The sequence below is a fragment of the Bacillus timonensis genome (assembly GCF_004799755.1).
GTDB classification, from domain to species: Bacteria; Bacillota; Bacilli; order Bacillales; family Bacillaceae_L; genus Ferdinandcohnia; species Ferdinandcohnia timonensis_A.
Window position 1 is genome coordinate 1 of record NZ_SLUB01000013.1, and the last position, 57,671, is coordinate 57,671.

Sequence of the window (57,671 nt, forward strand, 5' to 3'; positions counted from 1 at the left end):
AGATGTGTATAAGAGACAGGTCTGGAGGGACGTCAATTTCCAGATATTAGTGAGTTGGTGGTGCTCCAAGCAGTCTGGAGAGACGTTGGTTTCCAGATATTAGTGAGTTGGTGGTACTCCAAGTATTCTGGAGGGACGTCGATTTCCAGATATTAGTCAGTTGTTGGTACTCCAAGTATTCTGGAGAGACGTTGGTTTCCAGATATTAGTGAGTTGGTGGTGTTCCAAGCAGTCTGGATGGACATCCAATTCAAAATACTAGGTAGTTAGTGGTGCACAAAACTGTTTTTGGGAGGAATATTATCAGTATTAAAGAGGAAGCCCAAAACTACCTCCTTTAGCACATTCAACCAAAAAATTACCCAAGATATAACATAGTAAATTTCCATTTAGTAAATACTACAACTGGTGATGAAAATGCCTTGTCAATCAAGTGATGAATTAAAAGAATTGGTCAAAGAAGCGCGCCCAATCGCAAAACAAGGCCGAGTGGCAGACTATATACCTGCACTCGGAAAAGCAAATCCCAATGACCTGTCGATTGCAATTAACTATCCGGACGGTCGCTGTTTCTCTGCCGGGGACATTGAACGAAAAATCTCCTTACAAAGCATCTCGAAAGTCATAACACTTGCTCTTGTTTTAATGGACAGAAGCAAGGAGTATGTCTTTGCACGAGTTGGAATGGAGCCCACAGGGGATCCGTTTAACTCAATTGCAAAGCTAGAAACGATGGCTCCATCAAAGCCACTGAATCCAATGATCAATGCGGGGGCGCTTGCTGTAACCAATATGATAAAAGGGGATTCAGTGGAAGAGCGATTTCAACGACTACTAGCATTTATACGAAATTTGTCGGGTAATGATACGATTGAATATAATGAAGAAATTGCTCGCTCAGAATTCGAAACAGCTCATCTCAATCGAGCTTTATGTTATTTCTTGAAGCAACATCATATCATTGAAGGGGATGTTGAGCAGTTAATTGACCTCTATACAAAGCAATGTGCAATTGAAATGAATTGTCTTGATTTATCTAGAATTGGACTTGTTTTTGCATTGGACGGGGTTGACCCACAATTAGGAAAACAAATCATGCCCATGAACATAGCGCGCATTTGTAAAACTTTTATGGTGACCTGTGGCATGTATAACGCCTCGGGGGAGTTCGCGATAAAAATTGGCATACCTGCAAAGAGTGGCGTTTCTGGCGGGATTATGGGAGCTGTGCCTGGAAAATTTGGAATCGGTATCTTTGGTCCAGCATTAGATGATAAAGGTAATAGTATTGCAGGAATAAGACTTCTAGAGCTCTTGTCAAAAACGTATAACCTAAGTATGTTCTGAAACGAAAACATAATGGATACAATTTCATTGCAAACTTACACCGCATGATATATTATAGCTTATGCCTACATAAAACAATGGTATAAAAATTGAACAAAGCGTATAAAAAAGGGGGAAGGGTAATGGATTTTTCCGACAAACACATCCGCCCTAATTACGGTATTCTTACCGTCTTGATGGTTGGAGCTTTTATTTCATTTTTAAATAATACGTTACTAAATGTTGCTTTGCCCTCGATTATGACGGAATTAAAGGTTGATCCATCAACCGTTCAATGGTTAACAACGGGCTTCATGCTAGTTAACGGAATCCTGATTCCGACAACAGCATTTTTAATCGAAAAATTTACAGTTCGCCGTTTATTTTTAGTTGCGATGGGATTGTTTACAATTGGTACAATTCTGTCAGGTACGGCTCATGTTTTCTCCATCCTGCTTGCCGGGCGTATGATTCAAGCGTCTGGATCTGCGATTATGATGCCACTATTGATGAACGTGATGTTGGTAAGTTTCCCAGTTGAAAAAAGGGGAACTGCGATGGGGGTATTTGGATTAATCCTGATGTTTGCACCTGCAATCGGGCCAACTTTATCAGGTTGGATTATTGAACATTATGACTGGAGAATGCTCTTCCATTTTATCACTCCAATTGCAGCTGTCGTGTTTATCCTTGGATTTATCATGCTGAAGGATAAAAAGGAAAAAGTCTCATTACGACTCGACTTTTTCTCCTTAGTGTTATCAAGTATTGGTTTTGGAGGCTTATTATATGGATTCAGTTCCGCTGGAAATATGGGTTGGGGGAGTCCGTATGTCTACGGAACCATTATAATCGGAATTCTTTCTTTAACTTGGTTTATTATCCGTCAATCGAAGCTCGACATTCCAATGCTGAACTTTGGGGTCTATCGTTATCCGATGTTTGCTTTAGCTTCAGCAATTACAATGGTTGTCAATATGGCGATGTTTTCAGGCTTTTTACTTTTACCGATATATGCTCAAACGATTTTACGTATTTCGCCAATGGATACAGGTCTCATGTTGTTGCCTGGGGCAATTTTAAATGCGATTATGTCACCAATTAATGGGCGCTTATTTGATAAGTTTGGTGGACGTATATTAGCTACGGTAGGATTAGCAATCACAACTGTGACTACCTATTTTTTTAGTCAGTTAACATTTGAAACAACCTATACCCATCTCGTGATTTTACATGCGGTGAGAATGTTTGGGATGTCCATGGTATTCATGCCAGTTTCAACAAATGGATTGAATCAACTGCCACGTAATCTGTATCCACATGGTACGGCGGTGAACAATACGTTGAACCAAGTTTCTGCAGCGATCGGAACAGGCTTTTTAATTACGCTTATGTCACTTAAAGAGGAATCATCTATCGCGAATTTGTTGAAGAATATTCAGGGACAGCCTACCGAGGCACAAATGGGTCAAATTCAATTACAAGGTATGCTTGATGGTATTAATTTCACATTTTTCGTGTCAACTTTCCTTATTTTCCTTGCTCTCATTCTTGCATTCTTTATCAAACGTGCAAAACAGGAAGAGGATATTACCGGAAAAAATAAAACAAACCCTGGCATCAAACCTACATTAGCCAAGAGTTAAAAAAAGGAGAAATCCACCAACATGGGTTTCTCCTTTTTACTGTCTTAAAGCAGGTATTTTAATTTTGATGTTAAATTCCTCGTCTTTATGAACAAAGTCTAAAAATCCATTAGCTTCATGGACGACATCTTGAATGAGTTTAGTACCAAGCCCCTTGTGACCATCACCTTTCGTTGTTTTACCATAGCTCACGAACAGCTGATCAAGGACGTGTGTGGGAATCGGAAGAGAACTATTTTTACATTGTAAAATAAACAAACCACTTCTCTTATAAAATTGCAGCGTTAAAAAGGCTTGTTTATTATATTTGTTTTGCCATTCCTCACACGCATCGATGCTATTTGATAAGAGATTGCCGATTAGCGTGACGATTTGCTGATCAGACAACGGTAAAGTAGAAAGAGGTACATCAAAATCATATACGACCTCAATATGTAGTGCACTTGCTTTACGGTACATTTGATGGAGAATACCTGCCACGACGCCACGCTCCCCTTTGATAGAGAGGTTTGTCTCCTTGTAGCCTTCCACCAATTCATCCAAATATTGTTTGGCTTCCACGTTCTTGTTCGTTTCCAGCATAAAATGAATCGCAGATACATGCTTTAAAAAATCATGGCGTTCACTTCGAACAACACGAAACGTTTCATTAAATTGAGCACGTTGCTCATCGAAATGTTTAGCTTCTTCCAACAGAGTGTTCACTTTTTTTGAAAGAGCATATCGCGATAAAAATAAATAAAGGCATAGAATCCCTAAGACTAATGTGATGCCCCAATACATTGTTACGCCACCTTAAAAATAATTTTGTTGTAAAAAGTCAACTTTTTCTTTTGTAATCATTGCTTGTTCTTCGATGCCCTCGAATGTGACAATATACGAGTTTTTGGCATAGAGCGAAAAGTTTTTTACATAATGGATATTGATGATAAACGACCTGTGTGACCGAATAAAATCACGTTCCCGCAATTCTCCCTCCAGATCATTAAGAGTTTGGTATGTTTTAATCGGTCCTGTTTTTGTATAAATCGTCGTCGACCGGCCAGAACGCTCGATAAAAATGATGTCCTTTTTCTGCAGAATATGGATTTCATTTTTTTGCTTTAAATAAAGTCTTCCATGAATTTCAGCAGATTTTGTTTTCTCAAGTAATCGCTCAATGGATTTCACTAATCGTTCCTTCGGGTAGGGCTTCATAATATAATCGTGAACATTCAGCTCAAAAGCGTGGACGGCATAGCCGCTATTTCCGGTTACAAAAATCACGGAAATATTGAGCGCATGCGAGTGAATAATATCAGCAAGCTCATATCCAGATAAATTTGGCATCTCGATGTCAGCGATCAACAAATCAATTTCTTCTTTTTTTATTTGTTCATAGGCTTCCTCGGCAGACAAGGTAGAGAAGACAATCTCGACTTCGGGAATGCCACTCACAATGGCTTTTAACTTATCCAAATCAATCAAACGGTCATCTACAAGACCAACCTTCATATCGCTATCGACCTCACAAAAAACATCCAAATAGTAATTTCCAAATATAGTATCTTATTATTTTAACATCTTTATAGGGAAATTTGACCTATTCACGACAAAAAAGGGAACATTCGCGACATAACTAGAGATTTTGCAGATTGGTATGGCTATGATATAGACATAAGAACAAGACGAGGTGGAAAAAATGATTGAAATAAATGAAGTGACAAAAAAATTCAAAGATAAAAAGACTTCAATTACTGCGTTAAAACATGTGAAATTTACTGTTGAAAAAGGGCAAGTGGTTGGCCTGCTAGGAGAAAATGGAGCAGGAAAAACAACTCTCCTTCGAACAATTGCCACTCTTTTAACTCCGACAGACGGTTATGTAAAGGTGGCTGGGTACGATACACAAAAAAATCCCGAAGAAGTGAAAAAGAGAATCGGTGTTTTATTTGGCGGTGAAACCGGATTGTATGATCGCTTAACAGCTCGCGAAAATCTAGAGTATTTTGCAGTCCTGTATGGGTTAAGCAAGCATGAAACAAAAGTAAGGATTGATGAACTAGCGCGAATGTTTGGAATGAGAGATTACTTGAATCGAAAGGTTGGCGGGTTTTCTAAAGGGATGAGGCAAAAGGTAGCGATTGCGAGAACACTCATTCATAATCCAGAAATTATTCTATTTGATGAACCAACGACAGGTTTAGATATTACTTCATCCAATGTGTTCAGACAGCTTGTTCACCAACTCAAACGTGATGGAAAAACAATCATCTTTTCTAGCCACATCATGGAGGAGGTTTCCATGCTTTGTGATTCAGTGGCAATGATGCATAAGGGAGAACTTGTCTACCACGGTCACATAGAGGAGCTTTACCAATCAGAGGGAAGCCAGGATTTAAACTATATATTCATGAGTAAACTTGTGAGGGGGAACGAAACATATGCTTCGTAAAATATATGTGAAGGAATTAAAAGATTGCTTTCGCGATCGTCGAACATTAATACTTACTGTCTTATTACCAATAATCATGATGTCCGGAATGACATTTTTCTATGAAAATATGATTTCAGATGGCGAAGGGGATACATTCCAGCTTGCAGTTGAAGAAACTTCCATGATTGAAGCAGAAAGGATACTTTCAGGAGTAGAGAATGTTGATGTCATTCAATCTTCCAATCTGGAACAATCCATTCAAGACGGGGATGCACAAGCCGGCTTGAAATTAACGCCAAATTTCATTGAGGCTACACAAAATGGGGAGGAAGCAACAGTAACTCTAATTGGGGATTCCTTCAGTACAAAGTCTACTCAATTAAATGTGATTATTATGAATGCTTTGGCGGTTTTTGAAAAAACAGTTGTAGCTGAGAATCTTCAGGAAGACGGAGTAAACCCGTCTGTTATGCAGCCATTTGCAGTTGAACAAATCGAGCTTACAAATGAGGATCCAAATATTGAAATGCTTGCATTTTTAATTCCCTTGATCTTATCAGTTGCAATTGGGGTTGGCTCTGGACCTTCTGCATCAGACTTATTTGCAGGGGAAAAAGAGAAGAAAACAATGGAAGCTCTCTTAATGACGCCGGTTAAAAGATCTACCTTGCTGCTTGCAAAATGGCTAACGATTGCCACAATTGGGTCAGTGATAGCTATTATTACATTGGGTGTAGTTGCATTGGAGATTAGTTTGTTTACTGAAAATCTAAAAAATGCTGTATCATTTGGAGATGATGCTTATTTAATCATCGGAATCGCGATTTTACTTTCAATTATTTATGCAGCATTCACCGCCTCATTAATTATGATTACAAGTATTGCTGCGAAGACCATTAAAGAAGCGGGAAGCTATAGCAGTCCTGTCATGATGATTGCGATGTTCCCTGCCATGATTATAGTAGGGATTGGAGTGAATGAACTTACATCTTATCATTTCGCTGTACCAATTATGAATTTGTTTACATTATTAAAAGAATTGATGTTCGGAATTATTGACTATGAACATATTCTACTTGCCTTCGGTAGCAACATTGCATGTATGATCATTTTCTTTGTAATTGGTAGAATCATGTTTATGAAAGATAAATGGGTGATGAACTAACGAAAAAACGGCCAACCGATTCAGGTTGGCCGTTTTCTTATCAAACATCTTGAGCAAAACGCTCATCTGGAATCTTTGTAAGTGTGACATATAGACTCACATTTTCAGATCCGTCATTTAGAAAACTTAGGCTCTCTTCACCATTAATGACGATGACATCGTTCTTTTTTACTTTTACTTCTTGCTCATCAATTGTAAAGGTCCCTTCGCCAGTAAGAACATGTAGATATACATTTGAACCCGGATGTTTATGAGCAGGTAGTATTTGTTTTGGCATAAAGTTTAATACAAAGACAGTACTCCCGCCTTCTTTAAAAATGATCCGTTTTGTAAGTCTTTCCTCATTATATTCAATAAAATTGTCGAGCATTTCCTTTTTCATTTGAATCGCTCCCTAATCATATTCTCCGTCTATCTATACCCATTATAGAGTAGGATTAAAAGCATGACTGTGATTTATATCATTTTTTTGATGGAAAATGAATAATCCACATCTAAGTTAAAAGAAACTTCAGTATAATGGTAGTATTACGACTAAAGTAGTATTGTCTAACTTGTTCGAAAGGGTGTTTTAATGAAGCGATTAATGAAAAATGAGTCTTTATTATTTTACTTTTTTGGATCATTTCTCTTTATGGAAACGATTTTTAGGATTATAACAGCTGAAGTTTTATTTACTGTTGATTATGTTCGATCTGTCGTTTTTTTACTTCCCATTTGTTTAGTCCTCTTTTTAATTTGCAGTTTTTTTAATGGATCATTTAACTTTATAATTGCACTTTTACTTTTAGGTATAGCTTCATTGATTTATTCATCCCAGATTATTTACTATAAGTTTTTTAAAACGTATTACATGATTTACTCACTTGGAAATACAGGTCAAATCATGGAATTTAAACGAGATATTTTCAATGTAATTGTTGAAAACGTGATTTTCCTTATTTTCCTTTTTCTACCCTTTATTGGTTTGGTCTTGTTTAAAAAGAAGTGGATAACATTTATGAAAATTGGCTGGTTAAATCGACTCATTGTTTTATTTTGTATCATTCTCTTTCAATTTACTGGAATGGCAACAATTTACGCAGGCGGAAAGGAATCACATTCAGCCTATGATTTATATTACAATAGCAATCTTCCAAACCTTTCTGTTGAACGATTTGGCATCCTAACAGAGATGCGCATTGATCTTCAACGACTGCTTGTAGGGTGGACGCCTAAAATTGAGGTACCTACTAATACGTCAAAACCAGTTTTCAGTCATAAACCACTACCACAAAGGGAGTCTAATGTAAAAAAAACGCCAGAAAAAATAGATCCAAAGCCCATAGAATATAACAAACTAGTGATCGACTTTGATGAATTAATTGCAAACGAAGCAAATGAGGAAATCCGAAACATGCATCGTTACTTTACCTCAGTTGAACCCACTAAGAAGAATGCATACACCGGTAAATACAAGGGATATAACCTTATCCTGATTACAGCTGAAGGTTTTTCATCTTATGCTGTTCATAAGGAGGTAACACCGACCCTTTATAAGCTCGTCAATGAAGGTTATCAATTTACCAATTTTTATAATCCGATTTGGGGAGTAAGTACGTCAGATGGAGAATATGTGGCTTTAAATAGTTTAATACCGAAAAGTGGAGTTTGGAGCTTTCAACGTTCGGGGAGCAATCTCTTACCGTTTGTCATGGGAAACCAATTGAAGAAACAAGGATATAAAACAACCGCATATCACAATCATACCTATACGTATTATGGACGGGACATCTCACATCCAAATATGGGTTATGACTATTATGGTCTTGGAAATGGTTTGGATATAAAAAAGACCTGGCCAGAATCAGACCTTGAGATGATGGAAAAGACAATTCCAGATTATATAGAAAACGAGCCTTTTCATACGTATTACATGACTGTTAGTGGCCATATGCAATACTCATTTATGGGAAATTTTATCGCAAATAAAAACAAACAGCTTGTGGAAGAGCTTCCGTATTCTGAACAGGCAAAGGCCTATCTGGCAACACAAATTGAGTTAGACAGAGCGCTGGAAACACTGATGGCTGAACTTGAGAAGAAGGGGATTGCTGAGCACACATTGATTGCCTTAAGCGCTGACCACTATCCATATGGGCTTGAGAAGGAAACGATCGACGAACTTGCAGACCATAAGGTTGAGGAAAATTTTGAACTCTATAAAAGTACATTTATCCTGTATACAAAAGGAATGAAGCCAGTCGTCATTGAAAAACCTGTTTCTAGTTTAGATATTCTCCCGACTCTATCTAATTTGCTTGGGCTTGAATATGACTCAAGGCTATTGATGGGAAGAGATATTTTCTCGGATGCCGAACCGCTTGTCGTTTTTCAAAATCAAAGCTTTATTACGGATAAAGGAAGCTACAACTCGATTACCAATGCGTTTACTCCAAATGAAGGAGAAGCTGTGAATGAGGGGTATGTCCAGAACATACTCCGACGTGTGCAGGAAATGTTCTATTACTCTGCGAAAATAGTAGAGCTAGACTATTATCGAACAGTATTTGGGAATGAATAAAATATATCGATTAAATAGGAAGTGGGACCAAATAATTAAAAGGGGGTCCTGTTTCCTTTTTTTTGATAACTCCGAATAGATAAGTGTTATATAACAATAATATTGAGTTGTCTACCAAGTTGGACTATAATTCTTAATATACGGAATATTACAAAACAAAAAAGGGGGAATGTATGTGCAGGCTTTTACAGATTGGGTAAATGGGATCCTTTGGAGCCCGGTCATGATTTATGGGATGCTTGGGGTAGGACTTTTATTTTCAATTTTAACTCGCTTTTTACAGGTAAGGCACATCAAGGATATGACAACCCTTATGTTTAAAGGGAAAAGCTCAGATGCAGGGGTTTCTTCGTTCCAGGCCTTAGCTGTTTCGTTATCAGGTCGCGTAGGAACAGGGAACATTGCTGGTACTGCAACTGCCATTGCGTTTGGTGGTCCCGGTGCTGTTTTTTGGATGTGGGCCATTGCTTTTATCGGAGCATCTACGTCCTTTATTGAATCAACATTAGCTCAAATCTACAAAGAAAAGCAAGATGGTCAATATCGAGGAGGACCAGCATATTACATAGAAAAAGGAATTGGTTGGAAGTGGTATGGAATTGTATTTGCGATCGCGACTCTTCTAGCGATGGCGTTTCTAATGCCAGGAATCCAATCGAATTCGATTGCCGCTGGACTTGACAATGCTTTTGGGATTAACAAATGGGTAACTGCAGCCATTCTGGTCGTCTTAATTGGTGCAATTATTTTTGGGGGTATCAAAAGGATTGCAAATGTTGCGCAGTTTGTAGTGCCATTTATGGCATTAGGTTATATTTTAATGGCAATTGTTATTATGATTATGAATATTGATCAGTTTCCGGCTGTCATTGCTTTAATTTTTAAGAGTGCTTTTGGAGCAGAGCAAGCATTTGGTGGTATTATCGGGATGGCGATTTCGTGGGGAGTAAAACGTGGTATTTACTCAAATGAAGCTGGCCAAGGAACAGGTCCACACGCAGCAGCTGCGGCGGAAGTATCGCATCCGGCTAAACAAGGTTTGGTTCAGGCATCGGCTGTATATATTGATACATTATTAGTATGTTCAGCAACTGCCTTCATGATTTTATTCACGGGTATGTACAATGTGCAAGCACCAGACGAGTCTTATATTGTAAGCAATTTAGGTGAAACCGTTGAGGCAGGACCAGCGTATACTCAGGCAGCTGTTGAAACGGCACTTCCTGGATTTGGTGCAGGATTTACAGCAATCGCTTTATTCTTCTTTGCCTTCACAACCATTATGGCTTACTACTATATGGCTGAAACGAATATTGCCTATTTAATAAGAGGCAGGGACAGTCGGGTGGCCATGTTGATTCTTAAAATTGTATTATTAGCATCAATGACTTACGGAACAGTGAATGAGGCAAAGCTAGCATGGGCATTCGGTGATATTGGGTTAGGTTTAATGGTTTGGCTGAACGTCATTGCCATCCTCATTTTAGCGAAACCGGCATTGATAACATTGAAGGACTACGAGAAACAGCGTAAGGCAGGTGTTGATCCAGTCTTTGATCCGGAAAAGCTTGGAATTAAAAATGCAGATTACTGGGTGAATGATTATGTACACGATGACAATCCATCAGGTTCACTAGCTAATAAGGATAAGTCATTCCCAGGATAAAAGGGGGAGGGATCGTCGACTTTAGGTCACGGTCCCTTTTTTATTAATAAGATATAATCATTCCACCCTTACCCGCGTAGGTTCCCATCGTGGCACCCATATAATTAAGCATGACATCTTTCGGATGACATTGAGCAATGATTTCATTTTTAAGTGCTTCCGCTTCTTCGATGTTACCTGTATGAGTGATGCCAAAAACGGTCTCTGAAAAATCCGATTTAGATTGCTTGATGACCTCTAACAATCTCTTTTGTGATTTTTTCTTCCCGCGGATTTTTTCAGATATCTCGACAGTGCCACCGTTTCCTCTTTGTAATAACACTTTTATATTGAGGAGCTTTGCAAGAGATCCTTGAAATTTGCTTAACCGGCCACCTTTTACAATATTTTCAAGTGTATCAAGGAGAATGTAAATGTTCATGTTTTCACGGTATTCAGTGAGATTTGCGATAATTTCATCCAGCGAATGCCCTTGTTCAGCAAGTTCAGCAGCTCTTAAAATTTGCATGCCGTGTCCTAAAGAGCCTGCTAATGTATCGAAAACAGTTACTTTATTTTCGGTAAGATCCTTTCCTATCGTTGCAGACTGGTAGGTTCCGCTTAATCCAGAAGAAATCGTCAAACATAGAATATCTGAATCAGCTGGGAACTTGGAGTATGCTGCTGCAAAAGTAGCAGGGGATGGTTGAGAAGTTTTTGGAAGTTCGGCTGCCACAAACATCTTCTTAAAGAACTCCTGTGGCGTTAAATCCACACCTTCTTGATAATCCTTCCCTTCAATCGACACATTCATAGGAACTACCGTAATATCATATTTTTGAAGTAGCTCAATTGGGAGGTCTGCAGAGCTATCTGTTACAATTTAATCATTCTAAATCCCTCACATTTTTAACTATCTGTTATTTTAAGTATATCATTTCCGTATGAAAGATACGTTTTACAACACTTACAACGGTTTTATTTGATAAAAGAATTCAAATCTATGCTAATCTAGTTTAAAATTGAACATATACACAATTTGAGCATGTATAAGGAAGGTCTACTATGTCTGAAGAAAATATAACGAGGATCGAATTAGATGGTAAGGAATACATATTAATTGGTACAGCACATGTTTCAAAGCATAGTGCAGAACAAGTTAAAGAAGTGATTGAAGCAGAACAACCAGATTCAGTATGTATTGAACTGGATGAACAGAGATATCAGTCGATGATGGAAGGTAACAAGTGGAAGGAAATGGATATCTTTAAAGTCATTAAAGAGAAAAAAGCCACATTGCTTCTCATGAACCTAGCGATTTCCTCCTTTCAAAAACGAATGGCAAGTCAATTTGGAATCAATGCCGGTCAAGAAATGCTGCAGGGGATAGAGTCAGCAAAAGAAGTTGGAGCCGAACTCGTTTTGGCGGACCGTAACATTCAAGTAACGTTTTCGAGGATTTGGAATGCTGTTGGGTTCACCGGCAAGATGAAATTATTAATGTCGATTATTTACAGTATATTTAGCAACGAAACGATATCTGAGGAAGAGCTTGAAAAAATGAAGTCCCAAGATATGCTGAATTCCATGCTTACTGAATTCTCAACAAGTTTTCCAAGGTTAAAAACGCCTCTCATCGATGAGCGGGATCAGTATTTAGCACAAAAAATTAAACATGCCCCTGGAGAAAAAGTAGTAGCCGTACTTGGGGCTGCACATGTTCCGGGAATCAAGGAAGAAATCAAAAAGGAACATGATTTGAAGAAGTTAACTCAGCTTCCTCCAAAATCGAAAGTGCCAAAAATGCTAGGTTGGGCGATTCCGATTTTAATTGTGGCAATCATTGTCTATACCTTTTTTTCCAATCCAGAAGCAGGCCTACAGCAAACCTTAAGCTTAGTTTTGTGGACTGGCTCATTTTCAGCAATTGGCGCTGCAATTGCTTTAGGACATCCATTAACAATTGTAACTGCCTTTTTTGCAGCACCAATAGGGGTGATGCATCCATTAATTGCAGCGGGATGGATAGCTGGCTTTGTCCAAGCCTTTTTACGCCGCCCAAGCGTGAAGGACTTTGAAACACTTTCAACAGATGTCTACAGTGTAAAAGGTTTCTGGCACAACAAAGTAACACGCATCTTACTGATTATTGTTTTATGTAACCTCGGTACAACTCTCGGCTTATTTATTGGTGGCGCAGATGTTGTAAGATTGTTTATCAAAAATTTATGATACGAAAAACCCCTGTCCGCATAGGATAGGGGTTTGTTTTGAGGTGCTTTTTAAAAAATTAGTGCCGAAATGACAAGTAGATTCGGCATTCATAATTGTTCCAGCAATTGGGAAGTTGTTTTGGGCCATTAATAAGGAACTGCTGAAAATATATAAGCGGAGGTTTTCCGTTTAATTTCCGAATGGGCTTCGGATAGGCAAATATAAAAGGAGGATTTCCGGTTATCCAAAGGAAAAGCCTTCTTTTTTGTATTTTTAGAGTCCATAAGCGGAATCTCTCCGTCTATATTGGCTAATTTCAGTGCTTTTTACTGATTAGGCGGAATTTGTCCGTCTAATCAACGGCCGGGGTGCGTAGCCTGTTCCCACAACCGATAAGAGTGTCAATTGTATGTCGAAAATAAAAACCTTTGCAAATAAAGAAAATGACGTGTGCCAATTTACACGTCATTTTTAATGTCATTTAGTAATAAAGCACCCTAAATCGGAACCCTTTATCGCAATGGACAGGTCTTTTCAGTATTAGTTAACACCCTTCATGAACTTTTGAATCTTAGGTGAAACAAATAATAGGATAATACCTAAAACGATAGATGCCCCACCAATGATTCCGAAATAAGCCATTTCTGTTTCAGGTGTATAGAATTTAACAAGCTGTGCATTAAGAGCTTGCGCTGCAGCATTTGAAAGCATCCATAAGCTCATCATCTGTGCAGTAAAAGCAGCAGGTGCTAATTTCGTTGTAGCGGAAAGTCCGACTGGTGAAATTAATAGTTCTCCAAGAACAACGATGAAATAACTTAGTACTAGCCATAATGGATTGACTAATGCATCCGCTCCTGCAAAATAACCTGGTAAAAGAATCACAAGGAATGAAAGACCAGCAAACAGCAATCCTAATGAGAATTTCTTAGGAACTGAAGGTTGGCGATTTCCAAGCTTCACCCAAAACCATGCGAAAACCGGTGCAAGGACAATAATAAATAATGGGTTTAATGATTGGAACCAAGCTGGTGAAATTTCCATACCTGCAAAATTTAATTGTGTACGTGTATCAGCATAGTTAGCAAGAATGGTTGCCCCTTGCTCTTGAATAGACCAGAACATAACAGCTGCTAAGAATAAAGGAATATACGCTAAGATTCTTGAACGCTCAACATCTGTTGTTTTTGAACTACGGTACATTGTAACAAAATAAAGAGTAGGAATTAAGAAACCAAGTATACCAATAAGTGCAATAAATGAATCAAATGTAAGGAAACCTGTTGGGATTCCAACTGCAACTAAAATGGCAACAACAATTACACCTATAGCAATTTGTGTATAAACTTCTTTCTTTTCAGTTGGTGCAAGTGGGTTAGGAACAATTGTACCAGCAAGTCCAAGATTCTTTTTCTTTGTTAAAACAAACATAACTAAACCTACGAACATACCAACAGCGGCAATTGAGAAACCTAAGTGGAAATTATGCTTCATTCCAACTTCACCAACGATTAATGGAGCAAGGAAGCCACCAAGGTTGATACCCATATAGAAAATACTAAATCCGGCATCACGACGTGAATCTGTTTCACTATAAATCTCACCGACAACACTAGATACATTCGGTTTTAATAATCCTGTACCAAGTACAATAAGGACCATTGAGATAAAGAATAAAGTGATGGTTCCAGGAATCGAAAGTGCGATATGACCTAACATAATTAAAATCCCACCGTAGAACACGGCTTTTGAAGTACCGAAAATCCGGTCTGCTAACCAACCACCAATAATACCTGACATGTATACGAGTGATCCATAAATAGACATGATTGCCATCGCGGTATGCTGGTTAAGACCAAGACCACCTTCAGTTACTTCGTAGTACATGTAGAATAATAGAATAGCTCTCATACCATAATATGAGAATCGCTCCCAAAATTCTGTGAAGAAAAGTGTGAATAGTCCTTTAGGATGTCCGAAGAATCCCTTTTGAGGAACACTATCCACAATTTTCTGTCTATTATAGCCTGACATAACAAAACCTCCAAAATAGTATGTTAATATAATAATCTAAAAAATTTCACTATGTCAAACATAAGAAAATTCCGATTTAACACCATATTTTATAAGGTTTTAAATTTTTGGTGGATTGAAAAGGTTTTATAGATTGTTTTTTTAATAAAATAAGCAGATTGCATTTGCAATCTGCTTGATGTTTCTATAAAAGGGTAATTTTTCAATCATTTATGGTGTGAATTATATAAAATGTATAATAATGCCAGCATCACAATATCTAATCTTACCGCAAATGCAAAGTGTAGGAAGCCTGTATGTAGGATAGGAACTTTTACTAACAGGATGGCTGCAATCATAATGACAAGTAATGGAATCGTTGCTTTTTTAACTTCCTTATTGAGTAAAATAAGAGTTCCACAAAGAATTTCAAGGATAGCGACAATATACATGACCAATTCTGGTGCAGGTAATGGTAGATTCATAAAGGTTGAGCTTAGTTCATTGCTAAGAAGTTTCATAGCACCAGCTGTCATAAATACATAGCCAACAGCATAACGAATAAGTTTTAAGCTGGAAAATGTTTTATTCATGATTCTTCCCTCCTTTTCTATTACACTATGCCGGGAGGGACAAACTATTCTTACAATACGTCTCAGAAAAATAAATACATAAAAAGTAGTAAGTGAACCGAAATTGATTGAATGAATAAAATAGGCAAAAGACATCTTTAGAGAGGATGATGTATTTTGTCTTTTTATAATAGGGCGCGACCCATTGGGGTTATTGCCTATACTTCTAGTCAAGGTGGACAATATGACATTTGGCTTTTTAATCTTCAAAATGGAACTCGGGTACAGCTTACGAATGGAGTAGCTGATTCTTTTTCAAAACCTTTTTGGTCAGGTGATAATAGTAAAATAGCTTTTGTTGGGAAGAATCGGATCATATATGTCATCTACCTTTCAACTGGTCGAATTGCAGCCATCGATCAAATTGGTCCCGATGAGGATCTAACATTGGATTGGTCACCAAATCATCGGACACTAGCTTACACAACGCGAAATCAGATTATACTTTATGATGTTATCTCACACCGAGCAGCAAGTATTTCGGCTCCGAGTGCAACGAATGTACAGTGGTTTCCAAATGGAAGAGAGCTTCTTTTTCAAGGAGACGATTCTTCAGGCATCCAGCAACTATTCCGTATTAATATAAATGGCTCTGGTAGAAGGCAAATTACAGGAAATACAGAAGATCCGTTACATGATGTTTCACTATCTCCAGACGGAACATTTGCCCTTTACACGACACCGGGAGCGAGTATTTCACTGATTCGTACAGTTGATTTAATGTCGGGAGATGTTTACGAAATCAAAGGCGGTAAGCAAGCAAAAAATTTCTACCCAACATGGTCTCCGAACTCACAGCAAATTGCCTTTAGTGCAACAGCCTACACTGAAGGAACTGGCTATTATAATGAAATACGGATTGTGGGAAAACGCGGTGGAAACGAACGAGTGCTTACGAAATCTACATGCTATGCAACACCTGTTACATGGTCCCCTGATAGCCGTTTTATTGCTTATTTATCTGGCTGCTCTCAACAAGGCTTGGCAACCGAAATGTGGATGATAGATTTACAGAATCCGTCCCCAGTCATGCTCACGAGAGAAAATGTAATTGGAAATCTGAGTTGGTCTTCTGGGAATATTCGACCTGAGCAAGCGGTCTATTCAAATGGAACGTATAGAGTGCGATTCCAGTATCCATCGAACTGGGAACAGGTAGATCCGGAGAGATATGAAGGGGCAGATGGATTCTTTCAGATTTCCGCCATCGGGGGTGGGGATGATATTCATGAAGTGTGCAAGGGAGAGGCCTATCACCAGTTGATGCCATATGGTTCCTCACCTCGGATTTACCGAACAAGAATAAGCGGTCAAGAGGCCTGCTTAATTTTTCCGTCTGCAGATCAACCCCCTGAAATGAAGCGCCAGGCAGCAGCCATCGTTAGATATTCTGTCCCTGTAAAAATTGACGGTTCAACCTATAATTACATTATTTTATGGGCGGAAGAAGTTCATCTGAGTTCAATCGCAAGAACGATTATGTTTTTATAAAAAAAGAGTTGCAACCTGATTGGCTGCAACTCTTTTTACATTTCACGCAGTTGTTTAGATAAAGAACTGATTTCGTCTTCAAGTTCTGCAATTTGACGCTCCAACGGTGAAATATTCCCGTTTACAGAATCTAATTTTTCTAAATCGTTTTGAAGGCGGACATAGTCTAATTTTAGCTCGCCCAGTTTGTATTCTATTTCTTTTTTATCCATTAATTGGCCTCTTTCCACGTTTTTCTTACATTATAACATGCGTCATTTTGCTTCGCTTGGTTCAGGAACGCGCGTTAAAATGATAAAACCGATGATGAATAAGATGACTAAGCTAAAGACACCGGTATTTGATTTGCCTGTAATTTGGGCTGTTACGCCCACTAATAGCGGGCCCATAATGGCTGCAAACTTTCCAAAGATATTGTAAAAACCAAAGAACTCATTCGCATTTTGTTTGGGTACAAGCTTCGCAAAATAGGAGCGACTTAATGCCTGGATTCCACCCTGTGAAGTTGCGACAAGCATCGCGAGGATCCAGAAATCCAAAGTGGTTTTTAAGAAATACGCATACACGCAAACAATGATGTAAACAAAAATTCCAACATAAAGCATCTTTTTACCCGTGAATTTTTGTGCCAATCTACCGTAAAGAATGGCAAATGGAGCAGCGACAACCTGTGTCACAAATAACACAATTAATAGATTTGTAGCATTAATACCAAGATCTGTTCCGTAGGCTGTTGACATTGAAATAACGGTACCAACTCCGTCGATATAAAAGAAGTAGGCTACTAAGAACAAAAACACGGCACGGTATTTTTTGATTTCTTTAAAGGTCGTTTCAAGTCGTTTGAAGCTATTCGCGACCGGGTTTGGTTCACGCTCAATATAGTAGCGCTGATGGACATTTTTAAAAAGCGGGATTGAGAAAAGCCCCCACCAGATGGCAGTGATGAGAAAGGCAATCTTGCTGGCAACTGTTGCAGAGATCGGTAGAATTTCTTTTTGTGCAAGTAAAATAATCGCGATTGCAAGCAGGAATGGAATTGTACTACCGATATAACCGAGTCCATATCCGCGTGCAGAGACGCGGTCCATTTTTTCCTCGGATGTGACATCAACAAGAAAGGCATCATAGAACACATTCGCTCCTGTTGAGCCTAAGGCGGCAAACGTATAAACAATCAATAAAAGCAGCCAATTATCACTTGGAACAAACGCCAATAAAGCTGTAGCAGATACCCCTAAAGCAAAGAAGAACGTGAAAAATTTCTTTTTGTAGCCTTGGTAATCTGCAATCGTTCCTAAAATAGGACCTAGCATCGCTAAAATAAACGTAAAAATGGCAATGGTGTAACCAAGATAAGCCGTTGAATCTGCAGCATCAACACCCGCATTCGTTGCAGCAGCCTTGTAAAAAATCGGAAAAACAGCGGTTGTAATAATAATCGAATACGCCGAATTGGCCCAATCATAATACATCCAACTCGATTCCTCTCTCGTAAACCCCTTCATCCCATAACCCCCTTAAGAGTGACCAGAGGGACGGTTCCACTGGTCCCTTATTCAATGATATTTAGTTGAACCAGAGGGACGATTCCATTGGTCCCTTATTCAATGATATTTAGATGGAGCCAGAAGAACCGTCCCTGCGGTTCCTGGAACCGGAAGAACCGTCCCCGTGGTCCCCGTGGTCCCACAACAGCTCTTCAATAACATGACCGTCGGTTGTTCCGAGGTCGAGGCCTAGTAGGCGGGCAAAGGTTGGGCCTTCGTCTACTAGGTGCATTGCTGGAATCTCGATGTTTGGTCGAATGCCCTTTCCAGATGCGATGAGCACAGTTGTGTAGTTCTCTTTTTCCGGTGAGTAGCCGTGACTAGCATATGTATAGCGTTTTTCGCGGACATCTTCAGCTTTGATTTCATCGATGTACTCACCTTCAAGATTTTCCTTGAAATAGTAGCCGAGGCGCGCTTCGATCATAAATGTTGCATTATCATCGGCGCCTTTTTCTTTAGCCTCACTCGTAGTTCGAATGCGTTCAATTCCGTTCTCTTCATGTTCGCTTAAATCGGTTAAAAGAGTCCATACTTGTTCTTGCGTTTTCGTATCATTTTTATCTTTGAGATAAATATATGCGGAGCCGTCGCAGCTTTTGCAGTAGGCTTTCCAATCTAGCACTTTCCCCTCATTGTTCACAGTAAGAAGTCCAGCTTTTTTTAACAGTACATTCGGTTTGACCGCTTTGGATTCATCTAACGCACTATGGTCACCTAATGCGATGATCGTCGTTTTATCATAGATTCCAGTTTCCTCAAGTGCATTTATGATTCGACCAAGTCGTTCGTCATGGCGAAGAAGGGCAGCCATTGCTTCATCCGAGGAAAACCCATGATAATGGCGCTGTGAATCTAAATCGACAAAATGGACAAGCATTAAATTTGGCTGTTTCGTCTTAATCGTTTCAACGGTCGACTCCAGGACGAAATCATCAAGTTCAGGCTGATTTAGCCCATTTCGTAAGTGGCCAAATTTACGATTCATTTCCAACTGATACAGCGGGCTTCCATTAAATAGGGAAACAAAAATTTGGTTTTGCCAAGGACGATTTGCGAAAATCTCTGGCATATTGTAATCAATACTAGCTTTAGCCGTAACAGGCCACAGAAGAGCTGCTGTCGTCATACCGGCTTTTTTAGCTTCATCATATAAGGTTGTACTTTTCACATGACGACGATGCCAATACCAATCCGGCGAAATCCTGCCAGGTTGAAGAAATGTATTGTTCACAATCCCATGATTCCTCGGAAACTTACCTGTGACAATCGTCGCATGACATGGGTAAGTCACAGAAGGATAGATTGTTTCAACATTCCGGCAATACGAAGCATGTTCTAATAGCTTCTTAAAGTTGGGAAGCTTTTCGATGATTGGAAAATCGAGTGATGATAGACAGTCAAATGAAATGACGAGTAAATGATTAGTAAGTCGAGACATAGGGATGTTCATCCTCCAAAAGTCTTATAATCTACTTTTAATATAACAGAAAATTGGCAATTAAAATATGAAAATAGTGTAAACGCAACGTAAAAAAGTATTCATTTCGATGGTGGATGGAATATAATAAATGTTATGTTGATTTAACTTTATTCAGTGAAGTTTCCATTTTAATAATAGGGATATAAGCAAGGAGAACGTATCATGTACGAAACACACACCATTAGAGAAAAAATAAAATTGATTTTTGTGATGCTGATCCCGATTTTAATTACTCAGCTCAGTATGTTTTCCATGGTCTTTTTTAATACGATCATGACGGGGCGGTTTAATTCTTCAGACTTGGCAGGGGTAGCCATCGGTTCTTCGATATGGAATCCGATTTTTACAGGGCTTAGTGCCATTTTACTTGCGGTATCACCCATTGCTGCCCAAAGGTTTGGTGAAAAGAAGAGCAATGAGGTATCAACTGTTGTATCGAGCGGAATTTATTTAAGCTTCATTATTGGGGCTGTAGTTATCTTAGCGGGAGTCATCTTTTTAAACCCATTGTTAAACATGATGAACCTTCCCGAAAGTGTTCACCAAACGGCGCATGACTATTTAGTAGGCTTGAGCTTTGGAATCATTCCACTGTTTATTTTTAATGTACTACGGTCATTTATTTATGCGTTAGGGATTACGAGAGTAGTTATGTTTGTATTATTGGTATCTGTGCCTATTAATCTTCTATTAAATTACGTGTTGATTTTTGGAGCATGGGGCTTTCCTGCGCTCGGCGGTGGGGGAGCAGGACTTGCAACCTCGATAACGTATTGGGTGGTTGTGGTCATTACGGCTTTCATCGTGATCGCAAAAGAACCGTTTTCATCTTATAAAGTCTTCGTGGGGCTAAAAGGGTTTACTTTTAAAGAAAGTAAGGAGATTTTAAAAATCGGTATCCCTATGGGTCTATCCACCTTTTTCGAAACAAGTATGTTTGCAGTCGTAACCATTTTAATAAGTAAGTTTTCGGTCACAACCGTTGCGGCGTATCAATCCGCCTTAAACATCGTTTCGTTCCTCTATATGATTCCGGTGAGCATTTCGATGGCATTGACGGTTTTAGTGGGATATGAGGTAGGTGCGCGCCGCTATAAGGATGCAAAAATTTACTCATGGCTCGGGATTGCACTCTCCATGTTGATTGCGCTCGTCACGGGATTATTTGTGATTCTCTTCCGCTTTGAAGTGGCAGGACTATATTCAACGGAAACTGCGGTTATCACATTAACCGCACAATTCTTGATTTACGCTTTATTTTTTCAGGTGTCAGATGCCATTCAAGCAACGGCACAGGCTGCTTTAAGAGGATATAAAGATGTCAATATCGCGTTCGTGATGACATTGATTGCCTATTGGCTCATCTGCTTACCAGCTGGATGGGGGCTGGCGCACTTCACAGATTTAGGGGCAGCCGGTTACTGGCTCGGACTGTCATTCGGTTTACTCGCAGCAGGTGTTGGATTATCAGCAAGACTCAATCACATACAACGCACACGGTTTTCCGAGGAGAAGATGGTGGGATAAGCTTCGATAAGGGCTTCCGAATGCTAAGATTTAGTTTTCAAAAACAAACTGGGCGAACTTTCACTTCAGATGTCTTTGGGATCTGCTCTCAGAGACAAAACCAGACCACTCAGGTTAAGAAATGTCCTGGATCCTCATTACTAACTTTTGGATGTGAAGGTGTTTGCGCCAATGTCTGAATCGAATGAATGTGTATGAAAACCTGCTTTACAGCTACTTACATGTAGTAAAAGATCCAGTCAAACAAAAATATGTATAAAAAAGGAAGGGGAGCCCCTTCCTTTTTTTATTGTTCTCCAAGAAAGTTCACAAACTCGCTTCCGGTTAATTCAAGGTTTTTCGGAACACGGATGATGAGAAAATCATAATTAAGGGGCTTTTCACCATTAAACCTTCTATCAAACTCATCTGTTATCCCCCCACCTCTAAATTGGGAAATTACAAAATCATTATGAAAGCTATGAAGTTTTACCTCATGCTCCATTGCAGGATTCGCAATCAAAGAATTACCCTGGATTGAGAAGGTTGGCGTTGGGATTTCGTCGTAAAAATCGTACCCATTGAATTGTGTATTTGCTACATAATAAATAATCTCGATCGTTTGGTCGTCATTTTCTTTACGGTCAAAAATGGTATACATGTTGATGTTATCCAAATATTGAATATTAAGATTCGCTTGGTCAAACGGGATATTCCATCTTTCTTTTTCTTTTATCGCTTCCACGTTTTCAAATGTCTCTTGTTCAATCGCCTGATGAATTTGCTCGAATGACAGATCAGGGCTTTCAGCTGTATCAATGGTTGACTTTGGGAGGCAATAATAGACAATGACGGCGACTGCCAAGATCATAAAATATGTCCCGAGTAATAGTTTCGTGAGCTTTGCACCTGTATACTTTTTACCGAAAAATATGGTTAGAAAAACAAAAGCTAAAATAAACAACAAGATGATAAAGGGAAGTACAGTACCGATTACTGTCATTATTTTCGAACCTCCAATCGGTTAGTTGCCGCAATCACAATCCACACCAATAGGGCAACTGTCACGACAACCTTGATGGTGAATAGCAGAATCGATGTTTCGTTTGCAAAAAACATAAACCCTGAAAATGTGTGATACGTTCTTCCTTCATAAATTGCCCATCCCATGAATAGGGCTGGTATCACAAACCCGAACAGTTTGTTTATTTGTGTAAACATTCCGACGAAATATCCAAGTGCCGCAAACAAAATCAGGTATAAGGCACCAATATAAATTCCAACTAGCAAATCAGAAAAGGATAGAAAAAAATGAGGGGTGATGATCAACTTGTTGCTTTCTTTGAAGTAAAGAATCACCCTTAACAGAATCCCAACAAAAGTTGAGGTGATACTGGCAATGAAAGAATAGACCACTAGCATTCCGAACGTGGAGAGATGGCTACTCATTCGGTTTGTCACAAATGAAAAATCAATATAATGATAGGGTTTTGTCGTTAGTGTGATTGCCGTAATAAAAGCCCAGAAGGCTGTAAACACAAAAACCATGCTTCCGGAGTAGGTGGAAATGGATATTCCACTAAGCCCCATCTGCCCAACGCCATTAAAAGAAAACATTAGCGCAATGGCCTGCACAATTACAAGGCTTGTAAACGCACCGTAATACGCGCGTACCTTAAAAAATAATTGCTTTTTTACAACATCAAGTAAACTAGCATTAGTTAAAGACATCATTGATACCCCCCTTATTCTTTGCCGTGAGATACACACAAAGATCTTCTGTCGCAACAGGTGAAAGTTCAATCCCACGTTTCTTCGCTTCCAGCCAAGTTGCCTCTGGATAAATATCCTTTACAACGGAATACGTATAGTCATGACCGAAGTCCTCAACATAAATAACTTCCATGCCTTTTGTCACTTGTTCGATCACGTCCGTTTTTCCGCGAAGCCCGACCGCAAACTCCTTTAAATCGTCAATTGGCTCATGAAGCACGACACTGCCATTCCGAATGAGGAGAACATTTTCTAGAATACTATCGATTTCATTTAGAAGATGGCTTGAAAAGAGGATGGTTCTCGGGTGTGCAATGTAATCTTTCAATAATGCCTTGTAAAAGTCCTTACGTATTGCCGCATCCATTCCGGTTGTTGGTTCATCGAAGATTGTAATTGGGCAGCGGGCTGAGAGACCGATAATCATATTAAAGGTACTTTTCATTCCTTTCGAGAGATGATGATGTAGCTGCTTTGGATTTAAATCAAAGTAATCAAATAGACGTTTGGCCAAGTGGTCATCCCAATTCGGATAAAAGCCTGCACTTGCTTTTAAAATCTCGGATAAATTTAACCAAGGCGGAAAGACCATATTGTCATCCACAAAAATAAGATTGGAAGATACTTTTAAATTATTGAACGGATTCTCAGAAAACACGTCAACCTCTCCAGAAGAAACTGGGAAAAATCCAGCGATAATTTTTAAAAGAGTTGTTTTTCCTGCACCATTTCTCCCAATGACGCCTGTTATTGTATTTGGCTTGATTGTAAAAGTGAGGTGATCTAAAGCTTTCATATCACCATACAGTTTTGATACGTTGTTCACATCAATCGCATTCACTTCTGATTCCCCCTTTGCCGTTCCTTTTCTTCCTTAATTAGATTGATCAATTCTGTTTCGTTAACCCCTAGACGTTCCGCTTCCAGCACTAGTTCGTAAACGAGATTTTTCATTGTTTGACTTTTCCTTTTCTCTAAAATAAATTGCGTGGCATTCGGCGTCACAAACATGCCAAGGCCGCGCTTTTTATAGAGGATATTTTCGTCTGCAAGGAGATTGAGCCCCTTCGCAGCAGTAGCAGGATTAATATTGAACATCTCCGCAAGCTGATACTGGGAAAACACCTTATGATCCTCAGGTATCGCTCCACTCAAAATCTCAGTTTCAATCCATTCAGATATTTGGACATAAATAGGTTTTGCGCCATCCTGCTTAAACTTCATATAAACACCTCCTTAGGTGAATATGTACATTAGTGCATTAGTGATATAATGTACTATACTACATCCTATGAAGAATTTCCAGATAATTTACTATATTTTTCGAAAATGGACTATAATTAGGGTAGAGATTTGTGGAAAGTACTTTTGTTGAAAATACGCCTCAAGTCTTAGATTCTTGTAATTTCTAGGTCCATAGTTTGAATAAATATCTTATAGTATAGTTAACTTGAGGAAAAAGAGAATATGAAGGGGAAAAGGTTGAGTTGATGGTGTGGAAATCCCGTTCATTGAGGAGATGAAGGGGAAAAGGACTTGCTGGTGGTGTGGAAATCACGTTCATCGAGAGGACGAAGAGGAAAAGGCAGTGTTGGTAACGAGGAAATCCCGTTCATCGAGGGGATGAAAGGAAAAAGTCCGCGATGGTGCGATGGAAATCCTGTTCATCAAGTCGATTAAGACCCGAACGGAGCGATCATCCCGTGTGAGAGTCCCTCATCCAGCTTATGTCTCCCAAAACCCAGAGCTCCACACCCAGAACCAAGAAACCAACAAAGTCCATCATCACCCCTTTTCGTAGGGCGTCACATACATGAACAACACCATTTTTTCCCTCTAAAGTTTTTGAAACCAACGTTCGTGTTGGTTCGTATATAATAATAAGACAGTATGTTAGGAGTCGATGGTATGAATTCGTTTCTCGCTTTTATTGTTAAATCGTTTATTTCAGTGCCAACAACGGCTACTGTTTGGTTAGTAAGCTTTTTTGCATTTGATCAAACATTCCTACTTTCGTCTGGATTTGCATTAGTGGGTGGCGGTATTGCCTATTTTGGAACGTCAGCCATTATCAAACAATCCTTTTTACGAAAACATCGCCTAACGAGGAAGGAATATCAGTATATTGAGAGAAATTTAAAAGAAGCAAAGAAAAAACTTGCGAGACTCAATAAATCCCTTTTTACCGTTCGTCACATCCCGTCATTAAAACAAAGAGTCGACCTGCATCGTGTCACCAAGAAAATTTATCGCTTATCGAAGAGTGAACCGCGACGCTTTTACCTGGCAGAACGATTCTATTTTTCACATCTTGATTCAGTTGTGGAGTTAACAGAGAAGTATGCGTTTCTATCATCCCAACCGAAGAAAAATAGCGAGCTTGAGCGGTCACTGCACGAAACACGAAGGGTACTTGAAGAATTAACACACACGATTGAGAAGGATTTACACAAAATGCTCACGAATGATATAGACGACTTACATTTCGAAATTGATGTGGCAAAGAACTCGAATAAACAAGCAAATGATTCTGCATTTCTTGATCAAAACAGGAGGTAAATGAGTATGAGTGAACAGAATTCTCCAAATTTTAAAGAGCCGACAAATTTAATGGATGAATTACTTGCCAATCCATTTGATGAGAAAAAAGAGGGGCAGGAAAACCCAATTGTTCTCACCCAAGAAGAAGAAAAAAAGCCTATTCGATTACTAGATGTACTGCCTGAAGAAAATAAGGAAAAAGCCTTACAGTTGGCAAAACAAATTGATCCAACCAACCACCAAGCCATGATTTCATATGGTACGCCAGCGCAAAACAAATTGCTTTCGTTTTCTAACACAATGCTAGAGCATGTTCAAAAGAATGATGTGGGTGAAGTTGGCCAAATTATTTCAGACCTTATGAAGCGTCTAGATGACATGAAGCCTGAGGAATTGAATCCTGAAAAGCGTTCAGTGATTGCACGGATGTTTGGAAAAATTTCAAATTCCGTTCAAGAGGTTTTATCAAAATACCAAAAAACAGGTGCACAAATCGACCGAATCAGTGTGAAGCTTGACCGAAGCAAAAATGTCCTTTTATCTGATATTGCGATTTTAGAGAAGCTTTACGACAACAATAAGGATTATTTTGATGCCTTAAACGTCTATATTGCCGCTGGTGAATTGAAGCTTGAAGAGATGCATAAGCAAGTCATCCCAGAATTAAAGAAACAAGCGGAATTAACAAATGACCAAATGAAAGTTCAAGAAGTAAACGATATGGTTCAATTTGCGGACCGCCTTGAAAAACGTGTTCATGACTTAAAATTAAGCCGTGAAATCACAATTCAAAGTGCGCCACAAATCCGTTTGATCCAAAACACGAACCAGGCTCTTGTTGAAAAAATCCAATCATCAATCATGACGGCAATTCCATTATGGAAAAACCAAGTGGCAATTGCGTTAACTTTAATTAGACAGCGCCATGCGGTAGAAGCGCAAAAACAAGTGGCGAAAACAACAAATGAGCTTTTATTGAAGAATGCTGAAATGCTAAAAAGCAATACGCTTGAAACAGCGAGGGAAAATGAGCGTGGTTTAGTAGATGTAGAAACACTGAAGAGAACAAAGGAAAACCTCATTTCTACATTAGAGGAAACATTGAGAATCCAAGAAGAAGGGCGTAACAAGCGTCGCCAAGCCGAGCTTGAACTTGCTTCAATGGAAACAGAATTACGTCAAAAACTACTAGACATCAAAACAGACTAAATAAAAGGATAGGTACCAAAACACGGTACCTATCCTTTCTTTTTTTATAGTCCAAACAGTTGTGGTAAGAATAATGAAATTTGAGGAACAAAGGCAACGAGTAGTAACACCAAAATAACAACCCCGAAATAAGGTAATAATGTTGGGACCACTTCTTCAATTTTAACCTTTGCGACACTACAACCAACAAATAATGCACTTCCTACAGGTGGTGTCATGTTTCCGATACAAAGTCCGAAACAGATGATCATTCCAAAATGAATCGGGTCCATTCCAAAGCTCTGCGCCACTGGTAAAAAGATTGGTGTGAAAATTAGTACAGCTGGTGTAATATCCATAAACGTACCAACGAGTAATAAGATAAAAATGATAATGAGAATAATCCCAACTTGATTATCTGTAATTGATAGTAAAGAACTACTGATTGCTTCAGGTAATCTCATATAGGACATTACAAGTGAAAATAATGCTGAAGCTGTAATTAAGAAAAGAATCATACCCGTAATTTCAATCGTTTCGATAAAAATAGCTGGCAAATCCTTAAGCTTAAAGTTTTTATAAATGATTGAAAGAATAACCGAATAAATAACGGCAACAGCTGCACCCTCAGTGGCTGTAAAAACACCGGCAACAATTCCTCCGATTACAATAACAATCAATAATAAACTTGGAATCGCACTCAAGATAATATAAAATACATCTCTCGCACTTGGTAATTGTGAAACAGGGTAGTTTTCTTTTTTCGCCATAAAATAAGCCACAACCATCACGGCAAGACCCCATAGAATTCCTGGAATGTATCCAGCCATAAAAAGTGCCGCAACTGAAGTACCACCACTAACCAGTGAGTACACAATCAATACTGAACTTGGCGGAATGATTAATCCAGTTGGAGCGGAAGCAATATTAACAGCTGCCGAATAAGTCAATTTGTAGCCTTGATTCGTTTGCATCGGTGTCATAATACGTCCCATCGCAGCAGCAGAGGCAACGCTTGAACCAGATATTGAGCCAAATAACATATTTCCAACCGCATTCGTGTGCGCTAATGAACCTGGCAGCTTTCCAACCAGTACCTTCGCAAAATTGACAAGTCGAAAGGCAATTCCACCATTATTCATTATAATCCCTGAAAGCACGAATAAAGGAATCGCTAACATTGTAAAGTTATCAATACCCGTTACCATACGTTGAGCTGATGTTAAAATGGCAACATCGAAAGGCAATACAAATAAAAATGTAACAACTGAACTTAAAATAATGGCGATCGCAATTGGTGCACCAAATAATAGTAAAAAGAAAAAGGTAGCAAAAAGAATAAGACCAGCAATCGCTTCCATTATAAGATCACCTCTCTTTTTCTTTCTTTATAGGACATCAAACTGTGAATTTGATAGAGGACGATGCATATACCGGAAACAAGGATGGCGGCATAAACAACTCCCATAGATAAACCCGTTGCCGCTGCAGCTTGTGCGGAAGTTAGAATCACGATTCTAATACCGCCGTAAACCATTAAAATGGCAGCCGTTAAAAGAATAATAATATCGGTTACAAATTCAATTTGAAGCTGTACCTTTGGACTAAATTTTTCTCTTATAAAAAGAATTCCTATATGCTTTTTCGCACCGAACACATAGGCAGCTGACATGAGTCCGAACCAAATTAACATATATCGTGTTAATTCCTCAGTTCCGGGAGAGGAAATATTAAAAACATATCGAGATAATACTTGCCAGGACGATAGTACAACCATGGAGACAAGCAGTAAACTTGAGAAGACGATTAATACTTTGTCCAGAATTTGTTTTACCTTATTCATTAGCTGATGTCCCCTTCATTAATTTGTAAATATCTTTTGTTTTTTCATCCTTTGCGTAAGCCTCATGAAGTGGCTTTACAGCATTGATGAAGGAGCTTTTATCTACGTCGATAAAATGAACACCCATTTTTGTTTTGGCGATTTCAGTCTGTTCTTTAATTGTTTTTGCCCAAACATCTTCGTGATAGAGGGTAGCTTCCTTTGCTGCTTCCTGAATAATTCTTTTTTCATCATCGGTAAATTCGTTGTATCTTTTTGAATTGATGATGAGCATATCGGGTACGATTTGGTGACCGGTATACATATAATATTTGGCAACTTCTCCATGATTGTTACCGACTAGAGCGGTTTCATTATTCTCAGCAGCATCGATCACTCCTGATTGAAGGGCTGTATAAACCTCGCCATACGCCATTGGAGTAGGAAGACCACCGAAAGCCTCAATCATATTTACGCTCGTTTGACTTGGTTGAACCCTTGTTTTTAAACCAGACACATCAGCAACCGTATTTACTTCACGATCCTTTGTATATAAATTACGAGAACCGGCATTGAAGTAGGTTAAGGCAATGAAGCCGATATCCTCGGTTTTGTAATAAAGTTGATCGGTGATACTTTTATCATTCATTTTCTTTTCAAATTCGTCGTAACTCTCAAATACATATGGCAAGCTGAAAATTGAGTAATCGGATTCAAAACCTTCTAAAGCACTTGCACTTACCTTTGCAACGTCAACAGCACCTGATTGTGTTAATTCAAGTACTTCACGTTCACTTCCCAACTGACCATTTGGATAGATTTCCACCTGGATTTTATGATTTGATTTTTCTTCAACTAATCGGCCAAATTCCACGAGGGATAAATGGACTGGATGGTCTAACGTTTGGTTGTGGGCAAGCTTCAATTCTTTAACCCCAGCCTCTTGATTGTTACACCCTACAATGAAAAATGTGAGTAATCCAACAAGTAATATTAGGGCAATCTTTCTCATGCTGCTTCCTCCTAGAATTAAAATTAAACGGTTCCATTTTACTATTTTGTGTTGGATAGTAGAACTTATCCTAAAAACTGGAACAATTGATTTGTTTAGAAAACAAACAAATTCAACATTTAAAAAGAGTACCATAAGTACTCTTTTCAATCAATCATTTTTGTGTTAACCCTTTTATTTCCATGTCGTGCACTGTGAATACCTTTTTACTAAATTGGCTCATTACCAGTCCGAGTGCTGTACCAACGAGAGCCGGAACGATCCACTCTAATCCAGCAGATGCAAGTGGAAGCATATTTTTCATATCCTGAACAGGTCCAAGGTCTAGACCAAATGCATTTAATCCACTAATTAAGGCAAATACACCTGTGAAAATAAAAGCTGAACCATATACCGTTTTGACATTTTTAAAATAACGACTAAAGAACGTTAATACCACTAACATGATTAATAGTGGGTACGTCATTACTAAGAAAGGAACAGAGACTTTTAAAATCTGTGCTAATCCAAGGTTTGAAAGCGTAAATCCAACTAACGTTACAATAGTTACTACTGTTTTATAGCTTAACTTTGGAAGTAAGTTTGAAAAATACTGACCACAAGCAGTCGTTAATCCAACAACAGTTGTGAAACAAGCTAATGTGAAAATCAAGCCAAGAAGTAGAGTTCCGCTTGGACCAAATAAAAGGGTGGCAGCGGAAGATAAGATTCCTGTACCATCTGCAAATGTGCCATGACCTGCCATCTTAGCGCCAACTAATCCAATTCCAACGTAAATGGCAGAAAGGAGGATACCTGCAATCAATCCAGCTTTGAACGTATAGCGCGTTAACTGTGAGCGATTTTCGATGCCCTTTTTTTGAATCGAGTTTAAGATGACAATTCCGAATGCTAACGAAGCAAGAGCATCCATTGTGTTGTAGCCTTCTAGGAAACCTTTGAAAAACGCACCTGTTTGATAGTCTTCTGTTGGGTTAAGGAACGGTGTATCAAGCTTAAATAATCCAACGACGATTAAAATGACAATGGCAACGACCAAGGTTGGAGCAATAAAGCGCCCCATATATTGTTCCATTTTGCTAGGGTTTAAACTGATAACATAAACAATACCGAAAAAGACAACTGAGAAAAGCAAAAGAATGAGTGCAGTATTGGTTGACTCAGGTAAAAATGGGGTAATTCCCATTTCGAACGCAACATTCGCGTTTCTTGGGATTGCCAGAAATGGCCCGATACATAGATACACAGCCACCATAAAAGCTGTGCTAAATACAGGGTGAACCCGATCGCCCATTGCCTGAGCGCCACCTTTTACAAGAGAAACTGCAAAGATAACAAGAACAGGTAAACCAACTCCTGTTACGATAAAACCAAGCATACCAGTCCAAAAGTTAGTACCAGCCCCAGCACCTAAAAACGGTGGAAAAATTAAATTACCAGCACCAAAAAACATTGAAAATAACATAAAACCGATAAATAAAGTGTCCAATTTCTTCATGGGAATTACTCTCCTTCAATACTATTTTTGGGACAGAGGGACAGGTCCATTGTCCCGACGAAAAAACAAAAAACCCCGCCCCTATAATAGGGACGAGGTTTAACTCGCGATACCACCCTGATTCCGCAGCCAAAAAGGCGCGACGCTCACTAACGTACTAACATACGTGTTCCTTCGTAACGGCGGACTCTCCGTCAAAGCTTACTTGTTTCAGCTTTGCATCTCTGAGATGATTTTCGGATGGCTCTGAACATCGACTTTCACCAACTGTCGACTCTCTGGGGAACAGAATTCCTATCGTACTCTTTCTCGTCATCGATTTTTAATATATTGGTATAATAACAGGGAAGTGAGAGAAGGTCAATAAGTTTTTTGATAGTTTTTATAATTAGGAGTTTTGAATAGGGATGGAGGAGGGACCTTGACACCATGTCCCTATCCTAATTCACCTTCAATTCCTCTATTACAAACTAGAACATTTTAAATGAGCTGTTTAATAAATTTTTTTTCAAGTTTAAGCAATTTTATGTTGTTTAACGTAACAGTGTTATGTTACATTAGCCTTATAAGAAAGGAGCCGTTTAGAGATGAGTGAAGAGTTATTATCGAAAAAGGAATTACTTGAAGTAACAGGCATTTCTTATGGGCAGCTTTACAGATGGAAGCGAAAAGACTTGATTCCGGAGGAGTGGTTTATACGAAAATCAACTTTTACCGGGCAGGAGACGTTTTTTCCAAAAGAAAGGATCTTAGAGCGAGTTGACCGGATTCAAAAGATGAAGGAAAATCTATCCCTTGATGAAATGGCGGAAATGTTCTCACCAAGTGTAGGTGAAGTAAACCTCAGTAAAATGGAACTGGTGAAACGTGGTCTCGCCTCTGAAACAACCATCAACCTCTATCTAGACCAGTTCAAAGACAGTCCGGAAAAGTTTCAGTTTGAAGGAATCCTAACGGTTTATTTGGTCGAAAAATTACTTCAATCAGGAGATATCAGCCTTGAAGAAGCAAAAATGGTAATCCAAGTTGCAAACGATTATTTTTCTAAGGAAAAACAAAGCTACGGTGAACTGGTGATTGTCCGCAAGCTAGGAATTACAACCTGTTTTATCGTGCAAAGTACAACAGATTTTGTGATGGACAAAGGAACTAAACTAATTGTCAAAATAGCTTTTACAAATGAAATGGAAGAATTGAGAACGAAATTAATCTAAATGGGAGGCGGCTGCAATGGTGAATTTTGAGAATCAAGGAGACTTACTTATTAACGGAATGGGATCTTCCGGTGGTGGTAGTTTTAATAAAGTTTTAATTAACGGAAAAGGGAATGTGCAAGGGGACGTTGAATGCAATGACTTCACGATAAATGGGACTGGTACCGTTAAAGGGAATGTTAAAGGTAATGAAGGAAAAATAAGCGGTAGTGGAAATATTGAAGGGTCTATCGAATTTGAGCAATTTACGATTGAAGGTACTGGTGGAATTCAAGGGGATGCCAAAATTACTAACATGAAAATATCAGGTAACTCAAAAATCGGGGGCACCTTGAAAGCGGAAGAAATAAAAATACGAGGTAAAGCCACGATTGCAGAAGATTGTGAGGCTGAGGAGTTCAAAGGCACAGGCGGTTTTGTAATCGGAGGATTATTAAACGCGGACGTAATCGATATCTCCATTGCCGGTGAATGTCGTGCGAAAGAAATCGGTGGTCGAACCATTACAGTCAAAAAAGGAATTTTTAGTTTCCTTAATAATCTATTTAAAGCTGTTTATCCCGTTTCACTGACAACGGAAATAATCGAGGCAGATGAAATTGAAATTGAATATACCAATGCTAAAATGGTTCGAGGAGATAACGTCGTCATTGGCCCGCACTGCCATATTGACGTTGTTGAATACAAAGGTACATTTTCGCAAGACCCATCTGCAAAAGTACTAGAAGCTAAACAAATTTAATAGAACAATGTTTTGTTGATGTCCTTCATTCTTGGTGGAGGGCATTTTTGTTATACGGGACACGTGGTTTTCCCGGACACCTTGGATTACCCTAAATACCAGGTATTGGGAAGGTGGTGGTACTCCAGCAGCCCTGGAGGTACCCCGCCTACCAGATATTAGGAAGATGGTGGTACTCCAGTTGCTCTGGAAGTACCCTGAATTCCAGTTATTAGGAGGTTTGTGGTACTCTAGCTACTCTGGAGGTCCCTCACCTACCAGATATTAGGAAGATGGTGGTACTCCAGCAGCCCTGGAGGTCCCTCACCTACCAGATATTAGGAAGATGGTGGTACTCCAGCAGCCCTGGAGGTCCCTCAGCTACCAGATATTAGGAAGATGGTGGTACTCCAGCAGCCCTGGAGGTGCCATGTCTACCAGATATTAGGAAGGTGGTGGTACTCCAGCAGCCCTGGAGGTACCCTGCCTACCAGATATTAGGAAGGTGGTGGTACTCCAGCAGCCCTGGAGGCACCCCGCTTACCAGATATTAGGAAGGTGATGGTACTCAAGCAGCCCTGGAGGTCCCTCACCTACCAGTAATTAGATAGTTGATGCCACTCAAGGCCAAACACACTTGAAGCCATCCACTCCCGCACAAAAACAAACCGCCAACCTCCAATAAGCCAAAAACTCCCCTCAATCCAATTAAATTTTGCACTTCAGCCAAAAGATAGTTAGAATATACAATAGTCTAAACATACAAGTACGTATAAGGAAGGTATATCAAAATGTCAAAATGGTCTCAATTAGAAGAAATGAAACCTTTTATACAGCAAGTCTGGCAGGAGTCAGGCTTTGAATCACCAACAGCTATACAGGAGAAAGCGATTCCTGCCATACTCGAAGGGAAGGATGTAATTTGCGAATCCCCGACAGGATCAGGAAAAACCCTGTCGTATTTACTTCCTGCTATTCAAAAGCTCGACGAAACAAAAAGTGGCACCCAGATAGTGATCCTGGCTCCATCCCGTGAGCTCGTCATGCAAATTCTAGAGGAAGTCCGAAAATGGACGAAAGGCACAAACATCGTAAGCGCGTCCTTCATCGGCGGAGCAAATATTAAAAAGCAGGTCGAAAAGCTGAAAGAACGTCCACAAATCGTTATTGGTACAACAGGCCGAATCATTGAACTAATCAAACTGAAAAAAATGAAAATGCACGAGGTTACGACTGTCATTGTTGATGAGGCAGATCAACTCGTTTCAAATGAACATCTATCCAATGTGCAAAGTATTATTAAATCAACATTAAGGGACCGCCAAATTCTTTTCTTCTCGGCTACAATCTCTGAGCAAACCGAAAAGATTGCGAAGTCCTTGATGAATAACGCGGAGATCATTCGGGTGCAACAAACTCTCAACCAGGCAAACACATCACATATCTATTTCTTATCTGAACAGCGGGATAAAATCGATGTGCTTCGTAAAATCATGTTCACAGAACCAGACAAGGCCATTGCTTTTATAAAAAGTCTCGATAAAGTAGAAGAAATTGAAGCGAAGTTAACCTATAACCATATTGATGTTGCAGTTCTTGCTGGGGAAGCCAAGAAGCAGGAGCGACAGCAATCATTGAAAAATTTTCGTGCTGGAAAAATTCCTTTATTGCTAACGACCGATGTAGCCGCAAGGGGTCTTGATATTCAGGATGTCACCTATGTGATTCATTTTGATTTTCCGAAAACAACAGAACAATATGTTCACCGCTCAGGTCGAACAGGGCGAATGGGAAAAAAGGGGGTAGTCATCTCGATCGTCAATTCACGTGAGGAAAGTTTCCTCAAAAAAATGGGACATGACCTTGGGATCACATTTAGCAAAAAGGATTTTTACAAGGGAGAAATCGTAGACGCTCGAGAAATGAAAACACCAGCTCCTAAGGGTAGAAAACCTAAAAAATAATTGTCAACTTAACTTGAATAGGAGATATATAATATGATTAAAGTCGTATGTAAAATTAAATTAAAGCCAGAAGCAAGTGTTGAGGAATATATAAAACTGGCTCGAGAAGTTGTGGAAGAAACTCGAAAAGAAAGAGGATGTATTACGTATACGCTTAATCAAGATATCAATGATCCATCCATCATTTCCATGCTTGAGGAATGGGAAGATGAAGAAGCATTAAATGAACATAATAAAAGTAAACATGTTCTAGAAATTGTTCCTGAGTTAAAGAAATTACGTGAAAGCACAGAACTTAACCTATATAAGGAACTACTCTAATTTCCTTCAAAAAGTTAGCTTCATCATAAGGCAAAAGGACACTGAAACTGTTCCTTTAGGCCTCTTGATGAAGCTAATTTGCTTTATAAAATATATCCTAATTAATTTCCTAGCCGACTACCTAGTTGTTCTTGTTTTCTTGCAATTCTCTTATATGCAAGATTTGCCGAAGAGAGAACCACAAGACCCAATAGGCTCACACTAAAAAAGAATCCTACTCCAGAAATGGTAGTAACAGCAAAGTACACGGCAACAAATCCAAAAATAATAAATAGACTAGGGATTGGACTATAGATTGTAATAAGAAGCGCATTTTTTAAATGTATTCCTAATGGTTGCTCAAATTCAACAAAGGAAGCGAATGTGTAGCAAATGATTAGAAAATACATACAACTCATAATCATACTAGAGTAAAAAAGAAGAGAGGATCCCTCATTAGAATTAGATTGTAAAAAGTTAATATTCATATACAAAATAAAACCGATAACTACAATGATTAATCCTAATTTATTGCTACCTAAAAACTCTTTTTTATAGTAGTGCCAAAAGGTTTTGAATACGTGTGGGTGATTCTTGATTAGAAACTGTCTTAATGTAGCTAACATCGCAATTGTAGCTGGAAAGAATCCAAAAATAACAAATCCACTTAAAGTGAAAAAAATCCATAATACATTCAAATATGCTAGCCTTGCAACCCACTCACAAAAGGTAAGAATTGAACCGGAAAATGCTCCTAATTGCATAGTGATTCCTCCTTACCAATAATATATCATGCAGCGTAAACGAACGTTTTCTTTTTTATAATAAGGTAAAAAAATTTCCTGAAAAGTAAAAAAAGTGCTGCCGTATTGACTGAATGACACCCAAAAGGGAGTAGCAGTTAGGAAGGTAGAATAAAAACAGTAAAAATTTTGCTAATAATGTAAAAATAATAGATTGTTGAAAGCGGTTTCTAAAACTATACTAAGTCTACATTAGAGATTCTTACATCATCCAACTAAAGAAGAAGAGGTGAAAATCATGAAAAGCGAAATAAAGCTAGAGTCAGACCTAGTACAAACAAAAAACAAAGTTCGAAAACGAGCAAAAAAAGGGAAAAACACTCCTTTTAGTGGTTGGAAGGAAAATCTATCAGGATATGTATTTATCGCACCAATGTTTATTGGTACCTCAATATTAGTCTTATTTCCAATTCTATCTTCGTTTGTTTTAAGCTTTACAGATTGGAATTTTGTAGCTGGGTATGAAAATGCCAATTTTGTAGGATTTGAGAATTTCTCGAAATTAGCGAACGATCCATTATTCATTAAAGGATTAATCCATAATATTATCTTAATTTTAGCTATACCTATTACTTTAATATTATCGTTAGGATTAGCTGTAATCATTAACAAATATGTGTATTTAAAGGATTTGTTTAAAGTTATTTATTTTATGCCGTTTATTTCGAGTGTTGTAGCTGTTGCGGTTGTCTTTCAAGTGCTTTTCCATCCAACAAAAGGGCCTATTAACCAATTTTTGCAGGCAATTGGGATTGAAAATCCACCTGGTTGGATAGCAGACGTTACCTATGCTCTACCATCGGTAATGTTAATTATGATTTGGACAGGAATTGGATTTAATTTAATCATTTACTTGGCAGGCTTGCAGAATATCCCTAAAGAATTATATGAAGCAGCACAAATGGATGGAGCTAATGCTTTATCCCAATTTAAAAAAATTATAATTCCTTTAGTATCTCCGACCACCTTCTTATTATTTGTTACAGGTGTGATTTCAAGCTTTAAAGTGTTCGATTTAATTATCGTTTTAACAAATGGGGGTCCAGCAAATTCAACAATAACACCCGTAGTTTATTTATATCAGCAAGCATTTCTTGAATTAAAAACTGGCTATGCTTCTGCAATTTCGTTAGTTATGTTTATCATTATTTTAATTATTACCTATATCCAATTTATTGGTCAAAAAAAATGGGTGAATTATTAAGAGGAAGGAGCAGTTACGATGGTAGAAAGACTAGATGTGCGGAAATTGATAATGACAATTATCATGATTCTAATGGGAATTGCTTTTCTAATGCCATTTTTGTGGATGATATCTGCTTCTTTAAAAATCGAAGAAGACGTATTAACGTTTCCAATTAAATGGATACCTGAAACGTGGAATGCGATTGAAAACTATAAAGAGGTTTGGACAGGCTCAATGCCGTTTTTACTCCTATACTGGAATTCTATTAAAGTTACTGTACTAACCACATTAATTTCATGTACGGTTTCGTGTTTAGCAGCATATGGTTTTGCCAAAATCAATTTTAAAGGAAGAGATTTACTTTTTTTAATCGTACTGGCGACCTTCATGATTCCACCTCAAACTTTGTTAGTTACACAGTTTCTATTATATAGATGGATAGGTCTTTACGATACTCACACTGGTCTCATTCTATTAAATAGTTTCAGTGTGTTTGGGACCTTTATGCTCCGCCAATTCTATCTAGGAATTAGTAATGAAATTATTGAATCAGCGAGAATGGATGGAGCGGGTCATTTTAGAATTTTTGCATCGATTGCTTTACCTTTAGTACGGCCAGCAATCGCTACTTATGCAATATTACGTTTTATTTGGACCTGGAATGACTTCCAAAATCCATTAATCTTTCTAAGGTCAGAAGAACTATATACGATTCAACTAGGTGTACAAAGCTTTTCAGATCAGCACGGAAGCGTCTACTCGTTGATGATGGCAGCATCTGTGTCCGCGATTTTACCATTACTTATTATCTTTATTATTGGGCAGAAAAACGTTATTGAAGGCATACAGCTCGGTGGGGTGAAAGGGTAAAAAGATATTTACTCTCTCTATGTAGAGCGAGTTGATATACAAACCATAAATAAAGGGAGGTTTTTAACATGAAAAAATGGGGGTTATTGTTACTAGTTGGACTTTTGGCAATGTTCACGATAGTCGCTTGTTCCGGAAAAGATAAGGCTTCATCAAGTAAAGATGGATCAGAATCATCTGATGGTGAAGTTACATTGAAATTTGTCCACTGGGTAAATGAGGATGTTGGAAAATGGGAAGATGTAATTGCAAAATATGAAGCAGAAAATCCAGGGGTTAAAGTCGAATCCATGCCACTCGTAGAAAACATGAATTCTCGAGATTATTTTAAACAATTAGATTTAATGGCTTCTGCGGGAGAAGAAATGGATGTAATTATGTTCTCCAATGTTAATGATTTAGTTAAACGAATTGATGCAGGACTTGTTGAACCAATTACTGAATTTACGAAAGCAGAAGGCATTGATATTAATGAGGTATACAATAATAGTTATCCGGCATATGACGGGGAGTACTATGGGTTACCAATGAAAAATATTACAGGGCTTGTTATGATGAATAAAGCTCATCTTGATGAAGCCGGCTTAGATATTCCAACTGAATGGACATGGGATGATTATAAGGAATATGCTAAAAAGCTAACAACAGACCAACACCATGGATCCTATTTACACACATGGCATGAGCTCTTTTCCTCTTTAAAACTTATAAGTAAAGCGGAAAATAATATGATTGTAAATGAGGATGGTACATCTAATGCAGGTGATTCAATGGTAAGTGGTTCGCTGGAACTACGTAATGAATTAGAAAATGTGGAAAAATCATCTGTCCCATTTACCGAGATTTTGTCCCAAAAACTAGATTATCGTCAACAATTCTTTAGTCAAGCAGCATCAATGGTTCCTATATATAGTTACATGGTGACAGAATGGGGTCAATTTACACCTGAATTTGAAATCGCTTGGGCACCATGGCCTAAAAACAGTGAAAGTGACGAATCTACTGCACCAATGGGTGGGGATTTAGTTTCTATAGCAAAGAGCTCCAAACATAAACAAGAGGCATATGACTTCATGCGTTGGTTGACTACAGAAGGTATTGTTGAACAAGGAATATGGTCACCTTCATGGAAGGATGCAGATGTAGATAAGGTATTAGAAACAATGGTTAATGGAACAGCGAAACCAGATGCAGTTCATATGGATTCATTAAAGCATGCCCTTGTTTCTGTTAAACCTACAAAAACAATTGCACCACCTCCATATATTACGGAAATATATACTGAATATGGTGCAGAGGTTGAACTATATCTTCTTGGTGAGCAGGACCTGGATACAACAATGAAAAATATCGAGAAAAAAGTACAAGCAATAATAGATGCGAATCAATAATTAGAATATTCATGCTATAATAGAGAGAAAAATCTTCTCTCTATTATTTTTTTTGAAGTGGTGGTTAAAAAGTGAAGTTTTTATGGAAAAGGATAAATCAAATGTCCCTAAGATCAAGATTAATCATTTCAGTTATTCTATGTATTCTATTTCCATGGGTTGGTACTTATATCGTTTCAAACTATTTTACAAAGGATGTACTTGAACAACGTGCAGCGAAACAATCCGAAGATAATCTAAGGATGATTGAATTAGGAATTAAGAATATTTTAGATGATATTATGTATACCTCTAACTATATTCAATTTGATGCCAATATGAGTCAGTTACTAAAATCACATGAGTTAATTGAAGCAGATTCACCAACTGTAAAAGAAAAAATTGCTCTTAACTATATTCATATATCGAATGAATTATCTAGTATTACGGATTTACTGATGCCTTTTTATATTACAATCTTATTTGAAAATGACCTTTTTTACACCAATTACTCACTGATAAACTTTGATCCTTTACAATTCAAAGAAAAACCATGGTTTGAAAAATTGGATGACTTAAATTTTTACCAAACTTTTTGGTTAGGGGCACATCCCACCTACATTCAATCTGAAAAAGATTCCTACCCATATCTTATTACCATTGGTAGAAGAATTCAAAAAGCAAATGCCTCGGATATCTATTTAATCATTAGTTTAAAAGAGGACGAGATAAAGAGACTTTTAAGTCAGTATCAAAGTGATAAACGAGCAAAATTTTATTTGACCAATACGGCAGGTGAAGTATATTCTAGTTTACAAACTAATGAAATAGGAGCGAGGTTACCGTATGATGTAACAGAATCTGTTTATCAAATAGTTGACTATGAGGGAGAAAAACATTTACTGGTGTCATATCCAGTTTCCTATTCCAATTGGAGATTGGTTAGTCTAGTACCTTATAAAGACACAATTGGATCAATCAATACGGTGACTAGAACGACTATTTTAATTCAAGGTGGATTCTTAGCCCTATTTTTATTTGGACTCATCATGCTTGTACGTGAATTCACGAAACCAATTATCCGGTTAAATGATGTTACAAAAGCCATCGAACGAGGAGAATTATCAGCAAGGATACAAATAACAGGAAATAATGATGTTGCACAGGTAAGCCATTCATTTAATCATATGTTAGATACAATTGAGGAAATGATTGAGCAAATTAAAATGAAGGAAGAAGCGAAGCGGAACGCGGAATTAGAAATGCTTCAAGCTCAAATTAATCCTCATTTTTTATTTAATGTACTGAATGCCATTCGCTTAAAAATAAAAATGGAAGGCAATAATAGCAGCGCTTCACTTATTTATTCGTTATCAGCACTTCTAAGAATGTCAATTAATCGTAACAATGCTTTTATTCCTTTAGAAGAAGAGTTATCGATTGTAAAGCATTATGTAGAATTAATGAACTTCCGTCATCAACATGAAGTAGAGATACACATTCATATTATGGAGGCGGCCTCTAGTATTAACGTACCGAGATTCTTTTTGCAACCCGTTATAGAAAACGCTATCATACATGGTAATAATAATAGCAACGAAATCATCCAAATTATTTCTAATGAGCAAATGGAGACTACCTTGAAACTAACTATTATAGATAATGGGAAAGGTATGAATGAGCACACATTAAAAAGATTACAAGAGAAAGTCTATCAATCAACCAATATTCAACGTGATAAAAATAATCAATCATTTAATGGAATAGGGTTGCAAAATGTTTATCAACGGATGAAGTTGATTTACGGAAAAGATTTTCATATGAATATCGATAGTATAGAAGGAAAAGGAACAACTGTAACCTTTGAAATTCCATTGCGTAAGGAGTGAGTAGAATGTATGAAGTAGTCTTGGTAGATGATGATGTGATCGTTACCCAGTTTTTGAAGAGATACATCCCTTGGGAAGAGCATGGATTTAAAGTAGTTGCATCCTTTCAAGATAGTCATTCTGCTTTAGAATATCTGCTGGAAAATACGTATGATGTGTTAGTTACGGATATTGGGATGCCAAAATTAAATGGAATTGAATTAATCGAACAACTGAAAAAATCAAAATCTAACTCATATCACATTATCCTTTCATGCCATGATGAATTTCGTTATGCACAACAAGCTTTTAAATTAGAAGTCTTTGATTATATTTTAAAAGAAACAATGGAAGAGACGAATATCATTGCTTTACTAGGAAGATTAAAGGAGAAGTTGGACCAAGAACAATTTACAAGAAATCAGCACTTAAAAGTCACCAAGTTTTTAGAAAGAAATAATATGACATTAAAATCAAAGTTTATAGAAAAGCTTATGAAAGAACAGAATATAACAAAGGATGGTTGGTGGAAAGAGCAAGAGGAACTTTTAAAATTAAACTTTTCAGACAAATATTTCACCCCAATACTATGCTTTATCGATCGATATCAAGAAGCAATTAATCATTATGAAAATGAAACGTCACTTCAATTTAGTATTAACAATTTGTTAGAAGAAATATTTACTGCTAAGGATCAGCAAGATGTTCAGATATTCTTTACACAAGGTAAATTTCTTATTCTTCTTCCTATGAAGTACAACACCCGTGAAAAAACAAAACATCAGATAGAAGCTATTTTAAAAGAATTACATGAAACCATTTACGCCGGCTTCGAGGTGAGCATTACATCTGTAATTGGTGAATTAAATGTAAAAGAACAGTCATTACTAGAAAGTATGAGGATTTTACTTAAAAATAAGGAGCAGCGATTTTATTACAAATATAATAGTATTCAAAATTTTTATCCTATCTCATACACACGCGATTCTATTTTTCAAGATTATGTAGAGATTTCTCAGACAATAAAAGAGTTGATATTAAAGGATAAAAAAGATCAAATACTTGAATGCATCTCCCAACAGTTAAAACAAATAAGAGAAAAAAAATATTCCCCAGATTCGATAAAAGATTGGGCCATTAAATTAATCATTGATATTAAATTATCCTTACATGCATTAAACCATTTTGAACGGCAATCTGTTGTCATCACAATTGCGGACCAAGTCATTCAGTATGTTGAAACGTTCGAGCATTTAGAATATGTACTAGCTGATATATGTGAGAAGTTTCTTGAACAGATAAGATCAACCAATCTAACTACTAGAAATGAAGATATACTAAAAGCACAAAAATTTGTACAGACCCATATAGGAGCAAAGATTTCTTTGAAAGATGTTGCAGCCCATTTACATTTGAATTCTAGTTATTTTAGTAGGATGTACAAGAAAGAAACAGGAGAAGGTTTTGTTGAATATGTGACGAAAACGAAAATGACAAAAGCAATCGAATTACTAGAACATTCAACAAAATCAATTGAACAGATTGCATTTGAGCTAGGTTTCGAAAATAAGAGTTATTTTTCTAAAACATTTAAAAAGTATTTCGGAATGACACCAGGGGATTATAAGTATAAAACAAAAGAAAAGATGAACTAAATCCATACAGCCTTTATTAAAAGCCAAAATCTCTCTATTGAAAATAAAAGCGTTTTCTCGTATGATTAATATTGTTAAATAGTTTGTTTACTATCCTAACTAACTAAGTTAGAATCTTTTTGTATGTTTATTTAAATACTAAATCGTATACGTTAACTCGAAAGGATGAAAGAAATGAAAACATTTATTAACGATGATTTTCTTTTAGAAAATGAAACGGCGAAAGAGTTGTATCATAATGTGGCAAAACATTTGCCGATTATCGACTACCATAACCATTTGAACCAAGTTGAGATTCTGGAGAACAAAAACTTCAGCAACCTATCTGAAATTTGGCTTGGCGGGGATCACTATAAATGGAGATTAATGAGAGCAAATGGCATTAGTGAAGACTTCATTACTGGGAACAAACCAGATTATGAAAAGTATATGGCATGGGCTAAAACTGTTCCAAATACGCTTGGAAATCCGCTTTATCATTGGACTCATTTGGAGCTTTTACGCTACTTTGGTATTGATGATTTATTAGACGAAACAACTGCACCAACTATTTGGGAAGAAGCCAATAAAAAACTTGCTTCACCTGAATTATCAGTACGCTCTATTTTTGAAAAATTCAACGTTGAATTTGTTGGTACGACTGATGACCCAACCGATGACTTAGCAAGCCATATTAAACTTAAGGACGAAGGATATAAAGTACAAGTATCTCCATCATTCCGACCTGATAAAGGGTTAACGATTGAGAAAGATGACTTCATACAATGGGTTGAAAAGCTGGGCCAAGTAACAAACCAAGCAATTGAAAATTATGAAGCTTTCCTACGTGCACTTGCAGAACGTGTTGAATTCTTTGATGCGCAAGGCTGTAAAAGCTCTGACCACGGATTAAGTGTTCTTTTCTATGAAGAAGCAACGAAAGAAGAAGTATCCGCTATTTTTGCTAAGAAATTAAAAGGTGAACAGCTTTCTCAAAAAGAGGTTGATCAATTTAAAACATATACTCTTGTAACCCTAGGTGAACTCTATTCCGAAAAAGGCTGGGTAATGCAGCTTCATATTGGTGCAACTAGAAATAATAACACCCGTATGTTTAAGCTTTTAGGACCTGATGCTGGTTTTGATTCGATCGGGGATATCCAGGTTGCCGATAAATTATCTAGACTTTTAGATGCACTAGATGTACAAAGTAAACTTCCAAAGACTGTTTTATATAGCCTAAACGCAAATGACAACAATGTATTAGCAGCTATGGCTGGAAACTTCCAAGGATCAGAGGTTCCTGGAAAAGTACAGTTTGGTACAGCATGGTGGTTCAACGATACAATTGATGGTATGGAAGATCAAATGAGAACATTAGCTAACATGGGATTAATCAGCAACTTCATCGGAATGTTAACTGATTCCAGAAGCTTTCTTTCATTTACAAGACATGAATATTTCAGAAGGATTTTATGTAACTTATTAGGAACTTGGGTAGAGAAAGGAAAGGCGCCAAAAGATATGGCTCTTTTAGAAAAATATGTACGCGGAATTTGCTATGAAAATGCAAAACGCTATTTCTCTATTTAATTGAACGACACGATCTTGAAAAGATAAGAGCGGATGGCGGTTTTTGAGAATTTTTCAAAGACTGCCATTTTCGTTTGTCTAAAATTACAGTACAATACACAAGGAAGGGAGTGAGAGAGATGATTGAGTTTTTTAGTATACTAAAGGAAATTATTCTACCAATCTTTATTATTATTGCGATTGGATACATCGCACAAAAAAAGTTCCAGATGAATGTACCGACTTTAGCAAAAATTAATATGTACTTTTTGGTACCGGCTTTTATTTTCGTTAAATTATATAGTACGGAATTATCGTTCCAATTATTTGGCTTTGTTTTACTACTTTTCATTATAATTGTTGTGGTATTATATGTGATTTCCAATTTTGTGGGAAGGCTGATTGGTCTTAATAAAGGAGAAAAGGTTACATTTACGAATAGTACCATCTTTTTTAACTCAGGGAATTATGGTGTCCCAGTGAATGACCTTGTTTTTAAGGGAGACCCATTTGCGATGTCAATACAGGTTATTGTGTTAACATTACAAAACATCCTAACCTTTTCATTTGGCGTTTTTTCACTCCAAGCTGCTAAAATTGGGAAACTAAAAGCGATGCAAGGATACTTAAAAATGCCCGTGCTATATGCCATGTTAACTGGTATTCTATTAAACTACTATAATATCACAATACCTTCCTTTATATGGGTTCCAGCGAACTATATTGCTGATGCGTTGGTTGGTATTGCCTTATTTACATTAGGTGCTCAAGTTGCTGAAATTGATTTTAAAGCGGGATTATCAAAGGTATATTGGAGTCTTTCGTTTCGTCTTTTAGGTGGCCCAGCAATTGCTTTAGGCTTGATTTTTCTAATGGATATCGATGGAGTTTTGGCTCAAGCCCTTTTGATTGCTTCGAGTATGCCTACATCTGTTAATAGTGCGATAATTGCGGAGGAGTATAATAATTATCCGGGTTTTGCAGCACAAATTGTTCTATTTTCAACCATATTTAGTTCAATAACCGTTTCAATTATGATTTATTTGGCAAGGATTTTATTCTAAATAAGGCATTAAAAAGACCCTGTCAAAATGATTCAGACAGGGCTTTCTTCTTTAAGTACTTGTGCTTCGGGTAGGGATATTCGAATGTTATCAACGTCCAAAAAATGTTGAATTCCTAATGCACAAGCACCGAGCACACAAGAATGATTACCAAGGTCAGAGAGAACGATTTCTCCATATTCGCTGACAGAAGAAATGAGGTTTCCCCTTAATTTCTCAACAGCCCCGGGATAAATTTTTAATAACCGGCTATTAATGACAATCGTTTCAGGATTGTATAAATTAATAATATTGTTAAGTCCAATTGAGACATATTGCAGATATCTGTCAATAAAACTTTTCACAATGATATGGTCCGTTTTTAATAAATTCTCGATGTCAGGAATCGTTAAGTTTGTTTGCTGAAGCTCAGTTTCTAATTTTTTTAATAAAGATGGCTCAGAGGCATACAGTTCCCAGCAGCCATGGTTTCCGCATCTGCACGGGTCTCCATTTGGAAAGATAATCATATGTCCCATTTCTCCAGCATAACCATGAAACCCTTTTTGCAGGTCTCCATCAATAATCATACCCGATCCAATCCCTGAGGTTAAAATAATCGTAAGAAGATTATTGCTGTGGTGGTGTTTATACACTTTTTCAGCATACGCAGATAAATTGGCATTGTTTTCAACAAATATAGGAAGACTTAATTCTTTTTGCAATTCTTCTTTTATATTTTTTTGGACCCACTTATATCTCGGGTTAAAACGTATGCTACCATCTTGTTTATTAACTGTCCCATGGATTCCAATGACTGCGTTTACGACACCATAGGGACGGTCTGAAAAATTAAGCTGATATTCTTTTATTTTTCCAATAATCGTTTTCATAATAGATTGATAATCTTCAGTCTCTATTTTTTCATTACATTCGTAAACTGATTTTCCTTTTAAATTGGAAATCGTGTAATTAATAGATTTATAATCTAAATCAACCCCTAGCACATAACCCGCATCCTCATTAATTGAGATCATAATAGGTCTTCTGCCGATTGAATGATGCTCTACCTGTGTTTCGTAAATTAATTCTTCGTGTAACAAATCAGCGACCTGAACAGAAACGGTTGCTTTGTTTAACCCTGTAATTTTTGAAAGATCTGCCCTTGATATAAAACCATGTTCAATTATTTTTCGTAATATTAAACTTCTATTTATCTTTTTAATATATGAACTATCTCCTGTGACCATATCATTTGCCCCTTTTAAGTGAATTGCGGTTTAAAATAAATATCGCAATGAAGATTATGTTAGATTAAGATGTAAAGGCTTACATTAGTTAATTGGTTGAGTAGATAATCTAATTATAACAGATAATAATATTTGGAACACGAAAAAATGCTTTTTTATTGAAAATCAAACTTTTAATTATATAAAAAAGAAATGATTGTAGGTATAAATTTATCCATTATTATGAGTAATTTCACTATAGTGTGATAGAAAAAGCAGTTCCAGTCAATTTTTCATAAAAAGTAAGTGCTTTCAGTCAAAAAATTTCATTATTATTGTGATATGATTGGTTTAACATCAAGAATGAAAGGATGGTAGTAGTGAGACAGCCAATATTGCCAAGTTACCGGTTATCTCCAAGACAAGAATTCATACTAGACTATCATTCTCATCAAGAATATGAAATTTACTTTTTTCATAATGGTTCCTGCCGTTATTTGATTAAAAATCAGATTTATGATTTGGAGCCTGGTGATATTCTCTTGATGGATGGAAAAACATTACACAAACCCATTGTTTCTCCAGAAATAGAGTATATTCGAAGCACAGTTCACTTCTTACCGCAATGGATTGAAACCGTTTTAAAGGAGTTGAACGCAGAATATTTACTGGATGTATTCCGGAATTTACAGCATTGTTTAATTCGGACAAATGAAAACCAACAATCAAAGAAGTTGGAAGAATTAATTTGTCGACTTGATGAACTGTATAAGATGTCGGATAAAAATCAATTTTCAGTTGTGGAAGCTGAAATGAAAGTCGTTCTTATCCAGGCCTTATTCCTTCTTAATAAGATGGGTAATGCAAATTCCTATAAAAAGCCCGAAACAAGGGATGATAAAACAGATTATGTTGAAAATATCATATCTTATGTTCAGGAACATTATATGGAGAAGTTAACGATTGATTCGATTGCAAAAGTTCTAAATTTAAGTAAGTCTTATTTATCGCACTTATTCAAAGAGGTAACAGGGTTTACAGTAATGGAATATTTAATGGCTACAAGACTATCACAAGCAAAATATATGCTTGCCTTGGAGCCAGACAAGCCTTTAAAAGATGTCTCTTATGATTGTGGATTTGAAAGCGCCTCTCATTTCAGCCGTTATTTCAAGAGTAAGGTTGGAATGACCCCAAAGGATTATCGTAAATTACAAATAAGTAAAGAAGGGAAGTAAAAAAAAATGAAAAAAGTAAGATTAGGTATTATCGGTTTAGGTGCACAAGGTGGAGCTTATGCTGGTTTTATTGCAGAGGGAAGAGTTCCTAACATGGAAATTGGAGCGATTTGTGACATCGATCCAGCAAAAAAAGCAGTGGCTAATGAAAAGTATCCAAATGTACCATTCTATGAGGATTATATCGAGATGATGGAAAGTGGAAATGTTGATGCAATTGTAACAACAGTTCCACATTACCTACATCCTGAAATGACAATTGAAGCACTAAAAAGAGATATTCATGCTTTAGCAGAAAAGCCTGCGGGTGTCTATACAAAACAAGTAAAAGAAATGAATGAATTTGCAGCTTCAAAACCAGAATTAACATTTGCGATCATGTTCAATCAAAGAACAAATGAACTTTACAAAAAGGTTAAAGAAATCATCGATAATGGTGAAATCGGTGAAATTCGCCGTACGAACTGGATTATTACAACTTGGTGGAGACCACAAGGCTATTATGACCAAAGTGCATGGAGAGCAACTTGGGAAGGTGAAGGTGGCGGTGTTCTTGTAAACCAAGCGCCACACCAATTAGACCTGCTTCAATGGATTTGCGGTATGCCGAAGAAGGTTTATTCAAATGTGAAGTATGGTTACCAAAGAAATATTGCCGTTGAAGACGAAGTAACTGCATTACTTGATTACGGTAACGGAGCAACTGGTGTATTTGTAACATGTACACATGATGTTGTCGGTACAGACCGTTTTGAAATCCTAGGGGATAAAGGGAAAATCATTGTTGATGACAGTAAGAAAGTAACCATTAAACGTCTGACAAGACCAGAAAATGAAATGAGCAACAGTATGAGCATGCAAGATGTCATGAAAATTTTTATGGGTCAATCAGAAGATAGTATTTATACTGAAGAAATATTAGAATTTGAAAGCGTTTGGGGTGCTCAACACACTTCAGTACTAGAAAACTTTGCGGCTAATATCCTAGACGGAACTCCACTTATTGCTCCAGGAAGCGATGGAATTAACGGTGTACAATTAGCAAATGCGATTCACCTTTCAAGCTTCCTTGGAAAAGAAGTAGAAATTCCAGTGGATGAAGAGGTTTATTTAGCAGAGTTAAATAAGCGCATTGAAGAAGAAAAAAAGAATCCTATTGAAAAATAAGGATGCAACTTACTAGAAATCGGCAAATCGCCGGTTTCTAGCTATTCATCTCCACTTTTAGAGGAGGAAGGAATTATGCTTAAAGTAGCAGTAGTCGGCTTGGGAGATATATCAAAAATTCATATACCTGCTATTCAGAACAGTTCTAAAGCGGAATTAGTTGCCGTTTGTGATATAAATGAAGAGCTTCGCAATACTGTTGAGAATGTGAATTTTTATACAGATCTAGACGAGATGCTTAATAAAGAGGAATTAGACTGTGTTCATATTTGTTTGCCACACTATGTTCACTACTCCGCAACAAAGGCAGTTGTAGAAAAGGGCGTAAATGTCTTTTTGGAAAAACCATTAGCAAGAAGTGCGGAAGAAGGAATGTTCGTAGTAGAGTTGGCAGAACAACACCCAGACGTAAAAATTTGTGTGAGTCTGCAAAATCGGCTAAATGAAACATTTATTAAGCTAAAAGAAATAGTAGATAGTGGAGAGTTAGGCCAGGTAACAGGTATCAAAGGTTTAGTTACATGGTTCCGTCCAAAATCCTACTATGATGTCAAGCCTTGGCGGGGCAAAATGAAGCTTGCCGGTGGCGGAGTTATGATTAATCAGTCGATCCATACATTGGATTTAATGCAATTAATCGGAGGAGAAATTGAAACAATCCGTGGGTCTATTGACCAATTGCTTGATTATGGATATGAAGTGGAAGATACAGCTGTTGCGAATATTAAATTTAAAAATGGTGCAACTGGATTATTCTTTGCGACGACTACGTATGCAACTAATTCATCTGTAGAATTTCAAGTCATCCTTGAAAAAGGTAAATTAACAATTAAAGATAGTGTTCTTTCTGTTACTGATAGCGAAGGCGTGAAAAGAAGGTTGATAGAGGATTCGAAGCTTCCAGGAAGTAAGTTTTACTATGGAGCTAGCCATGATACATTAATCAATCAATTTTATAACGCGATTATCAACAATACAGAAGATTATATTCATGTTCAAGATGCTCAAAAATCAATGGAAATGATTAGTGCAATAAGAAGATCTTCTGAGGTTAAAATCCCAATTAAAATGGAGGTATACAAATGACAAAAGGCAAAATTGGCGTTCAGATGATGATGCTAAAGAAAAAAGTAGAAGAACTTGGTGTTTATGAAACAATGAGAAAGCTTCACGAGCTTGGATTTGGTGCAGTTGAGGTTTCTCAAATTCCAATGACTGAAGAAAATGTAGCAGACTTAAAAAGAGCAAGTGCAGATTTTAACATTAAAATTGCAGCTCTGTCCGCGGCATTAGAACCAATGTTTGAGAATGCACCGGGTGAAGCTTTGTCTACACATTTTGAGAAAATCGTAAATGATTGCAAAACGCTAGACTGTAATTTTGTTCGTATTGGTATGCTTCCATTTACCGTTATGGGTGATAAAGAGAAAATTATGGGCTTTATTGAAAGAGCAGAAGAAATGGCACATCGTTTAGCAGAACATGGAATCGAGTTATACTATCATACTCACCATGTTGAATTCGAAAAATATGATGGTGTTTATTTACTAGACCTTATTAAACAAAACACAACTAAATTAGGATTTGAATTGGATGTACACTGGATTCAACGTGCTGGTGAAAACCCTGTGAAAATTATCCGGGAATATAAAGACCGTATTTCATTACTACACTTAAAAGACTATCGAATCACTAAGTTTGAATTTAATCCAGATGATATGAAAGATATGGCAGGCTTCATGAACAAGTTTTCAAATATCATACAATTTGCAGAGCTTGGAGAAGGAAACATGGATATTGCAGCTATGATTGAAGCGGGTAAGGAAAGTGGAGTGCAATACTTCTTAATTGAACAAGATGACACATATGGCCGTGATCCATTCGAATGTCTTGAGGTATCAGCGCAGCACTTAAGAAAGCTTGGTTATTCGGACTGGTTCTAATTGAAAAAAACTAATAAGCAAGCACCTTGTGAAGATGAAAATCTAAATTTTTGGTGCTTGCATTTTTTACTATATAAACTAACAGGAGTGATTCAACAAATGAGTAGTAAAGACGGAATGAATTATGCACCAAAAGGGAAACCAAATCCTGTCGTTAAAGAAGGGGAATTCCCTATTGCTGCGGTTGCCCTTGATCATGGGCATATTAACGGTATGTGTAATGGATTAGTGGAGGCTGGTGCAACATTAAAATGGGTCTATGATCCAGATCTTGAAAAGGTAGAAAAATTTATTGAAGCATTCCCTGGAGTGCAAGTTGCTGAGTCCTTAGAACAAGTATTAGAAGATGAAGAAATTAAATTAGTTGCAGCAGCGGCAATCCCAAATAAACGTAGTGAATTAGGAATAAAAGTAATGGAGGCAGGTAAGGATTACTTTACTGATAAGACTCCGTTTACTTCTTTAGAGCAATTAGAAGAAGCAAAGAAAGTCGTGGAACGCACAGGCAGAAAGTATATGGTTTATTTCAGTGAAAGACTCCATGTCGAAGCTGCTGTTTTTGCAGGGGATTTAATTAAGCAAGGGGCAATTGGCCGTGTCATTCAAGTGACAGGCTTTGGACCACACCGCCTTAATGCAGATACACGACCGGATTGGTTCTTTAAGAAAGAACAATATGGGGGCATTCTTTGCGACATCGGAAGCCACCAAATTGAACAGTTTTTATATTACACAGGAAACGAAGATGCAACCGTTCTTCACAGTAAAGTAGGGAATTATAATAACCCAGAGTATCCAGAACTAGAGGACTATGGTGATGCAACTCTAGTAGGTGAAAATGGTGCAACGTTTATTTTCAAGGTTGACTGGTTTACTCCAGATGGTTTAGGCACTTGGGGTGACGGGCGTACATTTATTACAGGAACTGAAGGCACAATTGAATTAAGAAAGTATATTGATGTCGCTAAAAATGAAACAGGCGATCACCTATTCCTAGTGAATAAGGAAGGCGAAAAACATTATCAGTTAAGAGGCGAGGTTGGATTCCCATTCTTTGGTCAACTCATTTTGGATTGTGTAAATCGCACTGAAAATGCAATGACACAAGAGCATGCATTTAAAGCTGCAGAATTGTGCTTAAAAGCTCAGGAACAAGCAATTATCGTAAGTAAATAATTATGAAAAAAAACTGGTCAAAACTCACAACTTGGTTTGACCAGTTTTTTTATGGAAAAGAGGAAGTTTAGCATTATTTTAGAAAATAAAAAAATTGCTAAAGGTAAAAAAAGTTATTGTTTTTTAAAGCGTTTTCAATTATTCTATAAATATAGATAGTTTGAGTGACCGACAAATAAATCGGAAACTCATAGCTAGATTCCAAGTATTGTTCGTTATTTTGTTTAAAATGTAAACGCTTAATTTATTTAAGGAGGAGGATATCCGAAGTTTAGTGTTTCCTTGAGTGATTAGATATTTAGTTTGTATGCCAGACAAATAAGTAGCAGTTTTTACGTCAGTTAGAAGTAAATATATCGTAAATTCGTTATAACAGAGGGATGAAACGAAGAAGTTATTTTAGTATTACAAATTAGCTTTAAAGGGGGAAAACGACATGTCAACATCAGTTAACAATATTCAATATAATAGAGCAAAAATTTGGCAGATTGGCTTTTTTACATTTAATAATACTGCCACAAACTTATATTTATTTTTAATTGGTTTTTTATCTTATTATGCAGCTGGTATTGCTGGACTAGCTGTTGTGTTAGTAAGTACATTACTGGGGGCAGCAAGATTTTTTGATGGTCTGATAGACCCGGCAATTGGATGGATTATTGATAAAACAGAATCTAAATTTGGGAAATTTAGGCCTTTAATGCTGATTGGTAACTTTGTAACAATGCTTTCTGTTATATTAATATTTATTACTCATTTATTACCAGAGCCTACACGTATTGCGTTCATTATCTTTGCTCTAATTGTTCATAAAATCGGATATTCATTACAAACATCCGTTACAAAAGCAGCGCAAACTGTTTTAACAAACGATCCAAAACAACGTCCTCTCTATATGATTTTTGATGGCGTTTACAATGCACTACTTTTCACAGGTGGACAAATTTATGTTGCAAGTTATTTAATTGCAAAATACAGTGACTTTACACTACCACTATTCGTTGAGCTTGTAACAACTATTATCATTTTATCAGCTGTATTAACAACGTTAGCCACTATAGGAATATCTTCTAAGGATAAGAAAGAATTTTTCGGTTTAGGTGAAGACACTGTTGAAACATCATCTATTCGCGAATACTGGCAAGTTATTAAAGGAAATCGTCAATTACAGTTACTTACAATTTCTGCATCAACTGATAAGTTAGCAACATCTCTAATGAGAGAATCAGTAGTAACAGTTATGTTATTTGGTATTTTGCTCGGAGATTATGCATTAAGTGGTACGATTAGTGCAGCTATATTAATTCCGGGATTATTGGTGACTTTCTTTGTAACGTGGTTAGCAAGAAAAGCCGGTTTAAGAAAAGCATATTTAATTTCTGCTTATGCAGGTATGTTTGCTCTAATTGCATTTTTCCCGTTTTTCCTATTATTAGATAACCCAACAACTGCCATTTCGATGGAATCAATTGGTTTTGTAGCAATCGTGTTCATGGTGCTACGTACTGTTTCCCAGTCGTTTGGTGGAGCTCCTACAACTCTAGTAGTTCCGATGATTGCCGATGTATCCGACTATGAAACTTCTAAATCTGGTCGTTATGTAGCAGGTATGTTTGGTACAATCTTCTCATTTATTGATCAATTAGTTTCATCACTTGCACCAGTAATCGTTGGTTTAGTGGTTGCTGCAATTGGATTTAAGGATGCTTTCCCAACTGTAAATGATGCTTTAACAACACCATTGTTTACAGCAACATTAGTCTTGGCTTTTGGAATACCAGCATTATGCTTACTAATCTCAATCATTACAATGCACTTCTATAAACTAGATCGTAAAACAATGGAAGGTGTTCAAGAAAAAATTGCAAAAGCAAAAGCGAAAGGAAAAGATAATACAATTGCAATGTAATAACATATCGCTAATAAATGAAAGGGACTATCTTGTTCAAGATGGTCCTTTTCATTTTGGATCTGGTGTTGAAAGCTTCTTTTTGTAATGAGGTTATTATTGTGTTTATTAGGGATACCTTCGTAGTAGAAAGAATGATCGCTTAAGCTTTTCGATTAAAAATATATTGAAAAAAAATATAAAAAATATGTAGAAAAAAGTCTTGTAAATAAAAACGTTTTCATATATGATTAGTTCATAAAGTTAATTTGTTGGTCAAACAAATTAATGAACTATCTGGTGTAAATTTAATAGTTTGTTTGATAGTTTGTTTGGTAGAAAAATTAATAACTAATTTGAAAGCGTTCAACAATAAGTAATAACTAATTTGAAAGCGGTTAACGCTAGGGGGTTTTCAATATGTCAACAACTGCTATAAATAATCAACAATACAATAAGGCTAGGCTTTGGGAAATTGGCTTCTTTGCATTGAATAATACGGCAACCAATCTGTATATGTTTATCATGATGTTCGTATCTTATTATGCGGCTGGAATAGCAGGAATTGGGGTTGTGGTAGTAAGTACTATTCTAACTTCAATGAGGATATTTGATGGTATTACAGACCCAATAGTAGGTTTTATGGTAGATAAAACAGAAGGTAAATTTGGTAAGTTTCGACCATATATGATCATAGGAAATATCATATTAGCTGGTTCTGTACTAGTGTTATACAATGTAACACACTTAATCCCGGAATCATTCAGACTATTATTCTTTATTTTAATTTATGCAATCCACATTATTGGATATACATGTCAAACTTCAGTTACGAAAGCAGCGCAAACAGTATTAACAAATGACCCAAAACAACGTCCTTTATTCGCTGTTTTTGACGGTATTTTTGTCACTTTACTCTTCACAGGTGGCCAAGTTTATGTAGCGTCTTATTTAATAAAAAAATATGGCGACTTCAATATGGGACTATTTACTGAGCTTAACATTACAGCTATGATAATTGCGGGTGTATTTACAGTATTAGCTGCAATTGGAATATCAAGAAAAGACAAAAAGGAATTTTTCGGTTTAGCAGAGGAAACAGTTCAAACAAAATTCCGTGATTTCTGGCCAATTTTGAAAAAAAATAAACCATTATTAAAGTTGATTACTGCTGTAACCGTTGACAAATTAGCATTCTCTCTTCTACGTCATGCAGTAGTAGTAGTTATGTTATTTGGTATCTTAATCGGCGATTATGGTTTAAGTGGTACAATTTCAATGATTACCATTGTTCCTGGTCTATTGATCACATTCTGGGCAGTTGCAAAAGCTAGAAAAACAGGTATGAAAAATGCTTTCTTGTTCTCAACTTGGACTGCACTGGGTACTTTCATTGCATTAATTGGACTGTTTTTGTTTATTGATAGTTCAGCTATCTCAATGAGCAACATTGGTTTCGCAACAATCCTTTTCGTTGTTTTATACACTTTGGCATTAGGATTTGGTCAAGTACCATCAACACTTGTAAACCCAATGATTGCCGATGTATCCGATTATGAAACATCAACTTCTGGTAGATATGTACCAGGTATGATTGGAACGATGTTCTCTTTCATTGATAAACTAATCACATCTTTAGCACCAGCTATCGTTGGTTTCGCAGTAGCTTTAATTGGATTTAAGGATGCCTTCCCAACAGTTAAGGATGTGTTAACACCTGAACTTAAATTAGTAACAATTATCTTAGCATTTGGTATTCCGGCTTTAGCATTAACGATCTCTGGTCTAATCATGAGTCGATATGAGCTAGATGGTGCAAAAATGGAGGAAATCCAAGCAAAAATTGCTGAGAAAAAATCCAAGCATACAGATGATAAAGAGCAAAAAATTGCTAATTAAATAGTGCCTACCATGTAAACGCTATTTAGGGTAGCGACTAAGAAACCCCTCTTGTCTTAGTGTGAAATACACTAAATCAAGGGGGTTTTTGTATCCTATATTAACACAATGATAATTTTTAATAGATGAATGGCACGGATCTGAATATATTATCCGCTCTTCGGCTTTTGCAGGGAGATTATAAAAACATAGACTTCCAAAGCGTTAGCTGGATTTGATATAGCAGGTTACATGCCCCTTTGTATGAGCTGTTTTTACTAATACAAATTTTTATGCATTTGTGTTCTTATAATTAATGATTATTGATAGCCCGTCAATCTGTTGGGCTATTTTTTTCGACGAATGCTATACTAGCAGTAGTGAATTTTTGAATGAAAGGGAAGGGAATCATGGACAAAAAACTTCCACCAAATCATGAGCATATTGACGACGACATGATCAAGCTTGAGGTAAATCTTGATAATATGTCTGGCGAATGGCTCGGCTATGTCATGGATTTATTATTTGAAGCAGGGGCAAACGATGTCTATTACACCCCGATCTATATGAAAAAAAATCGTCCAGCTGTCCTCATGCAGCTCCTTTGCTCAAAAAATAAATTAGATAAAATGAAGGAAATCCTATTTGCTGAGACCACCACACTAGGTTTACGGTATTATCCTTTGACAGTTCACCGCCTTGAGCGATCTTTTACAGAGGTGATGACTCAATGGGGCAAAGTTACGATCAAAGAAGGAACTTTCGCTGGAGAATCAGTTCAAAAGTCTCCAGAATACGAGGATTGCCGTCGTATAGCCGAAGAACACGGCGTTCCGCTTAAAAAAGTGTATGAAGAGGTGTGGAAGGAGATAAATAATAGGTGATTGCAGTTGTTGTGGGGTAATTACTGTCATCTAATTGAAAAATACTGTCACTAATTGAAAAATACTGTCACTAATGGAAAAATACTGTCACTATTTCAAAAATACAGCCACTATTCCGGAAATACTGCCACTAGCTTCAAAATTGAAATAACCCACTGAAAATCAGTGGGTAAAAAAAATTACATATCATTCAATTCCAGCTGAATATACTTTTTCGTATTCGGGCCATAGATTCCATC

Annotated in this window: 50 protein-coding genes and 1 other annotated feature (1 of these 51 running past the window's edge); of the genes, 30 read left to right on the top strand and 20 right to left on the bottom strand. The window is 37.2% G+C overall.

Translation table 11 applies throughout. The features are described 5' to 3' along the window. Positions 1-417 precede the first annotated feature (417 nt). Positions 418-1,347, top strand: coding sequence for a glutaminase A (glsA, locus tag E1I69_RS09465; RefSeq protein WP_136379367.1), 930 nt, complete (start codon positions 418-420; stop codon positions 1,345-1,347). Positions 1,348-1,469: 122 nt separating this feature from the next. Beyond that, positions 1,470-2,972, top strand: a complete 1,503-nt coding sequence (locus tag E1I69_RS09470) for a DHA2 family efflux MFS transporter permease subunit (RefSeq protein ID WP_136379368.1) — start codon at positions 1,470-1,472, stop codon at positions 2,970-2,972. A 36-nt stretch (positions 2,973-3,008) separates the two neighbouring features. Here the strand turns inward: E1I69_RS09470 and E1I69_RS09475 are convergent, their stop codons facing one another. Next, positions 3,009-3,755 carry a sensor histidine kinase gene (locus E1I69_RS09475; protein ID WP_136379369.1) on the bottom strand — a complete coding sequence of 249 codons (747 nt, stop codon included), beginning with the start codon at positions 3,753-3,755 and terminating at the stop codon, positions 3,009-3,011. Positions 3,756-3,767: 12 nt separating this feature from the next. Continuing rightward, positions 3,768-4,466, bottom strand: coding sequence for a LytR/AlgR family response regulator transcription factor (locus E1I69_RS09480; protein ID WP_136379370.1), 699 nt, complete (start codon positions 4,464-4,466; stop codon positions 3,768-3,770). Positions 4,467-4,653: 187 nt separating this feature from the next. Between E1I69_RS09480 and E1I69_RS09485 the strand changes: the two genes are divergently transcribed. Both E1I69_RS09485 and E1I69_RS09490 read left to right on the top strand, forming a co-directional pair. Continuing rightward, positions 4,654-5,406, top strand: a complete 753-nt coding sequence (locus E1I69_RS09485) for an ABC transporter ATP-binding protein (protein WP_136379371.1) — start codon at positions 4,654-4,656, stop codon at positions 5,404-5,406. Next, the gene (locus tag E1I69_RS09490) at positions 5,396-6,553 is read left to right on the top strand and encodes an ABC transporter permease (protein ID WP_136379372.1); all 1,158 of its coding nucleotides are present in this window, start codon (positions 5,396-5,398) and stop codon (positions 6,551-6,553) included. The genes E1I69_RS09485 and E1I69_RS09490 overlap by 11 nt, the downstream gene beginning before the upstream one ends. Before the next feature lie 40 nt (positions 6,554-6,593). Here E1I69_RS09490 and E1I69_RS09495 read toward each other — a convergent pair whose 3' ends face one another. Further along, a complete protein-coding gene (locus tag E1I69_RS09495) occupies positions 6,594-6,935 on the bottom strand; it encodes a cupin domain-containing protein (RefSeq protein ID WP_136379373.1) in 342 nt (113 codons plus the stop codon). A gap of 192 nt (positions 6,936-7,127) precedes the next feature. Between E1I69_RS09495 and E1I69_RS09500 the strand changes: the two genes are divergently transcribed. Then, positions 7,128-9,116, top strand: coding sequence for an LTA synthase family protein (locus E1I69_RS09500; protein WP_136379374.1), 1,989 nt, complete (start codon positions 7,128-7,130; stop codon positions 9,114-9,116). Positions 9,117-9,285: 169 nt separating this feature from the next. Then, positions 9,286-10,782, top strand: coding sequence for an alanine/glycine:cation symporter family protein (locus E1I69_RS09505; protein WP_136379375.1), 1,497 nt, complete (start codon positions 9,286-9,288; stop codon positions 10,780-10,782). Between the two features lie 43 nt (positions 10,783-10,825). On the opposite strand, the gene E1I69_RS09510 is transcribed toward E1I69_RS09505, so the two are convergent. Then, complete coding sequence (locus E1I69_RS09510; protein ID WP_136379376.1) at positions 10,826-11,644, bottom strand: DegV family protein; 819 nt, start codon at positions 11,642-11,644, stop codon at positions 10,826-10,828. Positions 11,645-11,826: 182 nt separating this feature from the next. On the opposite strand from E1I69_RS09510, the gene E1I69_RS09515 reads away from it, so the two are divergent. Continuing rightward, positions 11,827-12,993, top strand: a complete 1,167-nt coding sequence (locus tag E1I69_RS09515; RefSeq protein ID WP_136379377.1) for a TraB/GumN family protein — start codon at positions 11,827-11,829, stop codon at positions 12,991-12,993. 522 nt (positions 12,994-13,515) lie between these two features. Here E1I69_RS09515 and E1I69_RS09520 read toward each other — a convergent pair. Together E1I69_RS09520 and E1I69_RS09525 are read right to left on the bottom strand one after the other, a co-directional pair. Next, the gene (locus E1I69_RS09520; RefSeq protein ID WP_136379378.1) at positions 13,516-15,009 is read right to left on the bottom strand and encodes a peptide MFS transporter; all 1,494 of its coding nucleotides are present in this window, start codon (positions 15,007-15,009) and stop codon (positions 13,516-13,518) included. A gap of 206 nt (positions 15,010-15,215) precedes the next feature. Beyond that, entirely contained in the window at positions 15,216-15,581 is a 366-nt protein-coding gene (locus E1I69_RS09525) for a DoxX family protein (protein ID WP_136379379.1), read from the bottom strand. Between the two features lie 156 nt (positions 15,582-15,737). Between E1I69_RS09525 and E1I69_RS09530 the strand changes: the two genes are divergently transcribed. Continuing rightward, on the top strand, positions 15,738-17,111 hold the full coding sequence (locus E1I69_RS09530; protein ID WP_242634571.1) for a TolB family protein: 1,374 nt from the start codon (positions 15,738-15,740) through the stop codon (positions 17,109-17,111). Positions 17,112-17,146: 35 nt separating this feature from the next. Here the strand turns inward: E1I69_RS09530 and E1I69_RS24705 are convergent, their stop codons facing one another. The 3 genes from E1I69_RS24705 to E1I69_RS09540 all read right to left on the bottom strand — a co-directional run bounded on the left by E1I69_RS24705 (position 17,147) and on the right by E1I69_RS09540 (position 20,102). Continuing rightward, entirely contained in the window at positions 17,147-17,323 is a 177-nt protein-coding gene (locus tag E1I69_RS24705) for an SE1832 family protein (RefSeq protein ID WP_165439153.1), read from the bottom strand. A gap of 42 nt (positions 17,324-17,365) precedes the next feature. Then, positions 17,366-18,619, bottom strand: coding sequence for an MFS transporter (locus tag E1I69_RS09535; RefSeq protein ID WP_136379381.1), 1,254 nt, complete (start codon positions 18,617-18,619; stop codon positions 17,366-17,368). A 109-nt stretch (positions 18,620-18,728) separates the two neighbouring features. After that, the gene (locus tag E1I69_RS09540) at positions 18,729-20,102 is read right to left on the bottom strand and encodes an alkaline phosphatase family protein (protein WP_136379382.1); all 1,374 of its coding nucleotides are present in this window, start codon (positions 20,100-20,102) and stop codon (positions 18,729-18,731) included. Between the two features lie 204 nt (positions 20,103-20,306). On the opposite strand from E1I69_RS09540, the gene E1I69_RS09545 reads away from it, so the two are divergent. Beyond that, positions 20,307-21,671, top strand: a complete 1,365-nt coding sequence (locus tag E1I69_RS09545) for an MATE family efflux transporter (RefSeq protein ID WP_136379383.1) — start codon at positions 20,307-20,309, stop codon at positions 21,669-21,671. Between the two features lie 286 nt (positions 21,672-21,957). Here E1I69_RS09545 and E1I69_RS09550 read toward each other — a convergent pair whose 3' ends face one another. From E1I69_RS09550 to E1I69_RS09565, 4 genes are read right to left on the bottom strand one after another with little or no spacing between them, the layout of a single operon-like run. Then, positions 21,958-22,653, bottom strand: coding sequence for a hypothetical protein (locus E1I69_RS09550; RefSeq protein ID WP_136379384.1), 696 nt, complete (start codon positions 22,651-22,653; stop codon positions 21,958-21,960). Continuing rightward, positions 22,653-23,384 carry a hypothetical protein gene (locus E1I69_RS09555; RefSeq protein WP_161974871.1) on the bottom strand — a complete coding sequence of 244 codons (732 nt, stop codon included), beginning with the start codon at positions 23,382-23,384 and terminating at the stop codon, positions 22,653-22,655. Before E1I69_RS09555 ends, E1I69_RS09550 begins: the two co-directional genes overlap by 1 nt. Further along, the gene (locus E1I69_RS09560; protein ID WP_136379386.1) at positions 23,368-24,264 is read right to left on the bottom strand and encodes an ABC transporter ATP-binding protein; all 897 of its coding nucleotides are present in this window, start codon (positions 24,262-24,264) and stop codon (positions 23,368-23,370) included. Before E1I69_RS09560 ends, E1I69_RS09555 begins: the two co-directional genes overlap by 17 nt. Then, on the bottom strand, positions 24,261-24,647 hold the full coding sequence (locus E1I69_RS09565; RefSeq protein ID WP_136379387.1) for a GntR family transcriptional regulator: 387 nt from the start codon (positions 24,645-24,647) through the stop codon (positions 24,261-24,263). The genes E1I69_RS09560 and E1I69_RS09565 overlap by 4 nt, the downstream gene beginning before the upstream one ends. 684 nt (positions 24,648-25,331) lie before the next feature. Between E1I69_RS09565 and E1I69_RS09570 the strand changes: the two genes are divergently transcribed. Both E1I69_RS09570 and E1I69_RS09575 read left to right on the top strand, forming a co-directional pair. Further along, a complete protein-coding gene (locus tag E1I69_RS09570; protein WP_136379388.1) occupies positions 25,332-25,982 on the top strand; it encodes a 5-bromo-4-chloroindolyl phosphate hydrolysis family protein in 651 nt (216 codons plus the stop codon). A 6-nt stretch (positions 25,983-25,988) separates the two neighbouring features. Further along, on the top strand, positions 25,989-27,173 hold the full coding sequence (locus E1I69_RS09575; RefSeq protein ID WP_136379389.1) for a toxic anion resistance protein: 1,185 nt from the start codon (positions 25,989-25,991) through the stop codon (positions 27,171-27,173). Between the two features lie 44 nt (positions 27,174-27,217). Here E1I69_RS09575 and E1I69_RS09580 read toward each other — a convergent pair whose 3' ends face one another. The 4 genes from E1I69_RS09580 to brnQ form a co-directional block, all read right to left on the bottom strand. Then, positions 27,218-28,513 (bottom strand): TRAP transporter large permease, encoded by a 1,296-nt coding sequence (locus tag E1I69_RS09580; RefSeq protein ID WP_136379390.1) that lies wholly within the window; start codon positions 28,511-28,513, stop codon positions 27,218-27,220. After that, entirely contained in the window at positions 28,513-28,995 is a 483-nt protein-coding gene (locus E1I69_RS09585) for a TRAP transporter small permease (protein ID WP_136379391.1), read from the bottom strand. The genes E1I69_RS09580 and E1I69_RS09585 overlap by 1 nt, the downstream gene beginning before the upstream one ends. Then, a complete protein-coding gene (locus E1I69_RS09590) occupies positions 28,988-29,986 on the bottom strand; it encodes a TRAP transporter substrate-binding protein (protein WP_136379392.1) in 999 nt (332 codons plus the stop codon). The genes E1I69_RS09585 and E1I69_RS09590 overlap by 8 nt, the downstream gene beginning before the upstream one ends. 154 nt (positions 29,987-30,140) lie before the next feature. Further along, positions 30,141-31,484, bottom strand: coding sequence for a branched-chain amino acid transport system II carrier protein (gene brnQ / locus E1I69_RS09595; protein WP_136379393.1), 1,344 nt, complete (start codon positions 31,482-31,484; stop codon positions 30,141-30,143). 85 nt (positions 31,485-31,569) lie between these two features. Further along, positions 31,570-31,809: a binding site (T-box leader), on the bottom strand. 262 nt (positions 31,810-32,071) lie between these two features. Between brnQ and E1I69_RS09600 the strand changes: the two genes are divergently transcribed. From E1I69_RS09600 to E1I69_RS09615, 4 genes are all read left to right on the top strand, one after another. Further along, the gene (locus E1I69_RS09600; RefSeq protein ID WP_136379394.1) at positions 32,072-32,698 is read left to right on the top strand and encodes a YhbD family protein; all 627 of its coding nucleotides are present in this window, start codon (positions 32,072-32,074) and stop codon (positions 32,696-32,698) included. Between the two features lie 16 nt (positions 32,699-32,714). Further along, entirely contained in the window at positions 32,715-33,440 is a 726-nt protein-coding gene (locus E1I69_RS09605) for a polymer-forming cytoskeletal protein (protein WP_136379395.1), read from the top strand. A gap of 770 nt (positions 33,441-34,210) precedes the next feature. Next, positions 34,211-35,383, top strand: coding sequence for a DEAD/DEAH box helicase (locus E1I69_RS09610; RefSeq protein ID WP_136379396.1), 1,173 nt, complete (start codon positions 34,211-34,213; stop codon positions 35,381-35,383). 33 nt (positions 35,384-35,416) lie between these two features. Beyond that, a complete protein-coding gene (locus E1I69_RS09615) occupies positions 35,417-35,704 on the top strand; it encodes a putative quinol monooxygenase (RefSeq protein WP_136379397.1) in 288 nt (95 codons plus the stop codon). A 101-nt stretch (positions 35,705-35,805) separates the two neighbouring features. Here the strand turns inward: E1I69_RS09615 and E1I69_RS09620 are convergent, their stop codons facing one another. Continuing rightward, on the bottom strand, positions 35,806-36,447 hold the full coding sequence (locus E1I69_RS09620; protein WP_136379398.1) for a YesL family protein: 642 nt from the start codon (positions 36,445-36,447) through the stop codon (positions 35,806-35,808). Positions 36,448-36,724: 277 nt separating this feature from the next. Here E1I69_RS09620 and E1I69_RS09625 point away from each other — a divergent pair, with 277 nt between their 5' ends. The 7 genes from E1I69_RS09625 (at position 36,725) to E1I69_RS09655 (ending at position 46,050) form a co-directional block, all read left to right on the top strand. Continuing rightward, the gene (locus E1I69_RS09625; protein ID WP_136379399.1) at positions 36,725-37,690 is read left to right on the top strand and encodes a carbohydrate ABC transporter permease; all 966 of its coding nucleotides are present in this window, start codon (positions 36,725-36,727) and stop codon (positions 37,688-37,690) included. An 18-nt stretch (positions 37,691-37,708) separates the two neighbouring features. Beyond that, positions 37,709-38,542 (top strand): carbohydrate ABC transporter permease, encoded by an 834-nt coding sequence (locus tag E1I69_RS09630; protein WP_136379400.1) that lies wholly within the window; start codon positions 37,709-37,711, stop codon positions 38,540-38,542. 68 nt (positions 38,543-38,610) lie between these two features. Beyond that, the gene (locus E1I69_RS09635) at positions 38,611-39,933 is read left to right on the top strand and encodes an ABC transporter substrate-binding protein (RefSeq protein WP_136379401.1); all 1,323 of its coding nucleotides are present in this window, start codon (positions 38,611-38,613) and stop codon (positions 39,931-39,933) included. Positions 39,934-40,034: 101 nt separating this feature from the next. Then, positions 40,035-41,801, top strand: coding sequence for a sensor histidine kinase (locus tag E1I69_RS09640; protein ID WP_161974872.1), 1,767 nt, complete (start codon positions 40,035-40,037; stop codon positions 41,799-41,801). A 5-nt stretch (positions 41,802-41,806) separates the two neighbouring features. After that, on the top strand, positions 41,807-43,435 hold the full coding sequence (locus E1I69_RS09645) for a response regulator transcription factor (RefSeq protein ID WP_136379403.1): 1,629 nt from the start codon (positions 41,807-41,809) through the stop codon (positions 43,433-43,435). A 174-nt stretch (positions 43,436-43,609) separates the two neighbouring features. Then, complete coding sequence (gene uxaC / locus E1I69_RS09650; protein WP_136379404.1) at positions 43,610-45,007, top strand: glucuronate isomerase; 1,398 nt, start codon at positions 43,610-43,612, stop codon at positions 45,005-45,007. A gap of 119 nt (positions 45,008-45,126) precedes the next feature. Next, positions 45,127-46,050, top strand: coding sequence for an AEC family transporter (locus E1I69_RS09655; protein ID WP_136379405.1), 924 nt, complete (start codon positions 45,127-45,129; stop codon positions 46,048-46,050). Positions 46,051-46,082: 32 nt separating this feature from the next. On the opposite strand, the gene E1I69_RS09660 is transcribed toward E1I69_RS09655, so the two are convergent. Then, positions 46,083-47,279 (bottom strand): ROK family transcriptional regulator, encoded by a 1,197-nt coding sequence (locus tag E1I69_RS09660; RefSeq protein WP_136379406.1) that lies wholly within the window; start codon positions 47,277-47,279, stop codon positions 46,083-46,085. A 359-nt stretch (positions 47,280-47,638) separates the two neighbouring features. Here E1I69_RS09660 and E1I69_RS09665 point away from each other — a divergent pair, with 359 nt between their 5' ends. The 8 genes from E1I69_RS09665 to larC all read left to right on the top strand — a co-directional run bounded on the left by E1I69_RS09665 (position 47,639) and on the right by larC (position 57,432). Beyond that, positions 47,639-48,496 carry an AraC family transcriptional regulator gene (locus E1I69_RS09665; protein ID WP_161974873.1) on the top strand — a complete coding sequence of 286 codons (858 nt, stop codon included), beginning with the start codon at positions 47,639-47,641 and terminating at the stop codon, positions 48,494-48,496. 6 nt (positions 48,497-48,502) lie between these two features. Beyond that, a complete protein-coding gene (locus E1I69_RS09670) occupies positions 48,503-49,663 on the top strand; it encodes a Gfo/Idh/MocA family protein (RefSeq protein WP_136379408.1) in 1,161 nt (386 codons plus the stop codon). Positions 49,664-49,738: 75 nt separating this feature from the next. Then, the gene (locus E1I69_RS09675; protein ID WP_136379409.1) at positions 49,739-50,749 is read left to right on the top strand and encodes a Gfo/Idh/MocA family protein; all 1,011 of its coding nucleotides are present in this window, start codon (positions 49,739-49,741) and stop codon (positions 50,747-50,749) included. Continuing rightward, positions 50,746-51,606 (top strand): sugar phosphate isomerase/epimerase family protein, encoded by an 861-nt coding sequence (locus tag E1I69_RS09680; protein ID WP_136379410.1) that lies wholly within the window; start codon positions 50,746-50,748, stop codon positions 51,604-51,606. Before E1I69_RS09675 ends, E1I69_RS09680 begins: the two co-directional genes overlap by 4 nt. Positions 51,607-51,705: 99 nt before the next feature. Then, a complete protein-coding gene (locus E1I69_RS09685) occupies positions 51,706-52,782 on the top strand; it encodes a Gfo/Idh/MocA family protein (protein WP_136379411.1) in 1,077 nt (358 codons plus the stop codon). A gap of 436 nt (positions 52,783-53,218) precedes the next feature. Further along, positions 53,219-54,691 carry an MFS transporter gene (locus E1I69_RS09690; protein WP_136379412.1) on the top strand — a complete coding sequence of 491 codons (1,473 nt, stop codon included), beginning with the start codon at positions 53,219-53,221 and terminating at the stop codon, positions 54,689-54,691. Between the two features lie 399 nt (positions 54,692-55,090). Beyond that, entirely contained in the window at positions 55,091-56,569 is a 1,479-nt protein-coding gene (locus E1I69_RS09695) for an MFS transporter (protein WP_136379413.1), read from the top strand. Positions 56,570-56,958: 389 nt separating this feature from the next. Next, on the top strand, positions 56,959-57,432 hold the full coding sequence (gene larC, locus E1I69_RS09700) for a nickel insertion protein (protein ID WP_136379414.1): 474 nt from the start codon (positions 56,959-56,961) through the stop codon (positions 57,430-57,432). A 179-nt stretch (positions 57,433-57,611) separates the two neighbouring features. Here the strand turns inward: larC and E1I69_RS25215 are convergent, their stop codons facing one another. Further along, positions 57,612-57,671: the 3' end of a peptidoglycan-binding domain-containing protein gene (locus E1I69_RS25215; RefSeq protein ID WP_278186156.1), read on the bottom strand. Its footprint extends 423 nt past the window's final position; the window shows 60 of its 483 coding nt (coding positions 424-483); the start codon falls outside the window, past its right edge — the gene reads right to left on this strand; the stop codon is at positions 57,612-57,614.

Coding starts and splice junctions, on each gene's coding strand:
- E1I69_RS09625 (WP_136379399.1), top strand. CDS start 36,725: ATGAAAAGCGAAATAAAGCTAGAGTCAGACCTAGTACAAACAAAAAAC.
- E1I69_RS09565 (WP_136379387.1), bottom strand. CDS start 24,647: ATGAAGTTTAAGCAGGATGGCGCAAAACCTATTTATGTCCAAATATCT.
- E1I69_RS09515 (WP_136379377.1), top strand. CDS start 11,827: ATGTCTGAAGAAAATATAACGAGGATCGAATTAGATGGTAAGGAATAC.
- E1I69_RS09495 (WP_136379373.1), bottom strand. CDS start 6,935: ATGAAAAAGGAAATGCTCGACAATTTTATTGAATATAATGAGGAAAGA.
- E1I69_RS09470 (WP_136379368.1), top strand. CDS start 1,470: ATGGATTTTTCCGACAAACACATCCGCCCTAATTACGGTATTCTTACC.
- E1I69_RS09525 (WP_136379379.1), bottom strand. CDS start 15,581: ATGAATAAAACATTTTCCAGCTTAAAACTTATTCGTTATGCTGTTGGC.
- E1I69_RS09485 (WP_136379371.1), top strand. CDS start 4,654: ATGATTGAAATAAATGAAGTGACAAAAAAATTCAAAGATAAAAAGACT.
- larC (WP_136379414.1), top strand. CDS start 56,959: ATGGACAAAAAACTTCCACCAAATCATGAGCATATTGACGACGACATG.
- E1I69_RS09630 (WP_136379400.1), top strand. CDS start 37,709: ATGGTAGAAAGACTAGATGTGCGGAAATTGATAATGACAATTATCATG.
- E1I69_RS09670 (WP_136379408.1), top strand. CDS start 48,503: ATGAAAAAAGTAAGATTAGGTATTATCGGTTTAGGTGCACAAGGTGGA.
- E1I69_RS09535 (WP_136379381.1), bottom strand. CDS start 18,619: ATGAAGGGGTTTACGAGAGAGGAATCGAGTTGGATGTATTATGATTGG.
- E1I69_RS09475 (WP_136379369.1), bottom strand. CDS start 3,755: ATGTATTGGGGCATCACATTAGTCTTAGGGATTCTATGCCTTTATTTA.
- E1I69_RS09520 (WP_136379378.1), bottom strand. CDS start 15,009: ATGTCAGGCTATAATAGACAGAAAATTGTGGATAGTGTTCCTCAAAAG.
- E1I69_RS09690 (WP_136379412.1), top strand. CDS start 53,219: ATGTCAACATCAGTTAACAATATTCAATATAATAGAGCAAAAATTTGG.
- E1I69_RS24705 (WP_165439153.1), bottom strand. CDS start 17,323: ATGGATAAAAAAGAAATAGAATACAAACTGGGCGAGCTAAAATTAGAC.
- E1I69_RS09620 (WP_136379398.1), bottom strand. CDS start 36,447: ATGCAATTAGGAGCATTTTCCGGTTCAATTCTTACCTTTTGTGAGTGG.
- glsA (WP_136379367.1), top strand. CDS start 418: ATGCCTTGTCAATCAAGTGATGAATTAAAAGAATTGGTCAAAGAAGCG.
- E1I69_RS09680 (WP_136379410.1), top strand. CDS start 50,746: ATGACAAAAGGCAAAATTGGCGTTCAGATGATGATGCTAAAGAAAAAA.
- E1I69_RS09590 (WP_136379392.1), bottom strand. CDS start 29,986: ATGAGAAAGATTGCCCTAATATTACTTGTTGGATTACTCACATTTTTC.
- E1I69_RS09645 (WP_136379403.1), top strand. CDS start 41,807: ATGTATGAAGTAGTCTTGGTAGATGATGATGTGATCGTTACCCAGTTT.
- E1I69_RS09640 (WP_161974872.1), top strand. CDS start 40,035: ATGTCCCTAAGATCAAGATTAATCATTTCAGTTATTCTATGTATTCTA.
- E1I69_RS09505 (WP_136379375.1), top strand. CDS start 9,286: ATGTATGTGCAGGCTTTTACAGATTGGGTAAATGGGATCCTTTGGAGC.
- E1I69_RS09675 (WP_136379409.1), top strand. CDS start 49,739: ATGCTTAAAGTAGCAGTAGTCGGCTTGGGAGATATATCAAAAATTCAT.
- E1I69_RS09610 (WP_136379396.1), top strand. CDS start 34,211: ATGTCAAAATGGTCTCAATTAGAAGAAATGAAACCTTTTATACAGCAA.
- uxaC (WP_136379404.1), top strand. CDS start 43,610: ATGAAAACATTTATTAACGATGATTTTCTTTTAGAAAATGAAACGGCG.
- E1I69_RS09655 (WP_136379405.1), top strand. CDS start 45,127: ATGATTGAGTTTTTTAGTATACTAAAGGAAATTATTCTACCAATCTTT.
- E1I69_RS09615 (WP_136379397.1), top strand. CDS start 35,417: ATGATTAAAGTCGTATGTAAAATTAAATTAAAGCCAGAAGCAAGTGTT.
- E1I69_RS09660 (WP_136379406.1), bottom strand. CDS start 47,279: ATGGTCACAGGAGATAGTTCATATATTAAAAAGATAAATAGAAGTTTA.
- E1I69_RS09635 (WP_136379401.1), top strand. CDS start 38,611: ATGAAAAAATGGGGGTTATTGTTACTAGTTGGACTTTTGGCAATGTTC.
- E1I69_RS09585 (WP_136379391.1), bottom strand. CDS start 28,995: ATGAATAAGGTAAAACAAATTCTGGACAAAGTATTAATCGTCTTCTCA.
- E1I69_RS09605 (WP_136379395.1), top strand. CDS start 32,715: ATGGTGAATTTTGAGAATCAAGGAGACTTACTTATTAACGGAATGGGA.
- E1I69_RS09500 (WP_136379374.1), top strand. CDS start 7,128: ATGAAGCGATTAATGAAAAATGAGTCTTTATTATTTTACTTTTTTGGA.
- E1I69_RS09570 (WP_136379388.1), top strand. CDS start 25,332: ATGAATTCGTTTCTCGCTTTTATTGTTAAATCGTTTATTTCAGTGCCA.
- E1I69_RS09555 (WP_161974871.1), bottom strand. CDS start 23,384: ATGATGTCTTTAACTAATGCTAGTTTACTTGATGTTGTAAAAAAGCAA.
- E1I69_RS09685 (WP_136379411.1), top strand. CDS start 51,706: ATGAGTAGTAAAGACGGAATGAATTATGCACCAAAAGGGAAACCAAAT.
- E1I69_RS09695 (WP_136379413.1), top strand. CDS start 55,091: ATGTCAACAACTGCTATAAATAATCAACAATACAATAAGGCTAGGCTT.
- E1I69_RS09480 (WP_136379370.1), bottom strand. CDS start 4,466: ATGAAGGTTGGTCTTGTAGATGACCGTTTGATTGATTTGGATAAGTTA.
- E1I69_RS09540 (WP_136379382.1), bottom strand. CDS start 20,102: ATGTCTCGACTTACTAATCATTTACTCGTCATTTCATTTGACTGTCTA.
- E1I69_RS09545 (WP_136379383.1), top strand. CDS start 20,307: ATGTACGAAACACACACCATTAGAGAAAAAATAAAATTGATTTTTGTG.
- E1I69_RS09575 (WP_136379389.1), top strand. CDS start 25,989: ATGAGTGAACAGAATTCTCCAAATTTTAAAGAGCCGACAAATTTAATG.
- E1I69_RS09580 (WP_136379390.1), bottom strand. CDS start 28,513: ATGGAAGCGATTGCTGGTCTTATTCTTTTTGCTACCTTTTTCTTTTTA.
- E1I69_RS09600 (WP_136379394.1), top strand. CDS start 32,072: ATGAGTGAAGAGTTATTATCGAAAAAGGAATTACTTGAAGTAACAGGC.
- brnQ (WP_136379393.1), bottom strand. CDS start 31,484: ATGAAGAAATTGGACACTTTATTTATCGGTTTTATGTTATTTTCAATG.
- E1I69_RS09490 (WP_136379372.1), top strand. CDS start 5,396: ATGCTTCGTAAAATATATGTGAAGGAATTAAAAGATTGCTTTCGCGAT.
- E1I69_RS09550 (WP_136379384.1), bottom strand. CDS start 22,653: ATGACAGTAATCGGTACTGTACTTCCCTTTATCATCTTGTTGTTTATT.